Origin of the sequence: Solidesulfovibrio sp. DCME (assembly GCF_049995385.1) — a bacterium.
GTDB lineage: Bacteria > Desulfobacterota > Desulfovibrionia > Desulfovibrionales > Desulfovibrionaceae > Solidesulfovibrio.
Genome location: NZ_CP188261.1, coordinates 2,573,682 through 2,628,129, shown reverse-complemented (window position 1 = coordinate 2,628,129; position 54,448 = coordinate 2,573,682). Strand labels below are relative to the sequence as shown.

The following is a 54,448-nucleotide window of genomic DNA, read 5'->3' as shown; positions in this document are numbered from 1 at the left end:
GAAGGACAGGATGAGGACTTCATGGTACTTGGCCAGCATGGCATGCACTTTTTCCGAACGGGCCCGCCATTTTTCGCTTCTGGCCACGAGTTTGCGGCCATAGTGTCGGCCGATGAAAAAGGCCGTCTGGTCCCCGGCCAGGCTGCCGGCGAAAGCCGACAGGATGACCCAACGCAAATCGAGGCCGAACTGCGGCGATTGGGCAGCGAACCCGGCCAGTAACAGAATGGTCTCCCCTTCCAGGAACGTCCCGATGAAAAGGGCCAGGTAACCGTACTGCTCGATGACGTGTTTGAGGAACTCGATGGACATCGCCCACTCCCCGCGAGGCCGGCCACCCCGCCTTGCAGACCTGAAAGCCGGGGCAAAGTATTCGCTCGGCCGGCTTCTGTCCACCACCTTGTGGCAGTGGCCTTGTCCTTGACGGCCTTTCCGGCTAGGTTGCCGCCTTCGGATCCGTTCCCCCACCCCAACAGCCAAGGAACCGCCGCGGATTAGCACCCATGGAGATCGTCGTCAGCATCTCCGACATGAAGGTCACCAACCGGGCCAAGGACGTCCTGGTCACCCACGCCCTGGGCTCGTGCCTGGGCCTGGCCGCCTTCGACCCCCGGGCGGGCGTGGCCGGGCTCATCCATTGCCTGCTGCCCCTGGCCCGCAACGACAAGGGGATGCTCAAAAACCCCTACATGTACGTCAATACCGGCGTGCCGCAGATGATGCGGGCCATGTTCAATCGCGGGGCCAGCCGGGAATACCTCATCCTCAAGGCGGCGGGCTGCGGCCGCATGATGCACATTTCCAACCAGTTCGACACGGGGGCCAACAATTTCGCGGCGCTGACCAAGCTGTTGCAGGTCAACGAAATGCGTCTGAACGCCGAGGACGTGGGCGGCACCATACCGCGCACCATGCGCCTGTTTACGGATACGGGCAGGGTTGTGGTCTCATCTTGCGGGAGGTCCTGGGAGTTATGAGCCAACGCGAGGAAATCATCCGGAAAGCCTTTGCCATCCCCCAAATGCCCATGCCCGTGCAAAAGGTCCTGGCCTACATCGGCAATCCCGAGGCCGACCTGCGTCAGCTGGCCAAGATCATCGAGTACGACCCCGGGCTGACCGTCAATGTGCTGCGCATGGCCAACTCGGCCCTTTTCGGCGGCAGCGGCAAGGTGGCCTCGGTGCGCGACGCCCTGTCGCGCCTGGGCCTCAACCGGGTCTACCAGCTGGTGATCGCCTCGGGCGTGGCGCCCATGACGCGCTACGAAATCAAGGGCTACGGCCTGCGCCCGGGCGAACTGCTGGAACATTCCGTGGCCGTGGCCGTGGCCGCGGAGACCCTGGCCCGGGAACTGGAGCGCACCGCCCCGCCCCACACCTTCACCTCGGGCCTGCTCGTCAACATCGGCAAGACCGTCATGGGCTCGTTTCTGGAAGTGGACGCCGGCCCCATCCTCGAACTGGCCCACCAGCGCCACATCCCCTTCGAACAGGCCGAGGAGGAGGTGCTCGGCATCAACCACGCCGAACTCGGCGCCATCCTCCTGGAACGCTGGTCCATCCCCGTGCCCATCGTCAACGTGGTGCGCTACCGGCTGCGGCCCGACGACTGCCCCGAACCCGACCTGGCCCTGGACCTCGTGCACGTGGGCGACGTGATCGCCAAGATGACGGGCATCGGCATGGGCATCGACGGCATGCAATACGCGCCGTCCCAGGCCGTGTTCGCCCGCCTCGACCTCACGCCCTACCAGATGGAGAACGTCATGGCCGCCATCCTCGAACAGATCGCAGAGATCCGCGACATCCTCATGGAACAGGCCTTGTGACGGGCAGGCCATGACGCGAGGCGCACATCCCCTGCGGGCCAGGGACCTGGGCTACGCCCAACGGGTCTGCGTGGCCAAGGCCGGCAAGCTCATGATGGAAACGGGCCAGCTTTCCCCCCGAGCCCGGGTGGGCCTGGCCGTGTCCGGCGGCGTGGACAGCCTGGTGATGCTGGCCGTCATGCACCTGCGCCGGCGCATCGTGCCCTTTCCGGTGGAACTGATGCTCCTGCACCTCAACCCCGGTTTCGACCCGTCCAACCATGCCCCCCTGGCCGAACTGTGCGCCGGCCTCGGCATCGCCGCCCACATCGAGGTGACGGATTTCGGCCCCCGGGCCTTTTCCGACGAGAACAAGAAGAAATCCGCCTGCTTCTACTGCGCCTGGCTGCGCCGCAAGCGCCTGTTCGACCTGTGCGCCCGCTATAACCTGACCCATCTGGCCTTCGGCCACAACGCCGACGACCTGGCCGCCACCTTTTTCCTGAACATGTTCCAAAACGGCCGGGTGGACGGGCTGTCCTGCCGGGAAGCCTTTTTCGAGGGGCGCCTCACGGTCATCCGGCCACTGTTGCTCGTGGACAAAAAAACCATCGTCCGGGCGGCCAAGACCTGGGAATTGCCGGTCTTTTCCAATCCCTGCCCCATGGCCGGCAAGTCCATGCGCCACGAGGCTGAGACCTGGGTCGCCGGCATCTGCGCCGGCGGCAAGAAGCGGGCCGTCAACCTCCAGCACGCCCTGGGCCGCTGGCAGCTTGACAGGGACGCCCTGCCCCGCTAGCCGCCGTTTAGGCTTGTGCGATGTTTAAAAACTACCAGATCGTCATCTTCCGCGACCATCACGGCGCCTGCCGCAAGCTGCGCTTCCGGGGCTGGCTGTTCGCGGCCATCCTGCTGGCCCTGGCGGGGCTTTTGGCCGCGGATGTGTATCTGGTGCAATATTATTACAATTTCAAACGGATCGCGCGCGAGGCCGACGCCCTCGAAGGCCAGGCCAGGGATCAGGACGCCCAGATCGCCGGCCTGTCCGACAAGGTCAAGGGCCTGGAGGCCGACCTGTCGCGGCTGCGCGGTTTCGACGCCAAGCTGCGCCTGATGGTGGGCCTGGACCAGGAGCCCCGGGACGTGTCGCCGTCCGGCGGCGAGGAAAAGGACTTCGAAAAGAAATACCTGCCCCTGTACCGCCAGGAAATGCTCACCCGCAAGCTCCACCGCTACCTCGACGCCCTGGCCGAGGACGCGGCCCGGGAGCGCCTGCGCCAGGGCGAACTGCTGGCCGCCCTGGGCACGGGCCAGGCCCGCCTGTCGGCCATGCCCGCCTCCTGGCCGGTGGAAGGCTGGATCATCACGCCGTTTGGCGAGCAGGTCTCGCCCTTTACCGGCCGCAAGATCATAAACAAGGGCCTGGACATCGCCGCCCCGGCGGGCACGCCGGTCCTGGCCCCGGGCGACGGGCTGGTGGCCTTTGCCGGCGAGGCCGACGACGGCGGCTTCGGCGTCAGCCTCGACCACCAGGCCGGCCTGGTCACGGTCTACGGCGGGCTGCGCGACGTGGCCGTGGCCAAGGGCCAGCCCGTGACCCGGGGCCAGTTGTTGGGCCACGTGGCCGACCTGGGCCGGCCGGGCGGGCCACAGCTCCATTACGAGGCGCGCCTGGGCGGCGTGCCGGTCAACCCCCGGCGCTACATCCTGGAATAGGCGGCGCCGGCCGCGCCGTGGCCCGGCTTTTGCTTGCCCGCCTGCTATGGAGCTGTTTCACTTCAACCCTTCGGTGGCCTTCTCCTTCCTGCTCACGCTCATGCGCGTGAGCATCATTTTGTTTTTGCTCCCTTTTTTCGGCGGAAACCTCATCCCCAACACGGCCAAGGGCGCGCTTTGCTTCGTCATGGCCCTGGCGGTCTACCCGGTGCTGAGCTTTCCCGGCACGCTCATGCCGGCCAACCCCTGGACCATCGCCTTGATGTTCCTGGGCGAGGTGCTTTTGGGGCTTATGCTCAACATTCTGGTATTGCTTCTTTTTTCCGCCGTGCAGTGCGCCGGTTCCATCATGGGCTTTTCCATGGGCTTTACCCTCATGAACAGCGTGGACCCCATGACCGGGGCCTCGGAATCGGGGCTCGGGCACCTCATGAACCAGGTGACGACCATGCTGTTCCTGTGCTTAAACGGCCATCTGGTCCTCATCGGCGGCCTGGCCGAGAGCTTCAAGCTGGTGCCGCCGGGCGGGCTGCTCGTCAACCCGGCCCTGGGCGAGCATTTCATCGCCTTTTCCAGCCAGATGCTCGTCATCGCGCTCAAAATCGCCGCGCCCATCATGGCGTCGCTTTTCCTGGTGGACCTGGCCTTGGCCCTGGTGGCCCGGGCCGCGCCGCAAATGAACGTGCTTTTCATCGGCTTTCCGCTGAAAATCGGCGTCGGTTTCCTGTTCATGACCCTGGTGTTCGCCGCCATGACCATCTATGTCGGCCGCTACATCGACGAACTCCTGCCCATGTACCGGCTGGTCCTGCGGGCCTCCGGCCACTAGGGCGGAGGAGGCGGGCCCCCCATGGCCAGGGATCCCAGTAAAACAGAAAAAGCCACCCCCAAACGCCGCAGCAAGGCGCGCGACAAAGGGTCGGTCCCCCGCAGCCAGGAACTGCCGAAACTCACCGTGCTCATGGCCGGGCTTTTCGCCCTGCGCCTGGCCATCGGTGGCCTTGGCGACAACCTCAAGGCCATCTTCATCCAGTTCCTCGGCCAGAACACGCACTTCGAGGCCACCACCGACGGCGTCAGCACGCTCATGTGGGTACTCTCCGGCAAGCTGGCCATGATGCTGCTGCCGGTACTGTTGACCATGGCCATCGTGGCCTACGTCACCCAGCGCCTGCAGGTGGGCAAGGTCTGGCACTCCAAGCTTTTCAACCCCGATTTCAGCAAACTGTTCAATCCCATGGGGGCCGTGCAGAAGCTGCTGATCAACCCCCGCACCCTGGTCCAGCTCGGCAAGCAGGTGGCCATGGCCGCCGCCATCGCCGTGGCCCCCTACATCATCCTCAAAAGCAAGTTCAACCAGTTCCTGCCGCTTTTCTATCAGACCACCGAAGCCTTCGCCGCCTTTTTGCTCGGCAACGGCTTCACCATGGTCATCTATACCCTGGCGCCCATGGTGCTCATCGCCGTCTTCGACACCTGGTACACGCGCTGGGATTACGAAGAGAACCTCAAGATGTCCAAGGACGAGATCAAGGACGAGACCAAGCAGGCCATGGGCGACCCGGTCATCAAGCAGCAGCAGAAACGGAAAATGATGGAGTTCATGCAGCAGCGCATGCTCCAGGACGTGCCCCGGGCCGACGTGGTCATCACCAACCCCACCCACCTGGCCTGCGCCCTGCGCTACGACCCCAAGGAGTCGCCGGCGCCGCTGCTCCTGGCCAAGGGCGCCGACAACCTGGCCGAGAAGATCAAGGAAATTGCACGGGAACACCGCATCCCCATCCGCGAGAACAAGCCTCTGGCACAAGCCTTGTATAGGAACGTGGAAATCGGCCAGACCATCCCCGAGGATCTCTACCAAGCGGTGGCCTCGGTCCTGGCCCAGCTCGACAAGTTCAAGCGTCCCGGCCGTCCGCGCTGATCGGACGGGCTCCGGGAAGGGGCGTCAAAATCATGGCGAAGACAGCCGATCCGGTCAAATTCAACTACGAGAGCTTCACCCGCCAGGGCGACTTCATGTTGGCCGCCGGCGTGGTGGTCATCCTGTTCGTGATGCTCGTGCCCATTCCGCCGGCGTTCATCGACCTGATGCTCACCTTCTCCATCTCCATCAGCCTCGTGGTCCTGATCACCAGCATGTTCATGGGCTCGCCCCTGGAATTCTCCATCTACCCGTCGTTGCTGCTGGTCACCACCTTGATGCGCCTGTCCATGAACGTGGCCTCCACCCGCCTGATCCTGCTGCACGGCGACGAGGGCCCCTCGGCCGCCGGCCACGTGATCCAGGCCTTTGGCCAGTTCGTGGTCGGCGGCAACTACGTCGTCGGCTGCGTCATCTTCCTGGTGCTTTTCTCCATCAACAAAAAGGTCATCGTCGCCGGCACCACCCGCATCGCCGAAGTGGCCGCCCGGTTCACCCTCGACGCCATGCCCGGCAAGCAGATGGCCATCGAGGCGGACCTCAACGCCGGGCTGATCAACGAAAAACAGGCCATCGACCGCCGCGAGGCCATCCGCAAGGAGGCCGACTTCTACGGCGCCATGGACGGCGCGGGCAAGTTCGTCTCCGGAGACGTCACCGCCACCATCCTCATCACGGCCATCAACATCGTCGGCGGCTTTTTGATCGGCGTCATGCAAAAGGGCATGGACTGGAAGGATGCCGCCCAGACCTACACCTTGCTCACCATCGGTGACGGCCTGGTCTCCATCATCCCCTCCATCATCATCTCCACCTCGGCCGGCCTGATCGTGTCCCGGGCCGCTGCCGAGGCCAAGATGGGCGAGGAATTCCTGGCCCAGCTGACCTTCCATCCCCGGGCCCTGCGCCTGGTGTCGGCCATGCTGCTGCTTTTTGCCATCGTGCCGGGCCTGCCGACCCTGCCCTTCCTGGTCATGTCGGCCCTGCTGTTCGTGGTGGCCCGGCTTTCCGCCCGCCAGCAGGAGATGCTCCAGACCGAATCCGACAAGAAGGACAAAAAGCCCGACCCGGAACTGGAAACCCCGGAAGAGGTCCAGGCCCTTCTGCCCCTGGACGCCCTGGAACTCGAAGTGGGCTACGGCCTGATTCCCCTGGTCGACGAGGAGCAAAACGGCAACCTGCTCTCGCGCATCCGCTCCATCCGCCGCCAGTTCGCCCTGGACATGGGCGTGGTCATCCCCTCCCTGCACCTGCGCGACAACCTCCAGCTGCGCCCCGGCCAGTACGTGGTCCTTATAAAGGGCAACGAGGTGGCCTCGGCCGAGATCCTCATCGACCACTACCTGGCCATGGACCCCGGCGACGCCAAGCACCGCATCCAGGGCGTGGAGACCCGCGAGCCGGCCTTCAACCTGCCGGCCCTGTGGGTGCCCGAGCCGCGCAAGGACGAAGCCATGCTGGCCGGCTACACCGTGGTCGACCCGGCAACCGTCATCGCCACCCACTTAACAGAAGTCTTCAAGCGCCACCTGCACGAGTTCCTGGGCCGCCAGGAGGTCCAGGTCCTTCTCGACAACCTGGCCAAGCGCGCCCCCAAGGCCGTGGAAGACCTGGTGCCCGGGGCCATGAACCTCGGCGGCGTGCAGAAGGTGTTGCAAAACCTGGTCAAGGAAGGCGTGTCCATCCGCGACCTGCTGACCGTGGTCGAAACCATGGCCGACTACGGCTCCTCGGTCAAAGACCCGGACCAGCTCACGGAATACGTGCGCTCCCGCATGGGCCGCACCATCGTCAAGCCCTACCTGACCGCCGAAGGCGCCCTGCCTATCATGAACCTCCAGCCCAAGGTCGAGGGGGCCATCCAGGAAAGCGTGCGCCAGACCGACCACGGCGCCTACCTGGCCATGGAGCCCGGCCTGGCCCAGCGCATCATCCAGGCCATCCAGCGGGCCATGGACAAGGCGCTTTTATCCGAAGGCCAGCCGGTGCTTCTGACCAGCCCCCTGGTGCGGCCCCACCTGGCCCAGCTTTTGGCCCGCTTCATCCCCAATCTCCCGGTGATCTCCCAGGCCGAGATCCCGGCCGAGATCAAACTGCAATCCGTGGCCAACATAGGACTCGGCAATGCGGGTTAAGACGTTTCGCGCCCCTTCCATGGCGGACTGCCTGAGTCAGGTCCGCCAGGAGCTCGGCAAGGAGGCCGTCATCCTCGGCAGCCAGAGCGTGCGCGAGGACGGCCGGACCTTGTGCGAGGTCATGGCCGCCCTGGAGCAGCCCGAGGCCGCGGCGGCGCCGCGCCCCCAGGCCGCCGCGCGCCGGGCCGGCCCGAACGGCGCCAAGGGGGGCAACGGCAAGGCCGCCGCCCCGGCGGCCAGGCGGGCCGAGGAGGCCAACGCCCCGGCCGCGCCGGCCGGCGACTGGAACCGGGAATGGGGCGAGATCAAGGGGCATTTGCTGGCGCTATTGCGGCCGCGCATGGATTTTTCCGCCCTGTCCCCCCGTCAGCGCCTGGCGCTTGAATACCTGGAGCGCGAGGGCGTGGACGAGGCCGCGGTCCTGGCCCTTTTCCGCTCCATCATCGAGCGCGGCGAGGACACGGTCATCCCGGCCCTGTCGCGCATCGTGCGTGTCAAACCCCTGACGCCCCAGGAATGGCCCGAGGCGGCCCACATGTTCGTGGGGCCAAGCGGCGTGGGCAAGACCACGGTCCTGTTGCGCCTGGCCCTGGCGGCCCGGTCGGCGACGCCCGGGGCGCGCGTGACCGTGGCCAACGCCGACGGCGGCCGGGGCAAGGGCCGGATGATCCTGCGCCATTTCGCCGAACTCTCGGGGCTCACCTACGCCGAGGCCGACAGCCCCGAGGACTTTCGGCGGCTTCTTGACGCGGCCGGGGCCGGCGAGGCCGTCTTCATCGACGCGCCGAGCCTGCGCGGCGAAGGGGCCATGGCCGCCTGGTGCGCCGCCATGGGGCTTGCGGCCGCGCGCAACCTGCGGGTCCACCTGGTGCTTTCGCCGGTCTTCGCCCCGGCCCAGACCGCCCATTTCCTGCGGGTCTACCAGTGCCCGGCCCTGTCCAGCCTCGTCTGGACGAAACTCGACGAAGCCTGTAACTACGGAAGCCTTGTCAACATGGCGCACGCCTCGTCCCTGCCCGTTTCGGCCCTGGCCCACGGGCCGGAACTGACCCAGGGCATGGCGCCGGCCTCGGGCAAGGCGGTCTGGAAACTGCTGTTCAAACACCAGCTGCCCGGCGAATACGCCGAAGCCGGGGCCTAAGGACGACGCATGTCTAGCCGCGAAGCCGATACGCTTTCCCCCCGCAGCAACCGCCCGGCAACGGAAATCCCCCGGGTGCTGTCCGTCACCTCGGGCAAGGGGGGCGTGGGCAAGACCAATATCTCGGTCAACCTCGCCTATTGCCTGTCCAAGCTCGGGCGCAAGGTGGTGCTCCTCGACGCCGATTTGGGCCTGGCCAACGTCGACATCCTGCTGGGGCTCACGCCCAAGATGAACCTGTTCCACCTCTTCCACGAAGGCGTGGACCTCAAGCAGGTGCTCATGGAGACGCCGTTTGGCTTTTCCATCCTGCCGGCCTCATCCGGGGTGAGCGACATGCTGGCCCTGTCCACGGGCCAGAAGCTCGACCTGCTCGAGGCCATGGACTACCTGGAGGGCCGCATCAATTATTTGATTGTGGACACCGGGGCCGGAATCAATGATAATGTGATTTATTTCAATCTGGCCGCCCAGGAACGGCTGCTCGTGCTGACCACCGAGCCGACCTCGCTCACCGACGCCTACGCGCTGATCAAGGTCATGCACATGCACCACGACGTGCATCGCTTCCGGGTGGTGGTGAACATGGCGCCGAGCCTCAAGGCGGCCAAGGCGGTGTACGAGAAGCTTTCCACGGCCTGCGACCATTTCCTGTCGGGCATTTCCCTGGATTTCACCGGGGTGGTGCCGGCCGACGCGGCCGTCAAAAGCGCGGTCATCCGCCAGAAGCCTTTTTGCTATCTGACGCCAGAGGCCGCGGCCAGCAAGAAGCTCATGGAGCTGGCCCAAACGATCGATTCCTGGGAAGTGGACGCCAAGCTCGATGGAAACATCAAATTCTTCTGGAAAAAGCTCCTTTTCCAGGAACAGCCCCTGGCTTAGGCTCGAATCCGGGGCCGCGAAGTGGGATGATTTCGACGCGCGCGATCGCCAGGAGATCGTGCGTCACTACTCGCCCAAGATCAAAATCGTGGCCACCCGGCTCAAGGCCAAGCTGCCCCAGTCCGTGGAGCTAGGGGAACTGTTAAGCGCCGGGGCCATGGGCCTGCTCGAGGCCCTGGGCCGCTTCCGGCCGGAACTGGGCATCAAGTTCGAGACCTACGCCGAATCCCGCATCAAGGGTGCGATGCTCGACGACCTGCGCCGCATGGACTGGTTCTCGCGCGGCCAGCGCCACCGCGTGCGCACCCTGGAGGAAGCCTCCCGGCGCATCGAGGGCGATTCGGGCCAGACACCCACCGTGGAGCAACTGGCCGAAGCCACCGGGCTTACGGCGCGCGAGGTCACCCAGGGCCTGGAGGCGCTGCAAAACCAGCTGTGCCTGAGCCTGGACGCCATCACCGAAAACATCTCTTCCTACCAGAAAAACCAGCTGGAAAACGAGCCCTACAAATCCGCCGAATTCAAGGAACTGGTGGACAAGCTCGCCTCCCTCATCGATGATTTGACTCCTCGGGAAAAGCTGGTATTGTCGCTCTATTACGGTGAGGAACTCAATATGCGGGAGACTTCCGAGGTCATGGGCATCACCGAGGGGCGCGTTTCGCAGCTGCATTCCCAGGCCCTGGCCCGGCTCCGGCAGAAGTTCAAAGCCCAGTTCAATATCGAGCAGCATTGACCCGGCCCGGCAACCGGCGCGCCGGACCGCGTACGCCGTCGCCCTTTCGCCCGGGCGCCGTAGGATGATTGGGAAGAACAGGAGAAACACATGGCCGCCAACAAAGAAATGCGCATCCTGGTCGTCGACGATTTTTCCACCATGCGCAGGATCATAAAAAACATTCTCAGGCAACTGGGCTTCAACAACATCATCGAAGCCGACGACGGCAGCACGGCCTGGGAAACCCTCAATAAAGACAAGATCGACTTCATCATCTCCGACTGGAACATGCCCAACATGCCCGGCATCGAACTGCTGCGCAAGGTGCGCGCCAGCGAGGACTTGGCCGCCACCCCCTTCCTCATGGTCACCGCCGAAGCACAACAGGAAAACATCATCGAGGCCGTCCAGGCCAAGGTGTCCAACTACATCGTCAAGCCCTTCACGGCCGAGACCCTGGGCCAGAAGATCGACAAGATCTTCGACAAATAACCGTCCGGCCGGCCCATCGACGGCCGGGACGCCCGCGTCGCCAGGCGGTCCACCCGGGACTATTGGCGTCGGTGGGCGGTCCCCCAGGGCCCGTCGACGTCGTCGGGCGGCCCGCCCGGATGGCCTTCCCCGAGACGGGGCAGGCGGGTGATTTTCGGCCGGCGGCGGGGCGATCGCAGGCGGGCGTTTCGATCCGTGCCTCGTATCCTGCCCCTCGAAATGACGCCCCTGTTGTTGCGTCACACAGAAGCATGCAAGCGTATTGCACAGGCATACGCGGACATTCCTGCCGCGGGCGCGGTCCCAGTGTAACGCCCAAGCCGTCCCGGAGCCGCCATGGCCCGGAAGGCGGCCCGTCGCGAGGCCCCCATGGTTGCCGACGACAGCCTTGATTCCCAAGTCAAAGCCAAGCTTGACGACAGCGAGCTGTCCGACGACCTGCCCAAGGCCCTCCAAAAGGTCGACCTCGACCTCGACGACGCCCCCTTCCTCGAGGACGAAGCCGAGGAAGCCCCCCCGCCGCCCCAGGAAGAAGCCGCCTCACCCTTCGCCGAACCGGTCGAAGCGGCCAAAACGCCTCGCAAAAAAAAGCTGATCCTGCTCGTCGGCGCGGCCGTCCTTTTGCTCGGGGCGGGCCTGGCCGCCTATTTCCTGTTTTTGAAAAAACCGGCCGCACCGCCGCCCCCGCCGCCGCCCGTGGAGGAAGCCGCGCCGCCGCCGCCCGTGGAACCGACCCCGCCGCCGCCGGAACCCCCCGCCCCCAAACGGGAAATCGTCATGCCCATGGAACCGTTCCTCATCGAGTTGGCCGATACCGGGGGGCGTTCGCGTTTTCTGACCATCCGTTTCACGGCCGTGACCCAGGAGCCGGCCGTGGAGCTGGAATTCAAGCGCACCCGCATTGTCGTGCGCGACGCCGTGTATTATTATCTCAAGAATAAGAGTTTGGAGTTTTTGACCGATAAGCACAATGCCGAGGCGCTCAAGAAGGACGTCCTGTCGGTCATCAACCAGTTTATCGGGGCCCAGCCGTTGGACAACCTGCTCATCGAGGATTTCGTGGTGAAATAAATGCCCATCGATTTGACCACGGTCTTCCAGACCATGCCCTACGTGCAAAACGTGGCCCATGCCGAGCTGGTCCAGCCCGAGGCCGCCCTGGCCGCCTCCCAGGAGCTGGCCCGCCAGGCCCTGGCCGAACAGGCCAAGCAGCCCCAGCCCGTCGAACGCCAGGACGCCATGGATTCCGTCAAGGACGACCGGCGGCGCCAGGCCCCCGGCCAGCAGCAGCCGCACCATCGCCGCCGGGCCCAGCCCGAGGCCGAACCCGAACAGACCCAGGCCAGCAACCCCTCGCCCTTCGCCGGCCACATCATCGACCGCAAGATCTGACGCCCTCCGGCCGGCCGCCGCAAAGCAGGGCCGCGGACCGGCCGACTGCCGTAACGTCGGGTCCCGGCCCGGCCGGCTGTCCCCCGGACGGGGCTGTATCCCGATCGACTGCCACGGGAACAGGGCCGCACCACGGCCGACTGTCCCAGGGCCGATCCGCGCCACGGCCGACGTACGCACGGGCGGTCCCCCCTCGCGCCCGGCTTGACCCGTCACCAGGCGCCGGCAGCCTTCCCGCGTAAGCCCCTTGCCTTGCCCCGGGCGGGGAGCGTATGCATAACCCACGTATCATGAACGGTTATTCCCTTCTCGTCATCTTCCTCACCGTGTGCGAGCTGGTCTTGCTGCTGCTCGTGGTGCTTTTTTTCTCCCGGCTGCGCCGTTCCGAGGATCTGCTGGCCAAGCTGCAAAAAAACCAGGACGCGCTGCTCAAAAAACTCGATTTCAACGCCAAGCTCGAACAGGAGTTGGTGGGCAGCTTCCAGCAGCGACAGGTGGAACTGGCCGAACTCGACCAGAAACTGGAACAGCGCCGGGCGGAACTGGAAAAGCTCGTCAAGAAAGCCAAGGAATTCAGCCGGTCCCCGGATTTTTTGCGCCAGATCATCGTCAACGGCGCCAAGCGCGGCCAAAGCCCCCTGGCCCTGGCCAAGGCCACCGGCCTGTCCCTGGACGAAGTGGAGCTGATCCTGGCCCAGAACCGGCCCTGAGCCGCTCCCGCTGGCCGCTTCCGGCAACCGGCGCGGGGCCTTGGCCCGCCGGTGCGCCACCGGGCCGACACGCTTTCTTTTCCCCGAACCCTGCAACCCGGGACCTTCCCGGCCCAAGGCGGAAGCGGCCATGCGCATCACCGGCCAGGGCGGCGGCGGCGCCCAGAACCCGGGCGACAGGGACCGCTCCGACCCCGAAGCCTTCCGGCGCGGCCGCAAAGTCGGCCAGACCGTGCGCGGCCGGCTCCTTGGCCCGGGGCCGGGCGGGCTTTTCTGGGTGGTCGTGGCCGGGCACAAGCTCCTGGCCGCCCTGGACCACGAACCCGTGCCCGGCCGGGAACTGGTCTTTCGCATCGCCTCCCTCGCCCCGGAACTGGTGCTTAAGGACATCACGCCGCCGCCCTCGGCCGCCTCGGACCCGTCGCTGCTCCTGGCCGGCCTGACCGAATCCCGCTCGCGTTTCGAACGCCGCCTGGCCGGGACGTCCCCGCCGTCCCCACGGGCCTGGCCGCCCGGGCCGCCCCTGGACCTGACCGCCGCCCGCCGGCGCTTCGCCGCCTTCCTGGCAACCGACGCCGCCGCCCGGGCCGACTACGAGGCCTTGCGCCTGGCCTTTGCCCAGACCGCCTCACTGATCCCGGCCAAGGAAGGCCGGCCCGTGTACGCGCCCTGGGTCTTTCCGGGCCTGGCCCAATCCGAGATACTCGCCGCCCGCCACGGCCGGGCCGAAGGCGGGCCGGGCTATACCCTGCGCATCTGCGGCCGCCTGGAGGCGGCCGGTTTCGTGGCCGCCATCGCCACCTGGCGCCCCGGGCAGGCCGTCTACCGCCTGATGCTGGAGCGCCCGGGCCAGGCCGAAGCCCTGCGCCTGGCCCTGTCCGCCATCCGTTTCGGCCGGGCCGAGATCGCGCCGGCCTGCCTCACGGCCGGGGAACTGCCGGCCGAACTCGCCTCGGGCTTTTTGGCCAAGGCCTTGGCCGTGACGGCCCGGCCCTTTACGGGCTTGCGCCTTCGGGTATAAAGGCCGGCATCGGCCTCGCGGCAAAACCACCGACCGACACTTGGAGCATTCCCGATGGCGTACAAGGACTTGCAGGAATTTCTGAAGCTTTTGGAGAAAAAAGGCGAACTGCGGCGCATCGCGGCCGCACTCGACCCCTCCCTCGAAATCGCCGAGGTCACGGACCGGGTGTCCAAGGCCGTGGGGCCGGCGCTTTTATTCGAAAACCCCAAGGGCTCGCGCTTTCCCGTGGTCACCAACGCCTTCGGCTCGTTTCCCCGCATGCACCTGGCCCTTGCCTGCGACGACCTCGACGCCCTTGGCCGGCGCATCGACGCCGTGCTGGAGATGGAAAAGCCCGAAGGCCTCATCGACAAGCTCAAGCTTTTGCCCAAGCTGGCCAAGATGGCCGGCATATTTCCGAAAACCGTCGGGAACGGCCGCTGCCAGGACGTGGTTTTGACCGGCGACGCCGTCGATTTGTCCATCATGCCGGTCCTGACCACCTGGCCGGGCGACGCCGGGCCGTTCATCACCCTGCCCGTGGTCGTGACCAGGGACCCCGAGTCGGGCAAGCGCAACGTCGGCATGTACCGCATGCAGGTCTACGACAAGAACACCACCGGCATGCACTGGCACCGCCACAAGGGCGGGGCCAGCCATTTCCACCGCTCGGGCAAGCTGGGCCAGCGCCTGCCCGTGGCCGTGGCCATCGGCCCGGACCCGGCCTGCACCTACGCCGCCACGGCCCCGCTGCCCGACGACATCGACGAGTTCCTGTTCGCCGGCTTCCTGCGCCAGGCCCCGGTGGAGCTCGTGCGCTGCAAGACCGTGGACCTCGAGGTGCCGGCCAACAGCCAGTTCGTGCTGGAAGGCTACGTCGAGCCCGGGGAGCTGCGCTGGGAAGGCCCCTTCGGCGACCACACCGGCTACTATTCCCTGGCCGACGACTACCCGGTCTTCCACGTCACGGCCCTGACCCACCGCAAGGATGCCGTGTATCCGGCCACCCTGGTCGGCCCGCCGCCCATGGAGGACTGCTACATGGGCAAGGCCACCGAGCGCCTGTTTTTGCCGCTGATCAAGAAACAACTGCCGGAAATCGTGGACATGAGCCTGCCGCTGGAAGGGGTGTTCCACAACTTCTGCTTCGTCTCCATCGACAAGCGCTACCCCGGCCAGACCCGCAAGATCATGTACGCCATCTGGGGCCTGGGCCAGATGATGTTCACCAAGTTCATCGTGGTGGTGGACGCGAACGTGAACGTGCACAATACGGCCGAGGTCCTGTGGCGCCTGGGCAACAACGTCGACCCCCGGCGCGACGTGGTCATCGTGGACGGGCCGCTGGACGCCCTGGACCATGCCGCGCCCCTGCCCTGCTACGGCGGCAAGATGGGCATCGACGCCACGAAAAAAGGCCCCGAGGACGGGCATATGCGCCCGTGGCCCGATTCGTTGGCCATGTCCGCCGCAGTCAAGGCCCGCATCGACGCCCTGTGGGGCGAGCTGGGGCTGTAGCCGTGGCCGCGCCAGAGGCCCCGACCCGCTGCCCCTGGTGCGGCAGCGACCCCCTGTACGTGGGCTACCACGACCGGGAATGGGGCAAGCCGGAGCACGACGACCGCAAGCTCTTCGAGCTGCTCCTCCTGGAAGGCGCCCAGGCCGGGCTGTCCTGGTACACCATCCTCAAGCGCCGGGAGGGCTACCGGGCGGCCTACGACGGCTTCGACCCCGCCCTGGTCGCGGCCTACGGCCCGGACAAGCTGGCCGCCCTGGCCGCCGATGCCCGCATCGTGCGCAACCGGGCGAAAATCGCCGCCTCGGTGGCCAACGCCAAGGCCTTTGTGGCCGTGCGGGAAGCCTTCGGCTCCTTCGACGCCTACCTCTGGCGCTTCGTGGACGGCCGGCCCGTGGTCGGCAACTGGAGCGCCATCGGCCAGGTGCCGGCCACCACGCCCCTGGCCGCCAGCCTCAGCCGCGACCTGAAAGCGCGCGGTTTCGGCTTCGTCGGCCCGACCATCGTCTACGCCTTTCTCCAGGCGACAGGCCTGGTCAACGACCATCTGACGGGCTGCTTCCGCTTCCGGGAGCTGACCGGAGCGGCCTAGTGCCCCAAGAACCCTTGGCGCGCGGGCCGATCTTCACCATCGGCCACGAGGGCCTCGAGCGGGCGGCCTTTTTGAGCCTGCTCGCCTGCCAGGGCGTCAACTTGCTGGTGGACGTGCGCGCCAGTCCCGTTTCCCAGTACCTGCCGCAGTTTTCCAAGGATGCCCTGGAGGCCTCGCTGCGCTCCTGGGGCGTGGGCTACCTGTACCTGGGCCGGGAACTGGGTGGGCGCGCCTCGGGACGCGGCATCGAGGACGCGGTGTCCTTCGCCCGGGGCGTGGACCGGATCATGGAGGCCTGGCGCCAGGCCTACCGCCTGGCGCTCCTGTGCGTCGAGGAGGACCCCCGGCGCTGCCACCGGGCCAATCGCATCGTCCTGGCCCTGCTGGCCCAGGGGCCCAGGGTGGTCCGCATCCGCGGCGACGGCGGCCTGGACCCGTATACCCTGGCCTGGGCCGATTTCGCCATGGCCTGCCTGACCGGCGACGAAGAGCCGCGTTGAGGACGGGGCCGCAACGGCCGCGCCGCACCAACGGCGACGGGCCGCCAACACCGAAAACAGGAGGAACGGGCATGGGAGAGACCGAGGAAATAACGGACGCCTGGGTGACGGTTTCGAGCTTTTGCCAGCCATGCCGGCCCGAGCCGGATTTCGAGGCGCTGGTGGCGGCCGAGCTGGAACGCTGGACCGGCATCGCCCGGGAGGCCGGCCTGGCCCCGGAGGCCAACATCCGGCTGGCCCGGGGCGAGGACGAGGTCGCCGTGGAGGTCAGCCCGGCCCTGGACGCCTATTTCACGCCGGTGCAGACGTTATGGAAGGCGGAGTAGCCGCGAAAGCCCCGATTTCCGCCCCGCCCTCCCTTTCGCCCACCAGCAGTTCGCTCATGAGCCGGGCCAAGACCGTGGGTTTGGGCGGCAACAGCACCGCCACCTCGCACGGGGGAAGCGTCGGCAACCCGGCCTCCCCGGAGGCGAGTTCCCGCCAGCCCGACGGCACGGCCCGGCGCATCAAGGCGGCGAGCGCTGTTGCGCTTGCCGCCACGGTCGCCAAGCCGGCAATGTGCGACGCACGACAGACCTCGCGATAGGCCAGGCCGGCGGCCTCCAACGCAGCCAGCACCATGGGCCGGGTCCGACAGCCCTCGGCGAACAAGGCCACGGGCACGGGCCGGGCCTCGTGCGCCCGGCTGCCCGCCGGCAGGCACCAGACCAGGGGGTCGCACCAAAGGCGGGTGCCCTTGTCGCTGCCCGGTTCGCGCACCACCACGGCCGCATCGAGCTCCCCGGCCCATAGGGCGGCTTCCAGGCGCTGCGAAAGATCGCACCGCACCTCCAGCACGGCCTGCGGCTGCCTGGCGGCGAGCCGCCCCGCCACGGCGGCGGCCAGGGTCGCCAGGCATTCGTCCGCGACGCCAAGGCGCACGGTTTCCGGCGGCCGGGCCGCTTCCATGGCCTGAGCCGCCTCGGCCAACAGCCCCAGCACGCGCCTGGCGTAGCCGAGCAGCACCGCGCCCTGGGGCGTCGGCCGGCAACCGCTTCGCGAGCGCTCCAGCAACCGACAGCCCGCCACCTGCTCCAGCCCGGCCACGGTCGCGCTGACAGCGGCCTGGGTCTTGTGCAGCACGCCCGCCGCCGCCGTGAAGCCGCCCGTATCCACGACCGCCGTCAAGGTGCGCAGGGCCTGGAGGTCGAAATCGGGACTATCCATTAAAATTCCTTATGGAACGATAAATTCATTTCGTTATATCTTATGCGAAGACGGGCGTAAACGCCGGCCATGGGAACCTGGTTTGCCCCCGCGGCGTTCGTCCTGCTGTGGTCCACGGGCTTCATCGTGGCCCGGGCCATTGCCGGCCAGGCCGATGCGCCCCTGTTCTTGACGGCCCGCTTCGCTGTGGCGGCCTGCCTCCTGGCCGTCCTGGCCGGCCGGGCGCGGGCCGCCTGGCCCAGGGGCCGACGGTTGGCCGGTCATCTCGGTGCCGGCGCGCTGCTGCACGGCATCTACCTGGCCGCAAGCTACCAGGCCGTGGCCTTGGGCCTTTCGCCGGGGGTGATGGCCCTGGTCGCCTCGCTGCAACCCCCCTTGACGGCCGGGCTTGCGGCCATCTGCTGCGGCCGCCGGCCCGGCGGACGCCTGACGGCGGGGATGGCCGCCGCCTTGGCCGGCGTCGTACTGGCGGCCTGGCCGGGGCGGGAGGCGGTTGTCCTGGCCATGCCGCTTTTGCCGTTGGGTCTGGCCTTTTGCGCCATGGTTTCCATCACGGCGGGGACGCTTGCCCAGCAGTCGGCGCTGGCCGCGGCCGACCTGCGGGTGGCCGGCGCGCTGCAACATGCCGGCGCGGCGTTGGTGACGCTTGTTGTGACCGCAGCCTGGGGCCAGTGGCGGTTCGTCCCGACCGTGACCGTGCTTGGGGCGCTCGGCTGGAGTGTGGCCGGGTTGTCGCTTGGCGGCGCGGGCCTGCTGGTCTGGCTGGTGCGGCGCGGGGAAGCGGCCGGGACGGCGGCGTTGCTTTTCCTGGCCCCGCCCCTGGCCGCCTTGCAGGCCTGGCTCTTTTTCGGCACGCCGCTGGGCGCCCGGCAACTGGCGGGGTTTGCCCTGACCCTGGCGGGTGTCGCCCTTGCGCGGGGGGAGCGGCCGTCACGGCAGGGGAGCAAATAGCCGGGGCCGTGGTGTCGCCCTTGCGCGGGGTGTGCGGCCGGTCAATCCGAGGCGACGATTTCCTTGACCCGGCCGATCTGCCCGTCGGCCAGGCGCACCTTGATGCCGCGCGAATGGTGCGGGGCCTTGGTCAGGATGTCCTTGACCACGCCAAAGGTCAGCGCGCCGCTGCGCTGGTCTTTCTTGAGCACGATGGCCACCCGAAGCCCGGGCCGGATGGCGGCGCGAACGGTGCCGTCGGCCATGGCTAGACGGGCGTGAAGCGCAGGAACTTGCGCGGTTTCTCGTAGCCCTCGGCCATGGGCGACAGGGCCTCCATGCGCCAGCGCGGGGCGAAGAAGTCCCGCACGTAGTCGAGCAGCAGGAAATCCCCGCCGGACACGTAACGCGACGGGTACAGCTCCAGCAGCCGCTCGGGCGTGGTGCCGAGCTCCTTGCGGATCCAGTAGATCTTCTGGACCGAGACGATGAGCTCCGTCTCCGACAGCCGCTCCAGGAAGGCCAGGGCCGGGGCGACCCGGTTTTCGACCACGAAGGTCTTGCCGATAAATTCCACCAGCATGGCGATATCGAACCGCCGCGAAAGCAGCGGGCTGTGCCCGTCGTCGATGTCGTGGCATTCGAAGGCGACGTTGGGCAGCGTAAAGTGTTGCGCAAGCAAGGCGCAGCCGTCCAGCACGCGGGGTTCGCGATCCACGCCAAGGACGCTGGCCGCGCCCAGGCGGCTGGCCTGGAAGGTGAAAAAGCCGAAATTGCAGCCCAGGTCGACCACCGTGCGGCCGGCAAAGCACACGCGGGCGAAGGCCTCCAGGGTGTCGGCGTCGATGGCTTCCTTGCCGGGGACGAGAACGGAAAAATCGGTGTCGTACACCGTGCGGTAGCGGTGCTCGGGCGCAATGGCCTGGGCCAGGGCCAGAAATTCCTGCAACGGGGACATGGGGACTCCGGATGAGGGGGATGGGGACTCCAGAATATGGGGCTGGGACAGAATGCCCCACTTTGTCCCGGTTATCAACCGGGTATCGGCCAGAAAACACGACAGACCAAGCCGCCGGTCAGCGCTCCCCGCCACCGTCGCCGGGCAGGGCCGACAAGGCGGTGGCCAGGGCGGCGGCCCGCTTGGGGCCAAGGCCCGTCCGGGCGGCGATGGCCTCGGCCCCGGCCGCTTGCATGGCCGCCACCGAACCGAAGGCTTCCCAGAGCCGTTTCGCGGTTTTTGGCCCCACGCCCGGCAAGGCCAGCACGTCGCTGGTCAGACCGGCCTTGTTGCGGGCGGCGCGCTGACGGCCCACGGAAAAATCATGGACCGTGTCGCGCACGCGTTGCAGGAACAGGAGTTCCGGGGAACCCGGGCGCAGGGACAGGGGATTTTTGCGGCCGGGCACGAAGACGACGTCGCCCAGCTCGTTTTGGGCCCGGGTATCGCCCTTGGCGATGGCGGCCAGGGCGAAGGCCCCGCCCGCCCCGGCCTCGCCCAGCGCCCGGGCAACGGCTTCGAGCTGGCCCTTGCCGCCGTCGATGAGGAGCAGGTCCGGCCAGGGCGGGCCGGCGGCGGCCCGCCGGGCGGCAAAGGAGGCCAGGGCCAGGTAGTCGTCGGACGTGCCTTCCAGCTCCGCAAAGGCATAGGCCCGGTAGTCGCGCTTTTTGGGCGCCCCGTCCTCGTAGACGACCAGCCCGACCCGCACGCCGCGACCGCCCAGGTGGGAGACGTCCACGGCCTCGATGCGCGACAGGCCCGCCAGGCCGAACCGGGCGGCCAGGGCCGGCAGCACGTCGCGCTCGGCCGCCTTGACCGCCTCCTCGGCGGCCCGTCGGGCATTGACCGCCGCCATCTCCAAAAGCTTGCGTTCCTCGCGCCCGCGCGGCGGCCCCAGGCGCACGGCCGCGCCCCGGCGTTCCTCCAGGATCTCGGCCAGGGCCCGGGCGTCGGCCGCCCGTTCGCTGGCCGCCGCTTCGGTCGCCGTGCCCGCGTCCGGTGCGTCGCCGGCCACCCCAGGCCCGCCCGGCGCCGCTTCGCCCGGCATCACTTGGGCCACCGCCTCGTCGCCCGGCATCACTTGGGCCACCACCGCCTCGCCCGGCATCACTTGGGCCACCACCGCCTCGTCCGGCATTGCTTGGGCCATCGCCCGCCCGGCCGGCATCGGTTCGGTCATCGCAGGCGGGGCCGGCATCGGTTGGGCGTGTGGCGGCTGCGCTGGCGCCGCCTCGGCCGGCACCGGCCCGTCGGGCGAGCCCTCCTCGCCCGTGCCGAGGCCGTCGCGGGATGCGGCAAGGACCGCCACCGGCGCCAGGGTCTCGGGCACGACCACGCGCGGCGGAATGAAACTCTCGGGCCGGTAGAACTGGACCAGGGCGCTGCCGGCGGCCGCAAGCGCCTCCTCGGCGTCCACGCCCGGGAAAAAGAAGGTCTTGCGGTCGAGCAGCCGACCCTGGCGCACGAACAGGATGCACAGCCCGACACCGTGGGGCGTGGCCGCCCAGTCCACCACGTCCAGGTCCACCAGCCGGGTGAGCACCGTGGCCTGGCCCTCGACCGTACGGCGCATGGCCCGCAGCAGGTCGCGAAGGCCAGCCGCCTTCTCGAATTCCAGGGCCTCGGCCGCCGCTTCCATGTCTTTTTGCATGGTTTTGATGACCTCGGCCGAGCGGCCGGTCAGAAAGGCCTCCACCCGGCGCACCAGGGCGGCATAGTCGTCCGGGTCCACAGCCTTCACGCACGGCGCCAGGCACTGGCCGATGAAGTGGTACAAACACGGCCGCACCCGGTTGGCCAGGGCCCGGTCGCCGCATTTGCGCAGGGGAAAGACCCGCCCCAGCTCCTTCCAGGTGGCCCGGGCGGCGGTGGCCGAAGTGAAAGGGCCGAAATAGGCCGCGCCGTCGCGCACCACCCGGCGGGTAAAGGCCAGGCGCGGATAGGGCGAGCGCTTGTCGAGCTTGAAAAGGATGTAGTTCTTGTCGTCCTTGAGCACGATGTTGTAGCGCGGCCGGTGCTTCTTGATCAGGCTGGCCTCGAGGAGCAGGGCCTCCTTTTCCGAGGCGGTCAGCAGCACTTCCACGGCCTCGACCTTGGCCACCAAGGCGGCGGTCTTGACGGACAGCCCGGCGTCGCCGCGAAAATAGGAGCCCAGGCGCGCCCGCAGGTTTTTCGCCTTGCCGACGTAGAGAATTTTCCCCCGTGGGCCTTTCATGATGTAAACACCCGGGGATGTGGGATAATTTTGTGTGACAAAGGTGAACATGACGGGTTAGGATAGCCCGGAGGACAAAAGGACTCAAGCCTTGGCCCGGCAACCTTCCGCCTTTTGGCTAAGGCTCCCTTGCTCTTGAAGAAAGACGCGTGTAGGAAGGGGCGGACATGCAAACGGCACGGCCCAGGCGGATTTCGGTCATCGGCGCGGGAAACTGCGACGACATCGTCTATGCCACGGCCCGGGCGGTGGGCGCCCTGGCCGCCGCGCGCGGCTATGAAATCGTGTGCGGCGGACGCGGCGGCGTCATGGCCGGGGCCTGCCAGGGGGCCAGGGAAGCCGGCGGCCGGACCATCGGCATCCTGGCCGGCGACGACCCCGGCGAAGCCAACCCCTTCGTCGACGTGCCGGTGGTGACGGGGCTTGGCATCGCGCGCAACGTCCTGGTGGTGAAAAACGGCCAGGCGGTCATCGCCGTGGCCGGCGGGGCCGGCACGCTGTCGGAAATCGGCCTGGCGCTGAAGCTCGGCAAGCCCGTGGTGGCCCTGGGGCCTTACGCCGCCCTGGACGGGGTGCGCCCGGCCCGGGGACCCGAGGAAGCCGTGGCCATGGTCGCGGCGCTTCTGGGCGATGCCTAATCTTTCGGAGTTTTTTCGCATGGATGTGTTGTGGGCGCCCTGGCGCATGGATTACATACTCGGGCCGAAGCCCGATGCCTGCGTGTTCTGCCTGCCCAAGGACACGGGCGGCGACCGGGAACGGCTGGTTCTGGCCAGGGGGCGGCACACCTTCGTGATCATGAACAAGTTTCCGTACAATTCCGGGCACCTGATGGTCACACCCTTTCGCCATGCCAGCTGCCTGACGGAACTGACCCCGGACGAAGCCCTGGAACTGACCAAGGGCCTGACCTACTGCACCAAGGCCATGCAGGAAGCCATGCGTCCCCAAGGGATCAACATCGGCCTCAATCTCGGCGAGGCGGCCGGGGCCGGCATCGCCGCCCATCTGCATTTCCAGATGGTGCCGCGCTGGAACGGCGACTCCTCGTTCATGGCCGTTTTCGGAGAGACGCGGGTCGTCCCGCAGTTGCTGCTCTCCACCTACGATCGGCTTTCGCCTTTGTTTATGGATTACCTCGCAACCGTTACGTCCTGACAAGGAGGCCTCCATGCGCGTGATCAAGGTGCTGTTCCTGCTTGTGTTCTTCTTCGTCTGCATGCTCTTTTTCGTGCAAAACACCGCCATTCTGGAAACCCCGCTGCTGCTCAAGCTCGGCGCCTTCGGCTACATGGTGCAAAGCCCGGCCGTGCCTTTCTACGTGGTCCTCCTGATCGCCTTCGTGGCCGGCGGCCTGTTCTGCACCCTGTACTTCCTGGCCGAGAAAGTGCGCCTGGCCACCAGCGTGCGCAGCCTGCAAAACAAGGTCAACGCCATGGAAAAGCAGATGGCCAGCCAGAAGAAGTCCACCGTGGCCGCGCCCATCGTGGCCCCGAGCTACGCTGCCGCGGCTTCGGTTTCCAACACGGCCCCGGTGGCGACCGACGTCGCCCCGCCGGCGGACAAGAAGGCCGACGCCTAAACCCGTCGCCGCGTTTTCGCCGTGGGGGAAATCAAACTCACCCCCATGCTGGAGCAGTATTTGCGGGCCAAGGGGGAACACCCCGACGCCTTGCTGTTCTATCGCATGGGGGATTTCTATGAGATGTTCTTCGAGGACGCCGTCACGGCGGCCCGGGAACTCCAACTCACGCTCACCTCGCGCAACCCCGAGGCCGAGTCGCCCATTCCCATGTGCGGCGTGCCCCACCACGCCGCCGAGGCCTACCTGGCCGAGCTGCTGGAAAAAGGCTTCAAGGTCGCGGTGTGCGACCAGATCGAGGACCCCAAGCAGGCCAAGGGCCTGGTCAAGCGGGCCGTCACCCGGGTGCTCACCCCGGGCACGGCCGTGGAAGAGGGCAACCTGCGGGCCAAGGAACACAACTTCCTGGCCGCCCTCTACTACGACGCCGAGGAACGGGCCGGCGGCCTGGCCTGGGTCGACTTCTCCACGGGCGAATGGTCGGGCCTTTTCTCCCGCGACGCGGCCAGGCTGTGGCAGTGGATGGTCAAGATCGGCCCGCGCGAACTGCTGTTGCCCGACGGCCTGGAGCCGCCCCGGGACATCCCCCGCGACGGCATCCACATCAGCCATTTTCCGGTCAAGCCCCATTTCGACCTCGCCGCCGGCCGCGACCGGGTGCTCAAGGCCCAGTCCGTGGCCGACCTGGCCGCCCTGGACGTGGGCGACAAGCCCCAGCTCGTGCGGGCCATGGGGGCGCTTCTCACCTACCTGGCCACCACGCAGATGCGCGACCTCGGCCACCTGCGGCCGTTTAAGCCCGTCAACCTCGGCCGGCACATGCTCCTCGACGAGGTGACCGAGCGCAACCTGGAGATTTTCCGGCGCCTGGACGGCCGCAAGGGCAGGGGCACGCTGTGGCAGGTCCTCGACCGCACGGTCACGGCCATGGGCGGCCGGCTGCTCGAATCCCTGCTGCGCCAGCCCTGGCTGGACCTCGCCCCCATCCTCGAAACCCAGGAGGCCGTGGCGTGGCTGGTGGACGACGCCGCCCGCCGCGAGGCCCTGGCCGCAGCCCTGGCCGGGGTCCACGACCTGGAGCGGCTGACCACGCGCATCTTTTTAAACCGGGCCGCGCCGCGCGATTTCACCGCCCTGCGCCAGTCCTTGCGCGCCCTGCCGGCCCTGCGCGAGCGGGCCGCGGCCGGGCAGGACGCCCCGGGGGCGGTGCGCGAACTGCTCGCCGGCTGGGACGACCTGGACGACGCCCGGGAGCTCCTCGACCGGGCGCTGGTGGATACGCCGCCCACGCTCATTACTGAAGGCGGGCTGTTCCGCCAGGGCTACCATCCCGAGCTCGACGAGCTGATGGAACTGACCGAGCACGGCGAGGCCCGCATCCAGGAATTGCTCGAAAGCGAGCGCGAAGCCTGCTCCCTGCCCAAGCTCAAGCTCGGTTTCAACCGGGTTTTCGGCTATTATTTCGAGCTCTCGCGCACCGCCGGCTACCCGCCCGAACACTTCGAGCGCCGCCAGACCCTGGCCAACTGCGAACGCTACGTCACCCCTGCCCTCAAGGACCTGGAAGAAAAGCTCACCGCTGCCGGGGACAAGCGCAAGAGCCTGGAATACAACCTTTTTGGCGAACTGCGCGCCACCATCGCCAGCCTCCGCGACCGGGTCATGGAGACCGCCGCCCGGGTGGCCCGCCTGGACGTCTGGCAGGGCCTGGCCACGGCGGCGGTTCACGGCGACTGGACGCGGCCCGTGCTGCGCCAGGACCTGTCCATCGCCATCCGGGCCGGCCGCCATCCCGTGGTCGAGGCCGTCCAGGGGATCGGCAACTACGTCCCCAACGACGTGCACCTGCCCGAGGCGGCCAAGGTCCTGCTCATCACCGGCCCCAACATGGCCGGCAAGTCCACGGTGCTGCGCCAGACGGCCCTTATTGCCATCCTGGCCCAGATCGGCTCTTTCGTGCCGGCGGCCAAGGCGGAACTGGGCCTGGTGGACCGGGTCTTCTGCCGGGTGGGCGCCTCGGACAACCTGGCCCAGGGCCAGTCCACCTTCATGGTCGAAATGATGGAAACGGCCCGCATCCTGCGCCAGGCCGGCCGGCGAAGCCTGGTCATCCTCGACGAGATCGGCCGGGGCACGGCCACCTTCGACGGCCTGGCCCTGGCCTGGGCCGTGGTCGAGGAGTTGTGCGGCCGCGACGAGAACCTCGGTGTGCGCACGCTGTTTGCCACCCACTACCACGAGCTCACCGCCCTGGAAGGCCGCCTGCCGGGCCTGCGCAACGCCAACATCGCGGTCAAGGAGTGGAAGGGCGACATTGTGTTCCTGCGCCGCTTGCTGCCCGGCCCGGCCGACCGCAGCTACGGCGTTGAAGTGGCCAAGCTGGCCGGGGTGCCGCGAAACGTGGTCAGGCGCGCCCGGGAGATCCTCACCGAACTGGAGCGCAGCCGCGAGCCGGGCAAGGCGGCCGCCGCCGCCCGTGAACGGGGCCAGCCGGCCCTGCCCGGGCTTTTGGCCAGCCTGGGCGATGCCGGCGAGGACGCGTCCCCCCAGGCCGGGAGCCTGCTCCTTGACGAACTCTCCCGCCTCGAACTAGACCGGATGACGCCGCTCGAGGCGCTCACGAAACTGTGCGACTGGAAAAACCGCTTCGGCGGCAACGTACCCCCCCAAGGAGACTGACCCATGCATCATTTCGAGTACCGGGGCGGCGAGCTCTACGCCGAGGACGTACCCGTATCCACCCTGGTCGCCGCCTACGGCACGCCGCTGTACGTCTACAGCGCCGCCACGTTGCGCCGCCATTTCACGGCCTTCGATTCGGCCTTTTCCAGCCTGCCCCATTTGACCTGCTTTTCCGTCAAGGCCAATTCCAACCTGTCGGTCCTCAAAACCCTGGCCGAACAGGGCGCGGGCGTGGACATCGTCTCGGGCGGGGAGCTCTACCGGGCCCTGGCCGCCGGCGTGGACCCGGCCAAGATCGTCTATTCGGGCGTGGGCAAGCGCGCCGCCGAGATCGAACAGGCGCTAAGCGCCGGCATCCTCATGTTCAACGTCGAGTCCATGGGCGAACTGGAACGCATAAGCGTCATCGCCTCGCGCCTGGGCAAGACGGCCAACGTGAGCCTGCGCATCAACCCCGACGTGGACCCCAAGACCCATCCCTACATTTCCACGGGGCTTAAAAAGAACAAGTTCGGCCTGGACATCGAAACGTCCCTGGCCGCCTACGCCAAGGCCCGCGAGCTGCCCGGCATCGAGCCCGTGGGCATCGACTGCCACATCGGCTCCCAGCTCACCACCATCGAGCCGTTCCTGGAGGCCCTGGCCAAGATCCTGGCCTTCCGGGACAAGCTGACGGCCATGGGCATCACCACCCGCTACCTCGACCTCGGCGGCGGCCTGGGCATCCAGTACAACGAGGAGGAGCCGCCCCACCCGCGCGAATTCGGCCAGGCCCTGACCAAGGCCCTGGGCGACACCCCGCTCACCCTCATCCTCGAGCCCGGCCGGGTCATCGTCGGCAACGCCGGCATCCTGGTCACCGAGGTGGTCTACACCAAAAAGACGCCGAGCAAGGATTTCGTCATCGTGGACGCGGCCATGAACGACCTCATCCGGCCGTCGCTGTACGACTCCTACCACGGCATCGGCGAAGTCCGGCCGGCCGGCCGCGACACGCTCAATGTTGATGTCGTCGGCCCCATCTGCGAATCCGGCGATTTCCTGGCCCGCGACCGCGAACTGCCGGCCGTGGCCCCCGGCGAACTGCTGGCCGTCTATTCCGCCGGCGCCTACGGCTTCACCATGTCCTCCAACTACAACTCGCGCCCCCGGGCGGCCGAGGTGCTGGTGGACGGCGACAAGGTCACCCTGGCCCGCCGCCGTGAGACCTACGAGGACCTCATCAGCCTGGAGCGCTAGTGTCGCGTCCTTGAAAAGGATAGGTGTGTATATGGGAACAACACCATAAAATAACTATTTTTTTCTTTAAAAAATACGATCGTATTTTTTAAGGGACGCAACACTAGGCCGGCCCCCGGGCCGACCGGTTTTTTGCCGCCGCGTCCCCGCTGTCCCACCGGACGGAGAGCGGGGACGCGGCTTGTTTTTCGGCCGCCTTGACCGAACCGCCCGGCGTCATTACCGTAAGGCAGCCTGGGGGACCGTCGCCGCGCCTCGGTTCCCGGGCCAGCCGCCCCTGCCCGCGCAAACGGAGGACGCCTTGCCGTGAATGCCGCCCTGCCCGTGCTCCTGGCCATGCAGATCGTCTTTTGCGGCGACAGCATCACCAAGGGCTGGGAGCTCTACAACCTGTTCGAACAGCCGAACAAGGTCTACATCAACGGGGTCGAATCCTGCACCAGCGCGGATATCCTCAAGCGCATCGAGCCCATCGCCCGAAAAAAACCGCACAAGCTCTTCCTGATGATCGGCATCAACGAAATCAAGGCCCAGAACCGCATCATCGACAACTACGACAAGATCCTGCGCAAGATCCAGGACCTTTCCCCCTATACGCTCATCTACGTGCAAAGCATCCTGCCGACCCGCAGCCAGACCATCGACAACGCCGACATCGTGGCCACCAACAACCGGCTCAAGGAACTGTGCGCCCGCCACAACCGCTTCGTGCGCTACCTCGACCTCTACGATTCCTTCCTGGCCGACGACGGCAAGCTCGGCCCCAATTTCACCGAGGACGGCATCCATCTGACCAAAAACGGCTATTCGCTCTGGAAAAAACTCATCGTCAGCCAGATGTGACCCCAAGGAGGCGGCCATGCCGGACCCCAACGCGCCCCCCCACGCCATCGCCGGCAAGGAAACCATCCTGGCCACGCCCGAGGCCCGGGCCACGCTCATGACCCTGGACCCCGGCCAGTCCATCCCGCCCCACCGCCACACGTACGTCACCGACCACACCTTCTGCCTGGCCGGCACGGCCGTCCTTCGCCTGTCCGACCCGCCCGAAACCGTCACCCTGCGCCCCGGCGACCGGTCCAGCGTCCCGCCGGGACGGGTCCACACCGTGGCCAACCCCGGCCCGGACAGGACCCGGCTGCTGCTCCTCCAGGGGCCGGGCGCCTACGACTTCCTCCCGGCCTGAGGGCGCGACCCGCAAACGCGGCCTCTTTTTCGCCTGGCTGTCATGACAAACGCGGCCAAGGTGGTTATAGCTGGTACATCTATCCTGCGCCTGCAAACCGTGCCATCCCAATAAGGAGCGCATCATGAGCGAGAAGTCCGATCTGTTCCATTGTGACGAGAAACTGTTGACCTACGACGCCGCCGTCATTCTCGAGGAAATCGTGGCCGGCCTGCGCCAGCGCAAGCTCACGGCCTCAACCGAGGACGGCCCGGTCTGCGTCGACCTGCCGCTTTTGGCCCACCTGGAAATCAGCTTCAAGCAGAAGGTCAAACCCGGCAAATCCAAGCGCAAACTGTCCATCGAGCTGGCCTGGAAGGAAGAGGACGGCGACGCCTAGCCCTCGATCCCCTTCCGGCTCAGGCCGTAAAAAAGCCCTCCCGTCGCAACGCTTCGGGAGGGCTCGCTTTTTTCGTCCGTGGCCGAAGCGGCCCAGGCGTCAGATCCCCGGCGCCGGGCGCAGGATGCGCGGCGAAACCGCCCGCACCGAGGCCGTGCCGGTCAGCAGCATGGCCGCAGTCAGTTCGGCCTTCAATTTGTTGAGCAAAAAGGCGACCCCCTCGGCCCCGCCGCCGAAGGCTCCGACCACCATTGGCCGGCCCACCAGCACCGCGTCGGCCCCCAGGGCCAGGTACTTGAGCACGTCGGCGCCGCTGCGCACGCCGCCGTCGGCCAGGATGACCCCGCGCCCCTTGGCTGCCCGGGCGATCTCCGGCAGTACCTCGGCCGCGCCCGGGGCCTGGTCCAGCACCCGGCCGCCGTGGTTGGAAACCACGATGCCGGCCGCTCCGGCGTCAAAGGCGATATTGGCCTCATCGGCCGTCATGATGCCCTTGACCAGGAAGGGCAGGCCCGTGGCGCCGACCAGTTCCGCCAGTTCCTCGGCCGTCTTGGGCGAGACGGGCTGGCCCTTGAGCGCCATGACCAGCAGCCCGGCGCCGTCGACGTCCATGCCCACGGCCGCCACCCCGGCCGCCGCCGCCCTGGCCAGCATGTCCTTGGCGACCGCCTGGGCCCGGGGCTTGACGATGGGGATGCCGCAGCCGCCCCGGGCCTCGATGGCCTGCAAGCCGCTGCCGTACATGGCCGGGTCGGCCCCGTCGCCGCACATGCCGATGGTGCCGGCCTGGGCCGCGCCGTCGATAATCATGGCGATGAAATCCTCTTCGGAAAGCTTGCCGCCCATGTTGTAGAGCACGCCCGTCATGGGCGCGGCCAGGATGGGCATGGCCAGTTCGCGGCCAAAAAGCGTCACCGCCGTGTCGGCGGCCTTCACGGCGTGCAGGGTGCGCATGTTGAGCCGCCAGGCGGCCAGGGCGCTCAGGTTGGCGGAAAACGAGGCGCCCGTGCCCATGCCGCCCATGCCCGGGGCCTCGCCGGCGCAGACCCGGCCGTCGCACACCGGGCAGACCCGGCAAAACCCCTTGAGTTCCTCCCTGGCCTTCTGGCGCAACGTCTTCAGTTCCATCGGTCCCTCCCGTCTGGCGAAAATGAGGATTCCCGGGCCGCGTCGGGCAGTCCGGCCAGCGGTTGTCCTATCCCCGGCACCGTATCGGGGCAAGCCCCGGCCGCCGGCGAGTGCTTCGCGCCACCCCAGCCCCGGAAAACACACTTTTTTTTCACGTGACTTGGCCTTCGCCCCCATGGTAAGCGCCAGCATCGAACGCCGGCCAGTGCGCCGTCCTTCCAACGCCAGAAACGAGGAGCCTATGCGGCCAATCATCGCCTGTCTGGCGCTTGCCCTTTGCGCCGGGCTTTGCGCCTGCTCCGGGGGGGACAAGGATTCCTTCCGCAATGTCGACCACGACAAAAACGGCAAGATCTCCTACGAGGAGCTGCTTTTTATCTTTCCGGACGTGCGTCCGGACGTGTTCGCCCGTATGGACACCGACGGCGACGGCGCGCTGTCCGAGGACGAATACAAGGCCTTCCTGAAAGGCGAGGCCACGGCCCCGACCCAGCCCGCGCCGGCCACGCCGCGCGCCCCGGCCACGCCCTCTTCGGGCCAGACATCGCGCCCGGGCGATCCGGCCCAGATGGCCGTGCCCTACCGTGGCGAGGAAGTCATCGAGATCCCCGCCCCCGGCAGCGAACAGCCCAAGGGCAAGGCCGACAAAGGCAAGAAAGACGCCAAAGACGCCAAGGGCAAGGCCGACAGCGCCAAGAAAGGCGAAGCGACGCAGTACACGATCCAGCGCGGCGACAACCTCTCGCGCCTGGCCCACAAGTTCGGCGTCAGCGTCGAGGACATCACCCGGGCCAACGGCAACATGCACCCCGATACCCTGCGCGACGGCCAGGTCATCACCATTCCGGCCCGCCCCTAGCGGACCGCCTGCCAAGAAGGATACGGCGTCATGCGATGGCTTTCCTGCCTGTTTGTGGCCGCGCTGCTCTGCGTCGCGGCCAGCCCGGCCCATGCCCTGACCCAGGAAGAAATCCTCAAGCGCCGCCTGGACAAGATGCGCCAGGCCGAGCCGGAAATGCAGGCCGAGGAACAGGAGCGCCAGGAGCAGAACCGGCAAAACGCCGCCACCCTCAGCAATGCGCCCGCCAATCCGGCCACGGAAACCCTGACCATTCCGGCGCCCACCCGCCCGAGTTCCCCCGATCCCAAGGGCGGGCTGTGGCAGACGCCGGCCAAGGGGCAAGGCCAACCGGCCCCGGCCGTGTCGAAACCGGCCCCGGCCGCCTCCCCGTCGCCCCAACCGGCCATGGCGCCCGAGCCCGTCGCGCCCCCCGTCGCCGCCAGCCCCTCCCCGGCCCCCAAGCCGGCCGCCTCCGAGGGCATCCCCATCAACGTCCCCTTCGGCGGGGCGGCCGGCAAGGCGCCCTCCGGGGGAACCGTCGGCAACGCCTCGGCCGGAAGTACCCCCATCAACGCGCCGGCGAGCGTGAAACCTGCCCCAGCTCCCTCCGGCGGGACGCCCATCAATGCGCCGTCCGGCGGAACAGCCGGCTACGCCTCATCGGGCAGTACGCCCATCAATGCGCCGTCCGGCGGTACAGCCGGCTACACCTCATCGGGCAGTACGCCCATCAATGCCCCGTCCGGCGGAACAGCCGGCTACGCCTCATCGGGCAGTACGCCCATTGATGCGCCGTCCGGCGGGACAGCCGTCAAGGCCGGCAGCCCCGGCAACGCCCCGTCCGTTGCCACCCCGATCAACGCGCCGTCCCGGCAGCGTGATCCGGCGACGGCTGCCTCCCTGGCGGCCATGGCCGGCAAGGCGGCCGCGGCCGGCGACAACAAGACCGCCCTAACCATGCTCGGCGAAGCCATCGCCGCCGACCCCGCCGATCCCGACCTCTACAACAACCGGGGCAATGTCTTGAGCAACACGGGCAAGGTTCGGGAGGCCCTGGCCGATTACGACAAGGCCATCGCGCTTCGCGGCGCCGACGCCGTCTCCTTCACCAACCGTGGACTGGCTTTCGAACGCCTGGGTAACCAGGACAAGGCCTGTGCCGACTACAAGAAGGCGTGCGACCTGGGGGATTGCGACTTCTACAAGAGTTTCAAGGCCGAAGGGCATTGCCGCTAGCGGCAGAACTTTCCCGCCGCCACATCGGCCGCTTCCAACCCGTCGTTATCGCAGAAGTGGTACACATATTGCTTCACTTCGGTGAACACCCAACGGCAGACCGCGCGCCCGCCCGGGCCACGGTTTCGCGAACGGATTCGCTGGAGAGGAGGTCACCTTGTCCCCCTGCGTGCTCGTCCTTTGCCCTCATGCCAAAGACCGCACTTCCCTGGTCCGTGTGCTGACACAGCGCTATACGGTCCTGGACACCGGGGATGTGGACAAGGCCCTCGGCCTGGTGCGCGCCTGCCCCGGTTGCCGCCTGGCCTACTGCGGCCTGGGGCGGTCCGCCGAGGACGCCGTGGCGGCGGCCCGGGCGCTCAAGGTCGTCCGGCCGGCCCTGTCGGTCATCGCCCTGACCCGCCAGCCCGGTCACGCGGCCTGGCGCGAGGCAACCGGCCAGGGCCTGCTGGCCGCCGTGCGGACGCTGCCCCTGTCCGAGGCCGACCTGCTGGCCCAGACCCGGGCCATCCTGATCCCCCAAGCGGCCATGACCGGCAGGATGCGCTCGTCCTGCGGGTTGCTCACCCGCGAGGAAATCGATTTCCTGCTCGGCCGGGTGAGCCTGGCAGGGCTGGCCACCTGCCCGCCGGTGCAGTGACCGGCCGCCCCGCCTTTCCTGCCCGCAAGCCCCGGGACGGTATCGCCCGAGGCGGGAGGCGCCGCGCCGGCCAGGCCCGGGCCGGAGCTACCGGCCGTCGCCCGACGGCCGCGGCCCAAGCCAGAAACGGATGAGGTCCTCGGGGGTTTCGCGCTCGCGCAGGACCGTGAAACGCCCGCCCCGCGCCCCGATGATCCGGGGCATCTGCCGGCTGTTGTAGCGCGACCACATGGCGAAGGTGTAGGCGCCCACGTCCTCGAGGACGACCACATCCCCCGGGGCGGCCTCGGGGAGTCTGGCCCGGAAAATCGGGAAATCCCCGGAAAAACACAACGGGCCGGCCAGGTGCCAGGCCATCGGCCGGCCGGGCTTCTCCCGGCCGTCGGGGCCGAGCAGCCGGGCCTTGTGGGGCCAATTGCGGGGATTGTAGCACTCGCGCACGAACATGTCCGCGCCGAGGTGGATCACGGCCGTGCGGTGGCCCTTCTGGCGCTTGACGTATTCCACGGTGCTTGCAGCCACGGCGCAGGGCGCGTGCAAAAACCGCCCGAATTCCGTCACCACCTCGAAGCGCCCGGACAGGATATCCGGGCAGCGCGCCCGCAGGGCGGCGACATAGGCGGCCGGGCTTGGCGGCGCGTCGGTGTCGCGGTAGGCCACGGGCAGGCCGCCGCCGATGTCCAGGCGCCGCAGTGCCCTGCCGCAGGCGGCTTCGATCTCCCCGGCCAGGTCGTACACGGCGCCGACGCCGGCCACGAGCAGGTCCAGGGGACAGCCCTGGGAGCCGATATGCACGTGCAGGTCCGTCAGCCACGGGTAGCGTCGGTAGGCGTCCACGATCGCCCGGCGCCGTTCCAGGGGGACGCCGAACTTGGAATAGCCGCCGGCCACGCTGGTGGCCTTGATGCGGCCAAGGCCCACCTGGGGATTGACGCGAAGCCCCGCCCGGGGCGGCAGGCCGGAGGCCTGGGGCAACGCGTCCAGCCGGGCCAGTTCGTCCAGGTTGTCGGCGTTTAGGGCGATGCCCCGCGCCACGGCCAGGCGCAGTTCCTCCACGGTCTTGGCCGGGGAGTCGAAAACGATGCGCGACGGAGGAAAACCCGCCTCCAAGGCCAGAGCCAGTTCCGGCAGGCTGGCCGCCTCGGCGAAGGCCCCCAGCCCGGCCAGAAAGGCCAGGACCGGCGGCAGCGGATTGGCCTTGACCGCCACGGCGTGGCGCGCCCCCGGCCCAAAGGCGGCGACGACCTCGGCCAGGCGGGCCTCCAGCCGGTCGAGGTCGTAGAGCACCACGGCGGTGTCGCTTTCCCGGATCAGGCCGGCCTCGCGGGCCGCTCGATACAACTCCATGGGACTCCTTCCCCGAGGCCTAGCCGAGCAGCCACCAGGCGCTGACAGCCAGGCTGGCCGCGGTCACGGGCAGGCCCACCTTGGCATGGCGCACGAAATCCAGGCGTACACCCAGGCTCGCCGCCTGGTCGGCCACGATGAGGTTGGCGATGCTGCCGGGCAGCAGCAGGTTGCCGGCCAGGGTGCTGGACACGGCCAGCACGGTGGCCTGCTGCGGGCTTTCGTGGCCGGGCAGCAGGAGCATTACGGCCGGCACGTTGGACACGATGTTGGACAGCCCGGCCGTGACGGCAAAAAGCCAGCCCGGCCGGCCGAGGTCGATGCCGGCACCGGCGAGCCAATCGTGCAGGTCGGTCAAAAACCCGGCCGCCGCCACCTCGCGGTTGACCACAAACAGGCCCAGGAAAAGCAGCAGCAACTGCCAGTCGACCAGGGCCAATGTCTCGCGCGAGGCCATGCGGCGGCTCAGCAACAGTGCCCCGGCGCAGGCCAGGGCCACGTTTTCCCGGGGAACGCCGCCCAAGCAAAAAAGGGCCATGCACAGGCCGATGGCCGCCAGGCCCTTGGCCGACTGCCAGGCCTGAAACGGCGGGGCGGCCACGACCAGGGTCACCCGAGGGCCGGCAAAGCGGCCGCGATAGGCAAAGACCACGCCGGCCCAGGCCAGGGCCAGGGAGGCCAGCACGCAGGGCCAGACGTCGGCCAGATAGCCGGTAAACGACAGCCGGGCCACCTGGCCGATGAGCATGTTTTGCGGGTTGCCGATGACGGTTGCTGCCGAGCCGATGTTGGCGGCCAGGGCCAGTCCCAGGAGATAGGGCAGGGGCGAGAGCCCCCGGGCCAGGGTCGCTTCCACCAGGATCGGGGCCATGGCCAGGCAGACGATGTCGTTGGCCAGGATGGCCGACAGGACGGCGGCCGCGGCCATGACCCGGGCCAGCAACCCGGCCGGCGTGGCCGTGGCGGCGATGAGGCGGCGCGAGACGGCGGTGTAGAAGCCGCCCAGGCGCAACTGGGCCGAGACCACCATGAGCCCGAAAAGCAGGGCCAGGGTGGGGACATCGGCCGCGCTCCAGGCCTCGGGCACGGTGAGCAGGCCCGAGGCGACCAACACAATGGCGCCGAGCACGGCCGCGCCGGCCCGGTCCAGGGCCAAGCCGGGCAGCCGGCCCAGGGCCATGGCCGCGTAGACCAGCACGAAAACGACCAGGACAATGACACGCACGCCCCGGGCCTAGCAGGTTCGCGGCCCGATTCCAAAACAAAAATACGCCCGAGCCCGGTTGGGCCACCGCCCACCCGGCCCGGCAACAAAAAAGCGGCCCCCCAGCGGGAGCCGCTCGTTGTGCAGGCGGGAAGCACCGGCTATTTGCCCAGCAGGTTGGCCTGGCTCGGATGTTCGCCGAACCAGCGCACCTGGCCGGAGTCGATGTCGTAGAGCGCGCCCACGACCTTGATCTTGCCGGCGGCGGCCATCTGCTTGAGCATCGGGCTCTTGGCGTAGATGTCGCTTATGGCCTGCCACATGTTGGCCTCGATGGACTTGTTGATGAGGTCCTCGAGGCTGTCGGAGGCGAAACGCGCCTTGACGGCCTTGACCGCCGGCACGATGGGGGCCACGAGCTGGCCGATATTCTCGGTGACGGGCTCGTTTTTGACCACGGCCGTGACCGCGCCGCACTTGGTGTGGGCCATGACTACGATCAGCGGCACGCCGAGGTGTTCGGCCCCGTATTCCATGGTGCCGATCTCGTCCACGGCGGCCACGTTGCCGGCCACGCGTACCACGAAGACATCGCCCACGCCCTGGTCGAAAACCACTTCCACGGGCACGCGCGAATCGGCGCAGGAAAGCACGGTGGCGAACGGATGCTGGCCGCTGGTTGCGGTCTCGTGGCGGCGGGCGGCGTCCTGGTGCGGCGCCACGCTGGCTCCGGCCACGTAACGGTCGTTGCCTTCCTTGAGTTTGGTCAGGGCCTCGTCGGCACCGAGCCCGCTTCCCCCGGACGAGGCCACGGCCGACGCGGCCAGGCCCAGACAAAACACAAACGCCACCAGCAACATGGACAATCGTTTCATCCCAGCTCCTCCCTTTTTGCGGATATGGCTCCGACCCTTGTACGCCAAACCGGCGGTCGTGGTCAAAACAATCCTTGGACCGGCCCATCTTGCGCCCCGGACCCGGTGCGGCTAGAGGGAAATCGACTACGCCCCGCACCAGATAGCCCAGGGCCGCCTCGCTGCGGCCGGGTGCGGTCACAGGTCAACGACACGGCCCCGCGCCCTCCCGGCGCGGCGCAACCCCGGAGTCTTCATGCTGGAAGTCGTCGTCTTCGGCTGCGGCGCGGCGGTCATGGTCCTGGAACTGGTCGGCGCGCGCATCCTGGCCCCGTTTTGCGGCACCTCGCTCGTGGTCTGGAGCGGACTGATCGGCCTGGTCATGGCCAGCCTGGCCCTGGGCTACTGGCTGGGCGGCAAGCTGGCCGACCGCCGGCCCGAGGCCAAAGTCCTGTCGGGCCTGATCGCCCTGGCCGCCGTGCTGGTGGCGGCCACGGCCGCAACCAAAATACCGCTGCTGGAATTTCTGGCCAGCCGCGAAATCGGGCCAAAACTCATGGTCCTTGGGGCGACGCTGACGCTATACGCCCCGGCCGCCGCCCTGCTCGGCATGGTCTCGCCCTTTGCCGTGCGCCTGGCCGTGCGCGACGCGGCCTCGGCCGGGGCCACCGCCGGCCGCCTCTACGCCCTGTCCACGGCCGGCAGCATCGTCGGCACCCTGGCCGCCGGTTTCTACCTCATCGCGGCCCTGGGTTCCACGGCCATCCTGCTGGCCGTGGCCGGCTTCCTGCTGGTGCTTTCGTTTCTCACCTGGCGCGGCGGCATCAAGGCGAAACTCGTGGCCGGGGCCGTCATCGCCCTGTGCGGCCTGGGGCTTTGGGCCAACGACGCCTCGCTCGCCGCTGCCGGCGTCACGGACGTGGACACGGCCTATGGCCGCCTGCTCGTCTACCAGGGGGTGGAACCGGAAAGCGGCCGGCCCATTCGGCTGATGACCACCGGCCCCAACCGCTGCCAGTCGGCCGTCTACCTGGACGCGCCGGACGAACTCGCCCTGCCCTACACCCGCTTTTTCGCCCTGGCCCTGACCATGGTCGAGGCACCGAGGCGCGTCCTGGTCCTCGGCGGCGGGGGCTACAGCTTTCCGCGCCATGTCCTGTCCGCCTTCCCCCAGGCCGCCGTCACCGTGGTCGAGCTCGACCCCGGGGTCACGGCCGTCGCCCGCACGCATTTCGGATTAACCGACGACCCGCGCCTGACCATCGTCCACGAGGATGCCCGGGTCTTCGTCAACCGGCAAAGCGGCCCCTACGACCTGATCTACCTGGATGTTTTCGGCACGGACTACCTGCCGCCCTTTCACGTGGTCACCCGCGAGGCGGCCAGGCGGCTGGCCGCCCTGCTCGCCCCGGGCGGGGTGGTGGTGGTCAACGCCATCGGCGCCCCGGCCGGGCCGGGCGGGCTTTTTCTGCGCTGCCTGGCCGCCACCTTCGCCGACGTCTTCGCCGACACGGCCGTCTACGCCCTGGGCGGGCCGCAGCGGGCCAGCGAGGAGCAAAACGTCATGCTCACGGCCCGGTGCGAACCCGGCCCCGGCCCGGTCCCGGCAAACGCCGAGGCCAGGGCCTTCCTGGCCGGGCGCCTGGCCGACCCGGTGGGGGCCGGGGCCATGGTGCTCACCGACGACCACGCCCCGGTGGAATGGCTGGGACTGGGGCTGGGGCTTTAGGGGCGTTGCGGCCGCATGGAGGACGGAAGCCGTATTCCCCTCAAACGACGGGCCTATTTCTAGGGTCGCTCCCCTAGGTCGCGTCGAGGTCGAGGCCCACCGGGCAGTGGTCCGAGCCCATGACCGCGTCCTCGATCCAGGCCCGGCGCACCTGGCCGCGCAGCTCCTCGGAGACGAAGAAGTAGTCGATGCGCCAGCCCACGTTGCGGTCCCGGGCCTTGAACCGGTAGTCCCACCAGGTGTAGTGGCCGCCCTCCTTGGTAAACATCCGGAAGGTGTCCACGTAGCCGGCGGCCGTGAAGGCGTCGAGCCAGGCCCGCTCCTCGGGCAAAAACCCCGAGGTTTTTTCGTTGGCCTTGGCGTTTTTGAGGTCCAGGGCGGTGTGGGCGGTGTTGAAGTCGCCGCAGGCCACGATGGGCTTGGCCTGGCGCAGCTCCTCGGCCCGGGCCAGGAAGGCGTCGTAGAAGGCCAGCTTGTAGGCCAGGCGCTCGGGGCCACGGCCGCCGTTGGGGAAATAGACGTTGAAGAAATGGAACGTGTCGAATTCCATGTGGATCAGCCGCCCCTCGCCGCCGAAGGCCGGGTCCGGCAGCTCCAGGGAAATGGCCAGCGGCTCCACCCGGTAGAAGCAGCCCACGCCGGAATAGCCCTTTTTCACCGTGGCGCTGCACCAGACGGTCCTGTAGGCCTCGGTGTGGCCGAAGTCGGCCTCGTGGCCGGTCTGGATCTTGGACTCCTGGACGCCCACGACATCCGCGCCGCAGCCGCCAAGCCAGTCCCAAAAGCCCTTCTGCACCACGGCCCGCAGGCCGTTGACATTCCAACTCATCAAAATCATTGTAACAACCCCGTTTCCTCCAAGGAAAGGCGGCTCGCTTCGTCGCCGCGCATCATGTCCAAAAAGGCCTTGGCGCAGGTCGGGCAGAACTGCCGGCCGGCCTCTTCCTCAATGATGCGCAGGGCGGCGTCAAGAGGCATGCCCCGGCGATAGGGCCGGTCCGTGGTCATGGCGTCGAAGGCGTCGGCGATGGCGATGACCCGCGCGCCGAGGGGAATGTCCTCGCCCATGATGGCCGTGGGATAGCCGCGGCCGTCCCAGCGTTCGTGATGCAGCAGGATCAGCGGCAGCACCGGCACCAGGGAAATGATGGGGCGCAGGATCTCCGCGCCGATGACGGCGTGTTCCTGGATCTTGGCGTATTCCTCGGGCGTGAGTTTGCCGGGCTTGAGCAGCACGGCGTCGCGCACGCCGATCTTGCCGATGTCGTGGAGGTTGGCCGCGATTTCGAGCTCCCGCAAGGCCCGGTCGTCGAGTTCCAGGGCCCGGCCCAGGCGCATGGCCATGCGCGACACCCGGGCCGTATGGCCCTTGGTGTATTCGTCGCGGGCCTCCAGGGCGGTAATGAGCGCCGACATGCTGGCCAGGACGTGCTCGTGTTCTTTTTTGACATGCCGGTAGCTTTCGGCCAGAAGCTGTTCCACCACGAGCTGCATCTTCTCCACGTCGAAGGGTTTGACGAAGTAGCGCGACACGCCCAGGCGCTCGCCGCGCAGGATATCGCTCTGCCGGCCCCGGGCGCTCATGATGACCACCAGGGTATGGCGCAGTTGCGGCTCGTCGCGCAGCATTTCGCACAAGGCGTAGCCATCCATCTCCGGCATCTCGATGTCCGTGACCACCACATCCGGGCGATGGGCCAGGGCCAGTTCGAAGGCCTCGCGGCCGTTGGCCGCGGTCAGCACGCAATGCCCGCTCTTGATGAAGCTGTGGCGCAGCAGCTCGCGGATCAGCTTGGCGTCGTCCACGACCAGGATCTTGTTGTGGCGCTTGCGCTCGACCAGGTCCAGGTGTTCGGACACCTTGGCGGCCAGCATCTCCGTGGTGAAGGATTTGAGCAGGTAGTCGTCGGCCCCGCAGCCGAAAGCCGTTTCCATGGCGATGGGATCGTCGCTGCTGGAGAGGATGATGACCGGCAGGTAGCGGCCCGGGTTTTCCTCCTTGAGCCGACGGCACAGGTCCAGCCCGGACAGCCCGCCGGGCAGCAGCACGCTGGTCAGCACCAGTTCGTAGGGGTACTTGCGGCAAAAGGACAAGGCCTGGTCGGCGTCGTGGGCGGCCACCACCTGGAAGCCGGCCGGGGACAGGGCCGCCCGCACCACATGGAGCAGGGTCTTGCCGGCGTCCACGAACAGGATGCGCCGCCTCGCCGGTTGCGGCGGCGTCTGGCCGCGTCGTTTGATCTCGCCGAGCACCTTGGCCAGATTGTGCCGGTTGACCGGATGGATGTCGCGCCCCTCGGGCACGGCGGCCATGCCTTCGGCATCGCCCTCCTCCAAGGGCAGCAGGTAGAGGATGGGGATGCCACGCCCGGCCAACCGGGCCGCCGCCCGAACACGCTCGATGCACTGTTCGCTCTCCAGGCTCATGTAGGAGTCCTGGACGAGCACGGCGTCCGGGGCCGGGTCGGCGAGCGGAATGTCGATGCTGCCGTCCTCGGGAAAGGCGAAGGCATACTCCACCCCGGCCGTGAGATAGATCTTGGACAAAAAAGCCCGGTAAAAGAGGATGTCGATGATGTTGACGACGTACATCACCACCTCCCCGGCGCAAACGGCCAGGCTTCATCGTTGCGTCGGTCACGTTCCATGGACGCGATAGCGGACTTAGGTGAAAGACAGCAATTGGGCGTCGAGTTGCCGGCCGTCGAAGCGCACCAAGGCGTAGCCGCCGCCGGCCAGGGCCCCGGGGTTGACGACCGTCGTTTTGCCGAGGCGATCCTCGGCCCGGGCCTCGTGAATATGGCCGGTCAGGCAGACCGCCGGCTGGACGCGTTCGATGAAGGCCCGCACGGCCCGGCTGCCCACGTGGGTCCCGCCGCCGATCACGTCCGTGGCCGTATCGTAGGGCGGGGTGTGGCAGACCATGACCAGGTGGGGGCAGTGGGCCACGGCGGCGTGGGCGGCCGTAAGCCAGGCGGCGATGCGTTCCTCCCCGGCTTCGCTGGGCGTGCCGAAGGGGGTGGGCGTGGACCAGCCGCAGCCGAAAAACCCCACGCCTTGCGGCGTGACCCGGCCGGTGGCGTGGATGTTGACGCCCTCGCCGGTGAGGTAGGTGTCCACGTCGGCCTTGTCCATGTTGCCTATCTGGGCCAGGATGACGGCATTGTGGCGCCGCACGGCCTTAAGGACGGCCTTGGCCGCGGCCGCACCGCCCCGGATGGTCAGGTCGCCCGTGATGACCACGCCGGCCGCCGTACCCAAGCCCGGCAGGCGGTCGATGCCCCGCGTGTCGTCGTGGATGTCGCCAATGCCGATCCAGTATGCGCCCTCGCCCATGGCTCCTCCCGGCTGGAAACCGACCAAGCCGCTCTTCCCCTGGCGGTTTTGCCCTGATAGTATGCGGCCGTTGTGAAAACAATGCAACCATATAGCGAAATCGAAGTCCCCAAAGCCGCCATGCGCCGCGAAATGCGGGCCCGCCGCAGCGCCCTGGCCCCGGAGTTCGTGCAATCGGCCAGCGAAACCGTGACCAAACGGCTGTTTGCCCTGCCGCGGCTGGCCGCGGCCACGGAAATCCTGGCCTACCTGCCCATCCGCAACGAGGTGGACGCCGGCCACGCCGCCCGCCTGGCCCTGTCCCTGGGCAAGCGGCTGCTGTTGCCCCGCTGCCGCCCGGGCGCGCCGGGCGTGATGGACCTTGGCTGCGTCGCCTGCCTGGACGACCTGGCGCCGGGCAGTTACGGTATCCTGGAGCCCCGTCCCGATGCCTGCCGCCCGGCCGAGGCCTTTTCCCCCGGGGCCATCCTGGTGCCGGGGCTGGCCTTCGACCCGTCAGGCGCCCGCCTGGGCTACGGCGGCGGCTATTACGACCGGCTGCTGTCCCAGCCCGCGGCGGCCGGGGCCTTTGTCGTGGGACTGGCCTACGACTTCCAGATCGTCCCCCGGCTGCCCCGCGAAGCCTGGGACAAACCCGTGGACGCCGTGGTCACCGAACGGCAAACCCTCCTTATACCGGCATGAATCACATTCCTTTCGCCTTTCCCGGCCTGCCGCGCATCGGCTGCGCCTTCGGCTGCGGCCCGGACACCATGGCTTTTACCGGCGCGCCGGACCCGGCCGCCGTCACGGCGACCCGCCAGGGCCTCCAACGGGAGCTCGGCTTTCGCCACTGGCATTCGCTGAGGCAGGTGCACGGCGTGCACATGATTTTCGAGCCGGAGTTCGACACCCTGTCCCGCCCCAGCCTCGAAACCGGCGACGGCCTGGCCGAGAGCCGGCCGGGCCGGGCCCTGGCCGTCAAGACCGCCGATTGCCAGCCCGTGCTCATCGCCCACGAGTCCCAGGAGGTCGTTGCCGCCTTGCACGTGGGCTGGCGGGGCAATGTGGCGGATTTCTGCGGCCGGGGAGTCCGTTCGCTGTGCGTGCGCTACGGCCTCGACCCGCGCGAGCTCTACGCCGTGCGCGGCCCGAGCCTGGGGCCGGGGGAGTCGGAGTTCACCAACTTCGAGGCGGAATTCGGCGAGGCATTTCGCCCCTATTTCGACTACCGCTCGCGCCGGCTGGACCTGTGGCGCCTGACCCGCGACCAGCTCGTGGCGGCGGGCCTGGACCGGGACCGGATCTTCAGCCTGGACCTGTGCACCAGGAGCCTGCCGCTTTTTTTCTCCTACCGGCGCGACAAAACCACCGGCCGCCAGGCCAGCCTCATCTGGATCCGGCCGTAGCCTGCCCTGCCCTCAGAAGCGGAATCCGCCCCGCTCGAAGAGCAGCAGGCAGGCGTCCACCACGTCCGGGTCGTAGCGCAGGCCGCGGCCCTTGCCGATCTCGTCCAGGGCCGCGTCGAGGGGCAACGCCGCCCGGTAGGGCCGGTGGGCGGTCATGGCCTCGACCACGTCGGCCACGGCCAGGACCCGCGCGCCGACGAGCTGCTCCCCGCCGCGCAGGCCCCTGGGATACCCCGAGCCGTCCAGGCGCTCATGGTGTTCGAGCACCATGCGGGCCACGGGCCAGGGGAAGGGGATGTCCCGAAGGATGTCGTAGCCGACCTGGCTGTGGTCGCGCACGATGCCCATTTCGATGGGGGTGAGGACTTCGGGCTTGGCCAGGATTTCCGAGGGCACGTGGATCTTGCCAATGTCGTGGACCAGCCCGGCCACGCGCACGGCCTCGCGCTCTTCGGCCTCGAACCCCAGTTCCACGGTCAGGGCATGGGCCAGGCGGGAGACGCGCTGCTGGTGGCCGGCGGTGAAGGGGTCGCGGGTTTCCGAGGTCACGGTCAGGGCGTTGACCGTCTCCTCCATGGTGCGGCGCAGGTTGGCCAGGGACCGGCGCAGGGCCTGTTCCGTGCTGCGGCGGCGGCTGATGTCGCGAAAAACCACCACCGTGCCGAGCGTCTTTCCCCGGTCGTCGACCAGGGGCGACAGGGTCTGTTCGATGGGCAGGTGTGCGCCGCCCCGGCAGCACAACACGACGCAACGCTCCCGTTTGTCGGCAGCGGCGTCGGCCACGTCCGGGCATAAAACGGCCCGCGTGCGGTAAACCGCCGCCAGCTCCCGGCCGACCAGGTCCGCGGCCTCCTCGCCCAGCAGCCGCAAGGCCGCCGAATTGGCGAAGCGGACCAGCCCGGCCGGATCGACGGTCAGCACCCCCTCTTCCAGGTTGGCCAGGGTCATGCCCATCCAGCGCTCGTTTTCGGCCAGCCGGCGTTCCATGCGGGACTTGCTGAGGGCGATGTCCAGGGCCGCACCCAGTTCGCGGTCGTCGAAGGGTTTGATCACATAGCCGTAGGGGCCCACCTCGCCGGCCCGCCTGAGGGTCTGGGCGTCGGAATGGGCGGTCAAAAAGACCACGGGCGGGCCGCCCTGCCCGCGGATGCGCCCGGCCGCCTCCACGCCGTCCATGTTCCCCTTGAGCATGATGTCCATCAAAACCACGTCCGGCGCGGTCGCCGCGACCATCCGCACGGCCTCCTCCCCGGAGTCGACCACGGCCACGACCGCGTGGCCCAGACGGGTCAGCCGATGCCGGATGTCCATGCCCACCACGGCCTCGTCCTCGACGACCAGCACGCGGGACGACTCGGGGCTGGTCACCGCCCTAGTCACGGGAGCCTTCCCCCCCGGCCAGGATGGTGGTCAGGGCCGCCTCCAGGGAAGGCCGGCGGAAGACGAAACCGAGAGCCGAAAGCTTCGCCGGCACGGCCCGGACGCCGTACAAAAAGAGTTCCCGGCCCATCTCGCCAAGGACCAGATTCAGAACGGATGCAGGCAGGCGCAGCAAGGATGGCCGGCCGAGGGCCCGGCCGATGGCCGCGGCCAGTTCGTCTTGGCTGACGGCCCCGGGCGCGGCCAGGTTGAAGGGGCCCGAAGCGTCCGGGTGGCCCATGAGGAAGCGGATGGCCGCCACTTCGTCGTGCAACTCGATCCAGGGGAAGTACTGCCGGCCGTTGCCCAGGGGGCCGCCCAGGAAAAAACGGTAGGGAGCGAACATCCGGGGCAGGGCGCCGCCCCCGGCGCCGAGGACCACGGCCGTGCGCACCACCACCCGGCGTATCCCCAGGGCCTCGGCCCCGGCCGTGGAGGCTTCCCAGTCCCGGGCCAGGCCGGCCAGAAAGCCCTGGCCGCAGGGCGCGGATTCGTCCGTGGGCAACGCTCCCCGGTCGCCGTAATAGCCCGTGGCCGAGCCCTGGACGAGCACGGCCGGCGGCGCGGCTGCCCGCGAAAGCGCTTCCATGAGGGCCTGGCCGGCAAAAAGGCGGCTGTCGCGCAGGCGCCCCTTGCGGGCCCTGGTCCAGTAGCCCGAGGCGATATTCTCCCCGGCCAGGTTGACCAGGGCGCCGGCGCCCTCGAGGAGATGGCCCCAGCCCGTGGCGGTGCGCCCGTCAAAGGGCGCGAACAGCACCCCCGGTTGCGGCCGGTGTCCCGAAGCCGCGCGCGACAGCACCACGGCCTCATGGCCGTCGCGTGTCAACGACCGGACCAGCGCCCGGCCGATGAAACCCGTACCGCCGGCGATGACCACCCGCATGGGGCCTCCTTGGCAAGAGAGATGGGATCGCCAGGCCATTATACGGCAACCGGCGGTAAAGGCAACCGATCGTGGCCGGTCAGTAAGTGAAATCGAGCTGGTAGGAGACGGGCGTGGCTGCGTCGAAGGGCCAGAAAAAAAGCCCCTTGCGCAGCCACGGCGAGACGTCCAGGCGCAGCAGGGCCAGTTCCAGGGTCAGCACGTAGGTCTTGCCCCGCTCCAACCGGTCCCACGGCCCGAGGTCGATGAGGATTTCGCTCCAGGCCTTGCGCAAAAGCGTGCGCAGCTCCTTGTCGGCGACCGTGCCCTGCCCCGGCAGGGAAGCGATGAAATCGCCGCCCTTGAGCCGACGCAGCTCGCTTTGCCACTCGGCCCGGGTCACTTCCTGGTTCCAGACGTAATCGCGCTTGACCGAAAGCCGGGCCTTGCAGGTCAGGGCCAGGCGAACGCCTGCGGCCAAAGCCTGGCGGATGGGCTCGATGCCCGTGGGCTCCACGCCGAAGCGCACCCGGATCTTGCCCTCGATGTTGTTGAGCACCAGGTTGCTGAGCAGCAATTCCTGGGCCCGGGCCGGAGCGGCGGCCCAAAGGATCGTGCCCAGGGCCAAGGCCAGGGCCGGGAGCAGACGGCGCAGCGAATCCATTGGTTGCGGCAAGCCGTAGGTTTCGGGGGACGGGCGATCCATGCGGTAAAGGGCCTAATCCATGCCGCCCGCTTTGACAACAACCCCGGCCCTCGGCTAACACCCGGCCAGCCGGCGCCCCAGCGCCGCCACACCCCATGAAACCCCTTCGCCTTTATGTTGTCGGTGCCGCCAAGGCCCCCTTTTTGCGCGACGCCGCCGCCCACTACCTGACGGCCTTGCGGCGCTATCTGCCGGCCGAGGAAATCGTCGTGCGCGACGGCAAGGCCTCCGAGGCGGCCCGGCGCAAGGACGAGGAAGGCAAGGCCCTGCTGGCCAAACTCTCACCCCGCGACTGTGTCGTCGTCCTCGACGAGCACGGCGCCTCACTCCCCTCGCGCGCGCTGGCCACCAAACTGTCGGGCCTCGTCGAGGACCCGGGCCGGGTGCCCTGTTTCGTCGTGGGCGGCGCCTACGGCCTGTCCCGGGCCGTCCTCGACCGGGCCGACCTGACGCTGGCCCTGGGGCCGGGCACCCTGCCCCACGAACTGGCCCGGGTAGTCCTGTACGAACAGCTCTACCGGGCGGCGGCCATCCTGGCCGGCGCGCCCTACCACCATTAACCCCAGCCAAGGCGGTCCCATGCCCCTGCCACTCCTCGATACGGCCTACCTGGAAAAACTGCGCGCCTACTTCACATCCGGCGACCTGCGCTTCGATTTCGAAAACGGCTCCGAGGAAGTCAAGGGCGAGGTCCTCGACTTCCTGGAAACACTCATGGACCTGGCCGAACTGGCCGACGCCACGGCCACGCGGCTGATTTTCAAGGACGCCTACATGGAAGGCACCGCCGGCGAATAAAGCGTCAGGTGGCGCGTCCTGCCCCCGACGGCATAGGAGGCGGCCGCGGCCCGAACGAAGCCCGGCGTGTCGTCGGGGCCGGCGGCGCAGGCATCGCCGGTCATGGTCAAAACGGCCATGGGCGGCGGCACGAGCCCCCGGCAGATGGCCAAAAACTCCCGCCACGGCGCGAAGGCGCGGCTGACGCACAGCACGAAGGCCTCCCCCCGGCCGGCCAGGATGGCCGGCACGGTGCGGGCCACGTCGCCCTCGGCCACGGCCAGGCCGGTCAGCCCCAGCCGGGCCACGGCCTCGGTGAGGAATACGCAGCGTTTCTGGCGGGCCTCCAGCAAATGATATGGCCCCCGGTTCAAGAAGGCCCGCAGCGGTATGCCGGGCAGCCCGGCGCCGGCCCCGAAATCGAGGCAGGCGACGGGTGTACCCGCCGGCGGCAACAGGCGTGAGACGGCCGGGCCGGCCAGAAAATCGGCCAGGTGCCAGGAATCGGCCACAAGCGTGGCCAGGATGGTCGGCCAGTCGGCCGGGCCGACCAGGTTGACCTTGTCCCGAAAGCGTTCCACAAGCTCCAGGTAGCCGGCGAGGAGCGTTGCCTGTTCCCGGGTGAGCCGCCGCCCGAGGGCCGCCGCCTCCCGGGTCACGGCCGACGCGTCCGGCGCCGGGAGGCTGGCCGTTTGGGCCTTATTCCGCATGGATTTCCCCATCAAATTGCCCGTTGCACATTTTGGCCCGTTGCTCTACCAATCGCGGCCGAAAAGACATGCAACGCTGTTAAGGAGTGGCGATCGTGAGCGCAAGGCAAAACCGCCCGGCCGTATTGTTTCCCGGCCAGGGCTCCCAGGAAAAGGGCATGGGCCGCGCCCTGGCGGAGGCTTCCGCCGAGGCGGCCGAACTGTGGGCAATGGCCGAGAAAGCCTCGGGGCTCCCCCTGCGGGAGATCTATTGGGAAGGCGACGAGGCGGCCATGGCCGACACCCGCGCCCTGCAACCGGCCATGACCGCCGTGACGCTGGGCCTGTGGTTCGCCGCCCGCCAAAGGCTCGGCGACATCGTCGGTTTTGCCGGCCATAGCCTGGGCGAATACGCCGCCCTGGCCGCTTCGGGCATGCTGGAGGCGGCCAAGGCCCTGGAACTGACCAGCCTGCGCGGCCGGCTCATGGCCGAAGCCCCGGGCGGCAACGGCGCCATGGCCGCCATCTTGAAGCTTTCGCTGGGCGACATCGAGGACGTGGTGCGCCAGGCCGCCCTGGCCACGGGCAAGGTGCTGCTTGTGGCCAACTACAACTCCCCGGGCCAGTTCGTCATTTCCGGCGACAAGGCCGCCATCGAGGCCGCCGCCGCCCTGGTCAAGGAACGCAAGGGCCGGGCCGTGGCCCTCCCCGTCAGCAACGCCTTCCACAGTCCGCTCATGGCCGAGCCGGCGGCGGAGCTGGTCAAGGCGCTGGACAAGGCGGGACTGCGCGCCCCCACCGTGGCCCCGGTGTATTTCAACGTCACCGGCGCCCTCGAAACCGATGCGGACAAGGCCCTGGCCCTCATGCGCCGCCAGATGACCTCGCAGGTGCGCTGGATCGACACCATGGCCAACCTGCAGGCCGCCGGGGCGCGCACCTTTGTCGAGCTTGGCCCCAAGGGCGTGCTGGCCAAGCTGGCCACGGCCAACCTGAAGGACACCTGCCCCGACTGCGCGGCCGTGGGTGTGGCCGACGCCGCCGCCGTGGCCGCCTTGGAGGCCTAGGCCATGCGCGCAACCGATCATCTGCGCGGGCTGTTGGAACAGGCCCTGGCCGGGCTGGCCATCGCCTGGCCGGAAAAAACCACCATCGAACCGCCGCGCGAGCGAGCCCACGGCGACCTGGCCACCAACGTGGCCATGGTGGCCGCCAAGCAGGCCAAGACGGCGCCCCGGGCCCTGGCCGAGAAGCTCCGCGACGCCCTGCTGGCCTCGGGAACCGACCTGGCTGCCGTGGACGTGGCCGGCCCGGGCTTTCTCAACGTCACCTTCGCGCCGGCCTTCTGGCAACGTTCGGTGCTCGAGGTGCTCGGCGCCGGCGAAGCCTACGGCCGGTGCGACACCGGCCGGGGCACGAGGGTGCAGGTCGAATACGTCTCGGCCAACCCCACCGGCCCCCTGCACATCGGCCACGGGCGCGGCGCGGCCGTGGGCGACTCCCTGGCCCGGGTGCTGCGCGCCGCCGGCTACGACGTGGCCACCGAATACTACATCAACGACGCCGGCCGGCAGATGCGCATCCTCGGCCAGTCCATCCTCTACCGCTACCGGGAGCTTCTGGGCGAACCGGTCACCGAGCCCGAGGACTACTACCGGGGCGACTACGTCAAGGATTTGGCCCAGGAGCTCATCGACCGCGACGGCCGGCTCCTTTTGGAGATGCCCGAGGAGGCGGCGACGGACGTGTGCCGCCTGCACGGCGAGCGGCGCATCCTCGACGGCATCAAGCAGGACCTGGCCGATTTCCGGGTCGGCCACGAGGCCTGGTTCCCGGAATCGACGCTTCTGGCCGCCGGGGCCGTGGAGCGGACCTTCGACGACCTGCGGGCCAAGGGCCTGGCCTACGACAAGGACGGGGCCTTCTGGTTCGCCACGACCCAATTCGGCGACGACAAGGACCGGGTGCTGGTCAAGTCCGGCGGGGAGCTGACCTACTTCGCCTCGGACATCGCCTACCACGACGACAAGTTCCACCGGGGCTTCGACATCCTCGTCGACATCTGGGGCGCCGACCACCACGGCTACGTGCCGCGCATGAAGGCCTGCGTGGCCGCCCTGGGCCGCGACCCGGAAAAAAGCCTCAAGGTCATCCTGGTCCAGCTCGTCAACCTCCTCAAGGGCGGCGAGCAGATCGCCATGTCGACAAGGGCCGGCAAGTTCGAGACCCTGGCCGACGTGGTGGCCGAGGTCGGGGCCGACGCCGCCCGGTTCATGTTTTTGTCGCGCAAATCCGACAGCCACCTGGACTTCGACCTCGACGCGGTCAAGGAGAAGTCCATGGAAAACCCGGTCTACTACGTCCAGTACGCCCATGCCCGGGTCAAGTCGCTGTTCGCCAAGGCGGCCGAGCGAGGCTTTGCGCCGGCCACGGCCACGGCCGACATGCTGGCCCTTTTGACCACGCCCGAGGACCTGGAACTGCTCAAGCTCGTGGAACAGTACCCCGACACCGTTGCCGCCGCCGCCCGGGCCTTCTCGCCCCATTTGGTGAGTTTCTACCTGCGCGACCTGGCCGGCCGGCTGCACCGCTACTACACCGTCAACCCGGTGCTGACCGCCGGGGACGATGCCCTGGTTTCGGCCCGGCTGCGCCTGCTTGAGGCCGTGGCCGTGGTCGTCAAAAACGGCCTGTCCCTGCTTGGCGTGTCCGCCCCGGACAAAATGTAGGCGCCTTGACATTTCGGCGCCTTTAGGAATTATGTCGCGGTCAAGGAACCCTGCCTCATGAAGCTTCTCAGTCGATTCAACGTTTCCCAGGACAAGGGTGGACCCAAAAAGTTCTCCTTTGAAATCAGCCTGTCCGGTGTCATTTCCGTGGGCATCGTGGTGGTTTTGGGCATGTGCTGGGTCTTCATCCTCGGCATCCTGGTCGGCCGGGGCTACAAGCCCGAAGCGGCCGTGCCGCAGATCGCCCAGATGATGCCCACCACCGAGGTCAAGCAGCCCGAAGGCACGACCAGTTCGGCCCCGCCCGCGGTGCTCAAAGCCGAGGAACTCCAGTTCATGGAGAGCCTGCACGACAAGGACGGCGAGGTGGTGGCCGATTCCACCCAGAAATCCCCGGCCGACGGCAAAAAGGCGACGGACCCGAAGATCGCGCCCATGGGCGCCGCCCCGGCGGCCATGGCCATCCCTCCCCAGCCCAAGCCCGTAGCCAACGCCGCTCCCCCCGCGCCCCCGAAGCCCGCGGCCGTGCCGCCCGCCCCGCCCAAGGCCAACGTCGAGCCCAAGGCCCCCTTCGAGAAAAAGGAGGCCGGGAAATACGTGGCGACGTACCAAGTGGCGGCCTTTCCGTCCAAGGAACAGGCCGAAACCATGGTCAAGAACCTGTCCCGCAAGGGGCTGGCCGCGTCCATCCAGGAGGGGACGTCCAACAACCGGCCGGTGTTTCGGGTCAAGGTCCAGATCAAGGGGTCCGAGGCGGAAATCGCCCAGGGGCTCAAGCGGACCGGTGAAAAAGGGCCTATACTTCTCGGCAAGAAACCCTTATAAGGATCGCCCGCTTTCGCGGCAAAACCGTTGTACATAGAGGACCGCCCATGATCCCAGCCTCCTTCGTCCCCACCAAGGCGTTTTTCACCAAGGGTGTCGGCCGCCACAAAAACAAGCTCCAGTCCTTCGAGCTTGCCCTGCGCGAAGCCGGCATCGAAAAGCTCAATCTGGTTTACGTGTCGAGCATTTATCCGCCGCACTGCCAGTTGATCACCCTGGACGAGGGCGTCAGTCTGCTCAACCCCGGCCAGATCACCTTCTGCGTCATGGCGCGCAACGCCACCGACGAGAAGAACCGGCTCGTGGGCTCGGCCGTGGGCATGGCTTTCCCGGCCGACAAGTCCAACTACGGCTACATCTCCGAGCACACCTCGTTCGGCGCCGAGGAGCAGGAAATCGGCGACTTCGCCGAGGACCTGGCCTCCACCATGCTGGCCACCACGCTCGGCATCGACTTCGACCCGGAAACCGCCTACGACGAACGCCGCCAGACCTACCTCATGAGCGGCAAGATCATCGACTCCGCCTCCATGCCCTGCGTCACCACCGGTGAATCGGGCATGTGGACCACGACCATCTCGGCGGTGGTGTTCATTCCCTAGGCCCATGTCCCAGGCGGAAGTACTCGCCCACGGGTTTGCGGCCGCGCCCCGTCCGGAGCACGGATGATGGACGCGGCCGCCCTGGCCCGGGAGGTCGTCTCCCGGCTTTCCCCGCTCTATCCCGACCTGGTGCCGGCCCTGGACCACGGCAGCGCCTACGAACTGCTGGTGGCCACTGTCCTGGCCGCCCAGTGCACCGATGCCCGGGTCAACACCGTCACCCCGGAATTCTTCCGCCGCTGGCCCGATCCGGCTGCCCTGGCCGCGGCCGATGTGGCGGCGGTGGAAACCGTCGTCCACTCCACCGGCTTTTTCCGGCAAAAGGCCAAGAACCTCGTGGCCGCGGCCAAGCTCCTCGTGGCCCGTCACGGCGGCGCCATCCCCGCCTCCATGGCCGCCCTGACCGCCCTGCCGGGCGTGGCCCGCAAGACCGCCAACATCGTGCTGTCCAACGCCCTGGGCGTCCACGAAGGCATCGCCGTGGACACCCACGTGCGCCGGCTGGCCAACCGCCTGGGCTTGACGGCCTCGGACAACCCGATCATCATCGAAAAGGATATGATGCCGCTTTTCGCGCGCAAGGATTGGGGGGCCATCAACCACCTGCTGGTCCTGCACGGCCGGGCCGTGTGCAAGGCGCGTTCGCCCCGGTGCGACGCCTGCGTTCTTGGCGATATCTGCCCCAGACGGGGGCTGTGACCGTAAATCGAGAGGCCGCGCTCGCCCGGTCCGGTCGCCTCGGACCGGCGGGGCGACCGGCCGACCCGAGGCTTCCCATGCCGATTGCCCCTCCCCCTGCCCCCGCCGCCCGGCGCGACCGGTTGGTCCTTGGCGGCGTCTTCCTGCTCTCCGGCGCCTCGGCCCTGCTGTTCGAGACCCTCTGGTTCCATCTGGCCGGGCTGGTTTTCGGCGTGGGCGTCTATGCCAGCGCGTTGGTGCTATCGAGTTTCATGGGCGGATTGGCGCTCGGCAATGCGCTGATTTCCCGCTTCGGCCGCGACGTGGCCGACCCGGTGCGTTTCTACGCCGTCATGGAGCTGCTGGTCGGGGCCTGGGGCCTGCTGCTGGTCCTGACGTTTCCGCTTCTCACCGTGTGGCTTGGCGCCATGCTGAGCCCGGCCCTGGACAAGCCGGTGCTGCTCAACAGCCTGCGCTTCTCCTTTTCCTTCCTGCTGTTTCTGCTGCCGGCCACGGCCATGGGCGCGACGCTGCCGCTTCTGGTCAAGGCCCTGGCCCGCCGGCCCGGCGAATTCGGCCTGGCGCTCGGGCGGCTTTACGGCGTCAACACCCTCGGCGCCTGCCTGGGGGCGCTACTCGGCGAAACGGTGCTCATCGCCCCCCTGGGGCTTTCGGGCACGGGCTATTTCGCCGCCGGCCTCAACCTCCTGGCCGCCGTCGGCGCCCTGGCCGTGGCCAAACACTTTCGCGACGAACCGGCCCGGGCCGGCGAGGCGGCCAAACCCGCCCCGGCGCCCCTGACCGGTCGGGCCAAGCGCCTGCTGCTGGCCGGATTCCTGTCCGGCGGGGCCTTTCTGGGCCTGGAAGTGGTCTGGACGCGCTTTTTGCAGCTGTTCGTGCGCTCCACGAGCCTGGCCTTCGCCGTGATGCTGGCCGTGATCCTGGCCGGCATCGGCCTTGGCGGCGCCTGTGCCGGCTGGTGGCTGCGCCGCGAGGCCGACGGCCGGCGCGTCACCGCCCCCCTGGTGCTGCTGGTCGGGGCGGCGGCCCTGGCCTCCTACCGGCTCTTCGAATCCGCCGCCGGTGTGTCGCTTGGCACCTACCAGACCGTGGACTGGCGCTACGTGGCCGTGCTGTCCCTGGCCCTGATGTTTCCCGCCGCCTTTGTCTCGGGCCTGGTCTTCACCACGCTCGGCGAGGCCTTCCACCGGGAGGTGGGCGACCGGGCCCGTTCGGCGGGCCTGGTGGCCATGGCCAACACCCTGGGTGCCATGGCCGGCCCCCTGGTCGCCGGCTTCGTGCTGATCCCCTGGCTCGGCATGGAGCGGAGCCTGTTTCTGCTGTGCGCCGTCTATGCGGTGCCGGCGTTTCTGTGCGTCGGCCCGGCCCTGCCCTGGCCCTCGCCCGGGCGGTCGCGGCCCTTGCAGGCCGCCCTGGCCGCTTTCGCCGTGTGCCTGGCCATCTTTCCCTTCGGCTCCATGGCCGGCTATTTCCGGCGGGCCTGCGCCGACTTTTTAAAAGACGGCGAAACGCTCATCGCCACCATCGAAAGCGTCTCCGGCACCTTGCAATACCTGCGCCAGGACTACCTGGGCCAGCCCTATGCCTACCGCCTGGTCACGGACGGCTATTCCATGGCCTCCACGGACCGGGGCGCCAAACGCTACATGAAGCTGTTCGGCTATTTTCCCGAGGCCGTGCTGCAAAACCCCAAGACCGCCTTGCTCATCTGCTTCGGCACGGGCTCCACGGCCGCCTCCCTGGTGGAGGACAAGCGCCTTGCCTCCATCGACGTGGTGGACATCTCCCGCGACGTGCTGGCCGGGGCGTCCATCGTCTATCCCAAACCCGAGAAAAACCCCCTGGAAGACCCGCGCGTGGTCACCCACGTGGAGGATGGCCGTTTCTTCCTTCTGGCCACGCCCAAGAAGTACGACATCATCACGGCCGAGCCGCCGCCACCCATGATGGCCGGGGTGGTCAACCTCTACTCGCGGGAATACTTCCAGCTCATGCGCGAGCGCCTCAACGACGGCGGCATGGTCACCTACTGGCTGCCGGTCTTCGAGATCTCCCCGTCCGACGCCAAGGCCATCCTCAAGGCCTTCAGCGAGGTTTTCGAGCATGCCTCGCTGTGGACCGGCGACAATTTCAACTGGATGATGGTGGGCGTCAAGAAGCCCAAGGGCCCCAAGCCGGCCAAGAATTTCCCCGCGCCCTGGGAGGCCGTGGAAACCGGCCCGGGGCTGACGCGCATCGGCGTCGAGGACCCGGCCCAGCTCGGCGCGCTGTTCATGCTCGACGGGCAGTCCCTGGCCGACTACCTGGGCGAGGCCAAGCCCCTGACCGACAACTACCCCAAGCGGCTGCGGGGCTTTCCGGAAAGCCCCGAGGTCCAGAAGGCCTACATCGCCGACCACAACAAGCTCCTCGACGCCATGGCCTCCAAGGAACGCTTCGCCGCCTCGGCCGAGGCGGCCCTGCTTTTGCCCCAGGCCGTGCGGGCCGAGTCCG

Annotated in this window: 58 protein-coding genes (2 of these 58 only partly in view); 42 read left to right on the top strand and 16 right to left on the bottom strand. The window is 68.1% G+C overall.

The window, feature by feature from the left end; translation table 11 throughout:
- Positions 1-312: the 5' portion of a DedA family protein gene (locus ACP59X_RS11420; RefSeq protein WP_428569597.1), read on the bottom strand. 267 nt of this gene lie to the left of the window's left edge; the window shows 312 of its 579 coding nt (coding positions 1-312); its start codon is at positions 310-312; its stop codon lies beyond the left edge, outside the window.
- Between the two features lie 191 nt (positions 313-503).
- Here ACP59X_RS11420 and ACP59X_RS11415 point away from each other — a divergent pair, with 191 nt between their 5' ends.
- From ACP59X_RS11415 to ACP59X_RS11325, 19 genes are all read left to right on the top strand, one after another.
- Positions 504-977 (top strand): chemotaxis protein CheD, encoded by a 474-nt coding sequence (locus ACP59X_RS11415; RefSeq protein WP_428569594.1) that lies wholly within the window; start codon positions 504-506, stop codon positions 975-977.
- Entirely contained in the window at positions 974-1,828 is an 855-nt protein-coding gene (locus ACP59X_RS11410; RefSeq protein ID WP_428569591.1) for an HDOD domain-containing protein, read from the top strand. Before ACP59X_RS11415 ends, ACP59X_RS11410 begins: the two co-directional genes overlap by 4 nt.
- Before the next feature lie 10 nt (positions 1,829-1,838).
- Positions 1,839-2,606: a tRNA lysidine(34) synthetase gene (locus ACP59X_RS11405; RefSeq protein WP_428569587.1), complete on the top strand. Its 768-nt coding sequence runs from the start codon at positions 1,839-1,841 to the stop codon at positions 2,604-2,606.
- Between the two features lie 20 nt (positions 2,607-2,626).
- Positions 2,627-3,523, top strand: coding sequence for a M23 family metallopeptidase (locus ACP59X_RS11400; protein ID WP_428569584.1), 897 nt, complete (start codon positions 2,627-2,629; stop codon positions 3,521-3,523).
- Between the two features lie 46 nt (positions 3,524-3,569).
- Positions 3,570-4,352, top strand: a complete 783-nt coding sequence (fliR, locus tag ACP59X_RS11395; RefSeq protein WP_428569581.1) for a flagellar biosynthetic protein FliR — start codon at positions 3,570-3,572, stop codon at positions 4,350-4,352.
- A 21-nt stretch (positions 4,353-4,373) separates the two neighbouring features.
- Entirely contained in the window at positions 4,374-5,447 is a 1,074-nt protein-coding gene (gene flhB, locus ACP59X_RS11390) for a flagellar type III secretion system protein FlhB (RefSeq protein WP_428569577.1), read from the top strand.
- A gap of 32 nt (positions 5,448-5,479) precedes the next feature.
- Positions 5,480-7,582, top strand: a complete 2,103-nt coding sequence (gene flhA, locus ACP59X_RS11385) for a flagellar biosynthesis protein FlhA (protein WP_428569572.1) — start codon at positions 5,480-5,482, stop codon at positions 7,580-7,582.
- Complete coding sequence (locus ACP59X_RS11380) at positions 7,572-8,723, top strand: flagellar biosynthesis protein FlhF (protein WP_428569570.1); 1,152 nt, start codon at positions 7,572-7,574, stop codon at positions 8,721-8,723. Before flhA ends, ACP59X_RS11380 begins: the two co-directional genes overlap by 11 nt.
- Before the next feature lie 9 nt (positions 8,724-8,732).
- Entirely contained in the window at positions 8,733-9,605 is an 873-nt protein-coding gene (locus ACP59X_RS11375) for a MinD/ParA family protein (RefSeq protein ID WP_428569567.1), read from the top strand.
- On the top strand, positions 9,547-10,341 hold the full coding sequence (locus ACP59X_RS11370; protein WP_428569564.1) for a FliA/WhiG family RNA polymerase sigma factor: 795 nt from the start codon (positions 9,547-9,549) through the stop codon (positions 10,339-10,341). The genes ACP59X_RS11375 and ACP59X_RS11370 overlap by 59 nt, the downstream gene beginning before the upstream one ends.
- Positions 10,342-10,431: 90 nt before the next feature.
- Positions 10,432-10,815 (top strand): chemotaxis response regulator CheY, encoded by a 384-nt coding sequence (locus ACP59X_RS11365; protein WP_428569561.1) that lies wholly within the window; start codon positions 10,432-10,434, stop codon positions 10,813-10,815.
- A gap of 336 nt (positions 10,816-11,151) precedes the next feature.
- A complete protein-coding gene (locus tag ACP59X_RS11360) occupies positions 11,152-11,886 on the top strand; it encodes a flagellar basal body-associated FliL family protein (protein ID WP_428569559.1) in 735 nt (244 codons plus the stop codon).
- Positions 11,887-12,207, top strand: a complete 321-nt coding sequence (locus ACP59X_RS11355; RefSeq protein ID WP_428569556.1) for a hypothetical protein — start codon at positions 11,887-11,889, stop codon at positions 12,205-12,207. It begins immediately after the preceding gene.
- 290 nt (positions 12,208-12,497) lie between these two features.
- Positions 12,498-12,917: a hypothetical protein gene (locus tag ACP59X_RS11350; protein ID WP_428569870.1), complete on the top strand. Its 420-nt coding sequence runs from the start codon at positions 12,498-12,500 to the stop codon at positions 12,915-12,917.
- 130 nt (positions 12,918-13,047) lie between these two features.
- Entirely contained in the window at positions 13,048-13,938 is an 891-nt protein-coding gene (locus ACP59X_RS11345; RefSeq protein WP_428569554.1) for a hypothetical protein, read from the top strand.
- Positions 13,939-13,992: 54 nt separating this feature from the next.
- Complete coding sequence (locus ACP59X_RS11340) at positions 13,993-15,438, top strand: menaquinone biosynthesis decarboxylase (RefSeq protein WP_428569551.1); 1,446 nt, start codon at positions 13,993-13,995, stop codon at positions 15,436-15,438.
- A gap of 2 nt (positions 15,439-15,440) precedes the next feature.
- Complete coding sequence (locus ACP59X_RS11335) at positions 15,441-16,028, top strand: DNA-3-methyladenine glycosylase I (protein WP_428569548.1); 588 nt, start codon at positions 15,441-15,443, stop codon at positions 16,026-16,028.
- Positions 16,028-16,528: a DUF488 domain-containing protein gene (locus ACP59X_RS11330; RefSeq protein ID WP_428569544.1), complete on the top strand. Its 501-nt coding sequence runs from the start codon at positions 16,028-16,030 to the stop codon at positions 16,526-16,528. The genes ACP59X_RS11335 and ACP59X_RS11330 overlap by 1 nt, the downstream gene beginning before the upstream one ends.
- 71 nt (positions 16,529-16,599) lie before the next feature.
- The gene (locus ACP59X_RS11325) at positions 16,600-16,854 is read left to right on the top strand and encodes a hypothetical protein (protein WP_428569541.1); all 255 of its coding nucleotides are present in this window, start codon (positions 16,600-16,602) and stop codon (positions 16,852-16,854) included.
- Here ACP59X_RS11325 and ACP59X_RS11320 read toward each other — a convergent pair.
- Positions 16,820-17,734: a LysR family transcriptional regulator gene (locus tag ACP59X_RS11320; RefSeq protein ID WP_428569538.1), complete on the bottom strand. Its 915-nt coding sequence runs from the start codon at positions 17,732-17,734 to the stop codon at positions 16,820-16,822. The genes ACP59X_RS11325 and ACP59X_RS11320 overlap by 35 nt on opposite strands.
- A 69-nt stretch (positions 17,735-17,803) precedes the next feature.
- Here ACP59X_RS11320 and ACP59X_RS11315 point away from each other — a divergent pair, with 69 nt between their 5' ends.
- Entirely contained in the window at positions 17,804-18,685 is an 882-nt protein-coding gene (locus ACP59X_RS11315) for a DMT family transporter (RefSeq protein ID WP_428569536.1), read from the top strand.
- Positions 18,686-18,726: 41 nt separating this feature from the next.
- On the opposite strand, the gene ACP59X_RS11310 is transcribed toward ACP59X_RS11315, so the two are convergent.
- The 3 genes from ACP59X_RS11310 to uvrC form a co-directional block, all read right to left on the bottom strand.
- Complete coding sequence (locus ACP59X_RS11310) at positions 18,727-18,930, bottom strand: YwbE family protein (protein WP_428569533.1); 204 nt, start codon at positions 18,928-18,930, stop codon at positions 18,727-18,729.
- Positions 18,931-18,932: 2 nt separating this feature from the next.
- Positions 18,933-19,622 (bottom strand): class I SAM-dependent methyltransferase, encoded by a 690-nt coding sequence (locus ACP59X_RS11305; protein ID WP_428569530.1) that lies wholly within the window; start codon positions 19,620-19,622, stop codon positions 18,933-18,935.
- A 118-nt stretch (positions 19,623-19,740) separates the two neighbouring features.
- Positions 19,741-21,927 (bottom strand): excinuclease ABC subunit UvrC, encoded by a 2,187-nt coding sequence (uvrC, locus tag ACP59X_RS11300; RefSeq protein WP_428569527.1) that lies wholly within the window; start codon positions 21,925-21,927, stop codon positions 19,741-19,743.
- Between the two features lie 116 nt (positions 21,928-22,043).
- Between uvrC and ACP59X_RS11295 the strand changes: the two genes are divergently transcribed.
- The 8 genes from ACP59X_RS11295 (at position 22,044) to ACP59X_RS11260 (ending at position 28,944) form a co-directional block, all read left to right on the top strand.
- Positions 22,044-22,514, top strand: coding sequence for a TIGR00725 family protein (locus ACP59X_RS11295; protein ID WP_428569525.1), 471 nt, complete (start codon positions 22,044-22,046; stop codon positions 22,512-22,514).
- A 19-nt stretch (positions 22,515-22,533) separates the two neighbouring features.
- On the top strand, positions 22,534-23,034 hold the full coding sequence (locus ACP59X_RS11290) for an HIT family protein (protein WP_428569523.1): 501 nt from the start codon (positions 22,534-22,536) through the stop codon (positions 23,032-23,034).
- Positions 23,035-23,047: 13 nt separating this feature from the next.
- Positions 23,048-23,458, top strand: coding sequence for a LapA family protein (locus tag ACP59X_RS11285; protein WP_428569521.1), 411 nt, complete (start codon positions 23,048-23,050; stop codon positions 23,456-23,458).
- Between the two features lie 45 nt (positions 23,459-23,503).
- Entirely contained in the window at positions 23,504-26,137 is a 2,634-nt protein-coding gene (gene mutS, locus ACP59X_RS11280) for a DNA mismatch repair protein MutS (protein WP_428569867.1), read from the top strand.
- A gap of 3 nt (positions 26,138-26,140) precedes the next feature.
- Positions 26,141-27,379 (top strand): diaminopimelate decarboxylase, encoded by a 1,239-nt coding sequence (gene lysA, locus ACP59X_RS11275; RefSeq protein WP_428569518.1) that lies wholly within the window; start codon positions 26,141-26,143, stop codon positions 27,377-27,379.
- Positions 27,380-27,685: 306 nt separating this feature from the next.
- Positions 27,686-28,222: a GDSL-type esterase/lipase family protein gene (locus ACP59X_RS11270; RefSeq protein ID WP_428569515.1), complete on the top strand. Its 537-nt coding sequence runs from the start codon at positions 27,686-27,688 to the stop codon at positions 28,220-28,222.
- A gap of 16 nt (positions 28,223-28,238) precedes the next feature.
- Positions 28,239-28,565, top strand: a complete 327-nt coding sequence (locus ACP59X_RS11265; RefSeq protein ID WP_428569511.1) for a cupin domain-containing protein — start codon at positions 28,239-28,241, stop codon at positions 28,563-28,565.
- Positions 28,566-28,689: 124 nt separating this feature from the next.
- Positions 28,690-28,944: an amphi-Trp domain-containing protein gene (locus tag ACP59X_RS11260; protein ID WP_428569507.1), complete on the top strand. Its 255-nt coding sequence runs from the start codon at positions 28,690-28,692 to the stop codon at positions 28,942-28,944.
- Positions 28,945-29,043: 99 nt separating this feature from the next.
- Here the strand turns inward: ACP59X_RS11260 and ACP59X_RS11255 are convergent, their stop codons facing one another.
- On the bottom strand, positions 29,044-30,072 hold the full coding sequence (locus ACP59X_RS11255; RefSeq protein ID WP_428569504.1) for an alpha-hydroxy-acid oxidizing protein: 1,029 nt from the start codon (positions 30,070-30,072) through the stop codon (positions 29,044-29,046).
- Positions 30,073-30,313: 241 nt separating this feature from the next.
- Here ACP59X_RS11255 and ACP59X_RS11250 point away from each other — a divergent pair, with 241 nt between their 5' ends.
- The 3 genes from ACP59X_RS11250 to ACP59X_RS11240 all read left to right on the top strand — a co-directional run bounded on the left by ACP59X_RS11250 (position 30,314) and on the right by ACP59X_RS11240 (position 32,789).
- Positions 30,314-30,931: a LysM peptidoglycan-binding domain-containing protein gene (locus ACP59X_RS11250; protein ID WP_428569501.1), complete on the top strand. Its 618-nt coding sequence runs from the start codon at positions 30,314-30,316 to the stop codon at positions 30,929-30,931.
- Between the two features lie 30 nt (positions 30,932-30,961).
- Positions 30,962-32,149 carry a tetratricopeptide repeat protein gene (locus ACP59X_RS11245; protein WP_428569498.1) on the top strand — a complete coding sequence of 396 codons (1,188 nt, stop codon included), beginning with the start codon at positions 30,962-30,964 and terminating at the stop codon, positions 32,147-32,149.
- A gap of 157 nt (positions 32,150-32,306) precedes the next feature.
- The gene (locus ACP59X_RS11240) at positions 32,307-32,789 is read left to right on the top strand and encodes a hypothetical protein (RefSeq protein WP_428569494.1); all 483 of its coding nucleotides are present in this window, start codon (positions 32,307-32,309) and stop codon (positions 32,787-32,789) included.
- An 87-nt stretch (positions 32,790-32,876) separates the two neighbouring features.
- Here ACP59X_RS11240 and ACP59X_RS11235 read toward each other — a convergent pair whose 3' ends face one another.
- The 3 genes from ACP59X_RS11235 to ACP59X_RS11225 all read right to left on the bottom strand — a co-directional run bounded on the left by ACP59X_RS11235 (position 32,877) and on the right by ACP59X_RS11225 (position 36,215).
- Positions 32,877-34,136 carry a type III PLP-dependent enzyme domain-containing protein gene (locus tag ACP59X_RS11235; RefSeq protein ID WP_428569491.1) on the bottom strand — a complete coding sequence of 420 codons (1,260 nt, stop codon included), beginning with the start codon at positions 34,134-34,136 and terminating at the stop codon, positions 32,877-32,879.
- Positions 34,137-34,155: 19 nt separating this feature from the next.
- Positions 34,156-35,361: an SLC13 family permease gene (locus ACP59X_RS11230; RefSeq protein ID WP_428569488.1), complete on the bottom strand. Its 1,206-nt coding sequence runs from the start codon at positions 35,359-35,361 to the stop codon at positions 34,156-34,158.
- A gap of 140 nt (positions 35,362-35,501) precedes the next feature.
- Positions 35,502-36,215, bottom strand: a complete 714-nt coding sequence (locus ACP59X_RS11225) for a carbonic anhydrase (protein ID WP_428569486.1) — start codon at positions 36,213-36,215, stop codon at positions 35,502-35,504.
- Positions 36,216-36,450: 235 nt separating this feature from the next.
- On the opposite strand from ACP59X_RS11225, the gene ACP59X_RS11220 reads away from it, so the two are divergent.
- Entirely contained in the window at positions 36,451-37,923 is a 1,473-nt protein-coding gene (locus ACP59X_RS11220; RefSeq protein WP_428569483.1) for a fused MFS/spermidine synthase, read from the top strand.
- 73 nt (positions 37,924-37,996) lie between these two features.
- Here the strand turns inward: ACP59X_RS11220 and ACP59X_RS11215 are convergent, their stop codons facing one another.
- The 3 genes from ACP59X_RS11215 to ACP59X_RS11205 all read right to left on the bottom strand — a co-directional run bounded on the left by ACP59X_RS11215 (position 37,997) and on the right by ACP59X_RS11205 (position 41,259).
- Entirely contained in the window at positions 37,997-38,761 is a 765-nt protein-coding gene (locus ACP59X_RS11215; RefSeq protein WP_428569479.1) for an exodeoxyribonuclease III, read from the bottom strand.
- On the bottom strand, positions 38,758-40,515 hold the full coding sequence (locus ACP59X_RS11210) for a response regulator (RefSeq protein ID WP_428569476.1): 1,758 nt from the start codon (positions 40,513-40,515) through the stop codon (positions 38,758-38,760). Before ACP59X_RS11210 ends, ACP59X_RS11215 begins: the two co-directional genes overlap by 4 nt.
- A gap of 72 nt (positions 40,516-40,587) precedes the next feature.
- Positions 40,588-41,259 carry a metallophosphoesterase family protein gene (locus ACP59X_RS11205; RefSeq protein WP_428569473.1) on the bottom strand — a complete coding sequence of 224 codons (672 nt, stop codon included), beginning with the start codon at positions 41,257-41,259 and terminating at the stop codon, positions 40,588-40,590.
- Positions 41,260-41,340: 81 nt separating this feature from the next.
- Between ACP59X_RS11205 and ACP59X_RS11200 the strand changes: the two genes are divergently transcribed.
- Positions 41,341-41,943 (top strand): 5-formyltetrahydrofolate cyclo-ligase, encoded by a 603-nt coding sequence (locus tag ACP59X_RS11200; RefSeq protein WP_428569470.1) that lies wholly within the window; start codon positions 41,341-41,343, stop codon positions 41,941-41,943.
- A complete protein-coding gene (locus ACP59X_RS11195; protein WP_428569467.1) occupies positions 41,940-42,647 on the top strand; it encodes a purine nucleoside phosphorylase YfiH/LACC1 family protein in 708 nt (235 codons plus the stop codon). The genes ACP59X_RS11200 and ACP59X_RS11195 overlap by 4 nt, the downstream gene beginning before the upstream one ends.
- A 12-nt stretch (positions 42,648-42,659) precedes the next feature.
- Here the strand turns inward: ACP59X_RS11195 and ACP59X_RS11190 are convergent, their stop codons facing one another.
- From ACP59X_RS11190 to ACP59X_RS11180, 3 genes are all read right to left on the bottom strand, one after another.
- The gene (locus tag ACP59X_RS11190; protein WP_428569464.1) at positions 42,660-44,027 is read right to left on the bottom strand and encodes an HD domain-containing phosphohydrolase; all 1,368 of its coding nucleotides are present in this window, start codon (positions 44,025-44,027) and stop codon (positions 42,660-42,662) included.
- On the bottom strand, positions 44,020-44,949 hold the full coding sequence (locus ACP59X_RS11185; protein WP_428569461.1) for a TIGR01777 family oxidoreductase: 930 nt from the start codon (positions 44,947-44,949) through the stop codon (positions 44,020-44,022). Before ACP59X_RS11185 ends, ACP59X_RS11190 begins: the two co-directional genes overlap by 8 nt.
- Positions 44,950-45,028: 79 nt before the next feature.
- Positions 45,029-45,634, bottom strand: coding sequence for a DUF4390 domain-containing protein (locus tag ACP59X_RS11180; RefSeq protein ID WP_428569458.1), 606 nt, complete (start codon positions 45,632-45,634; stop codon positions 45,029-45,031).
- Between the two features lie 95 nt (positions 45,635-45,729).
- Here ACP59X_RS11180 and ACP59X_RS11175 point away from each other — a divergent pair, with 95 nt between their 5' ends.
- On the top strand, positions 45,730-46,194 hold the full coding sequence (locus tag ACP59X_RS11175; RefSeq protein ID WP_428569455.1) for a 23S rRNA (pseudouridine(1915)-N(3))-methyltransferase RlmH: 465 nt from the start codon (positions 45,730-45,732) through the stop codon (positions 46,192-46,194).
- A gap of 19 nt (positions 46,195-46,213) precedes the next feature.
- The gene (locus ACP59X_RS11170; protein WP_428569453.1) at positions 46,214-46,432 is read left to right on the top strand and encodes a hypothetical protein; all 219 of its coding nucleotides are present in this window, start codon (positions 46,214-46,216) and stop codon (positions 46,430-46,432) included.
- On the opposite strand, the gene ACP59X_RS11165 is transcribed toward ACP59X_RS11170, so the two are convergent.
- Positions 46,405-47,121 carry a 16S rRNA (guanine(527)-N(7))-methyltransferase RsmG gene (locus ACP59X_RS11165; RefSeq protein WP_428569450.1) on the bottom strand — a complete coding sequence of 239 codons (717 nt, stop codon included), beginning with the start codon at positions 47,119-47,121 and terminating at the stop codon, positions 46,405-46,407. The two genes, ACP59X_RS11170 and ACP59X_RS11165, sit on opposite strands and share 28 nt — an antisense overlap.
- Positions 47,122-47,216: 95 nt before the next feature.
- On the opposite strand from ACP59X_RS11165, the gene ACP59X_RS11160 reads away from it, so the two are divergent.
- The 6 genes from ACP59X_RS11160 to ACP59X_RS11135 form a co-directional block, all read left to right on the top strand.
- Positions 47,217-48,167, top strand: a complete 951-nt coding sequence (locus tag ACP59X_RS11160) for an ACP S-malonyltransferase (protein ID WP_428569448.1) — start codon at positions 47,217-47,219, stop codon at positions 48,165-48,167.
- A 3-nt stretch (positions 48,168-48,170) separates the two neighbouring features.
- Positions 48,171-49,829, top strand: a complete 1,659-nt coding sequence (argS, locus tag ACP59X_RS11155; RefSeq protein ID WP_428569445.1) for an arginine--tRNA ligase — start codon at positions 48,171-48,173, stop codon at positions 49,827-49,829.
- A 57-nt stretch (positions 49,830-49,886) separates the two neighbouring features.
- Positions 49,887-50,654, top strand: a complete 768-nt coding sequence (locus ACP59X_RS11150) for an SPOR domain-containing protein (protein ID WP_428569441.1) — start codon at positions 49,887-49,889, stop codon at positions 50,652-50,654.
- Positions 50,655-50,701: 47 nt separating this feature from the next.
- Positions 50,702-51,256 (top strand): pyruvoyl-dependent arginine decarboxylase, encoded by a 555-nt coding sequence (locus ACP59X_RS11145; RefSeq protein ID WP_342463372.1) that lies wholly within the window; start codon positions 50,702-50,704, stop codon positions 51,254-51,256.
- Between the two features lie 66 nt (positions 51,257-51,322).
- Positions 51,323-51,955, top strand: a complete 633-nt coding sequence (gene nth, locus ACP59X_RS11140; RefSeq protein ID WP_428569865.1) for an endonuclease III — start codon at positions 51,323-51,325, stop codon at positions 51,953-51,955.
- Positions 51,956-52,032: 77 nt separating this feature from the next.
- Positions 52,033-54,448, top strand: the 5' portion of a protein-coding gene (locus tag ACP59X_RS11135; RefSeq protein WP_428569436.1) for a fused MFS/spermidine synthase. Its footprint extends 458 nt past the window's final position; 2,416 of the gene's 2,874 nt are visible here — the first part of the coding sequence; the start codon lies at positions 52,033-52,035; its stop codon lies off the right edge, out of view.

Bases quoted from the DNA above. Each gene is read 5' to 3' on its own strand.
- ACP59X_RS11165 (WP_428569450.1), bottom strand. From the start codon at position 47,121: ATGCGGAATAAGGCCCAAACGGCCAGCCTCCCGGCGCCGGACGCGTCG.
- fliR (WP_428569581.1), top strand. From the start codon at position 3,570: ATGGAGCTGTTTCACTTCAACCCTTCGGTGGCCTTCTCCTTCCTGCTC.
- nth (WP_428569865.1), top strand. From the start codon at position 51,323: ATGGACGCGGCCGCCCTGGCCCGGGAGGTCGTCTCCCGGCTTTCCCCG.
- ACP59X_RS11215 (WP_428569479.1), bottom strand. From the start codon at position 38,761: ATGATTTTGATGAGTTGGAATGTCAACGGCCTGCGGGCCGTGGTGCAG.
- ACP59X_RS11145 (WP_342463372.1), top strand. From the start codon at position 50,702: ATGATCCCAGCCTCCTTCGTCCCCACCAAGGCGTTTTTCACCAAGGGT.
- ACP59X_RS11305 (WP_428569530.1), bottom strand. From the start codon at position 19,622: ATGTCCCCGTTGCAGGAATTTCTGGCCCTGGCCCAGGCCATTGCGCCC.
- ACP59X_RS11180 (WP_428569458.1), bottom strand. From the start codon at position 45,634: ATGGATCGCCCGTCCCCCGAAACCTACGGCTTGCCGCAACCAATGGAT.
- ACP59X_RS11360 (WP_428569559.1), top strand. From the start codon at position 11,152: ATGGCCCGGAAGGCGGCCCGTCGCGAGGCCCCCATGGTTGCCGACGAC.
- ACP59X_RS11370 (WP_428569564.1), top strand. From the start codon at position 9,547: ATGGAAACATCAAATTCTTCTGGAAAAAGCTCCTTTTCCAGGAACAGC.
- ACP59X_RS11245 (WP_428569498.1), top strand. From the start codon at position 30,962: ATGCGATGGCTTTCCTGCCTGTTTGTGGCCGCGCTGCTCTGCGTCGCG.
- ACP59X_RS11375 (WP_428569567.1), top strand. From the start codon at position 8,733: ATGTCTAGCCGCGAAGCCGATACGCTTTCCCCCCGCAGCAACCGCCCG.
- ACP59X_RS11175 (WP_428569455.1), top strand. From the start codon at position 45,730: ATGAAACCCCTTCGCCTTTATGTTGTCGGTGCCGCCAAGGCCCCCTTT.
- flhA (WP_428569572.1), top strand. From the start codon at position 5,480: ATGGCGAAGACAGCCGATCCGGTCAAATTCAACTACGAGAGCTTCACC.
- ACP59X_RS11315 (WP_428569536.1), top strand. From the start codon at position 17,804: ATGGGAACCTGGTTTGCCCCCGCGGCGTTCGTCCTGCTGTGGTCCACG.
- ACP59X_RS11295 (WP_428569525.1), top strand. From the start codon at position 22,044: ATGCAAACGGCACGGCCCAGGCGGATTTCGGTCATCGGCGCGGGAAAC.
- ACP59X_RS11350 (WP_428569870.1), top strand. From the start codon at position 12,498: ATGAACGGTTATTCCCTTCTCGTCATCTTCCTCACCGTGTGCGAGCTG.
- ACP59X_RS11260 (WP_428569507.1), top strand. From the start codon at position 28,690: ATGAGCGAGAAGTCCGATCTGTTCCATTGTGACGAGAAACTGTTGACC.
- ACP59X_RS11410 (WP_428569591.1), top strand. From the start codon at position 974: ATGAGCCAACGCGAGGAAATCATCCGGAAAGCCTTTGCCATCCCCCAA.
- ACP59X_RS11210 (WP_428569476.1), bottom strand. From the start codon at position 40,515: ATGTACGTCGTCAACATCATCGACATCCTCTTTTACCGGGCTTTTTTG.
- ACP59X_RS11365 (WP_428569561.1), top strand. From the start codon at position 10,432: ATGGCCGCCAACAAAGAAATGCGCATCCTGGTCGTCGACGATTTTTCC.
- ACP59X_RS11250 (WP_428569501.1), top strand. From the start codon at position 30,314: ATGCGGCCAATCATCGCCTGTCTGGCGCTTGCCCTTTGCGCCGGGCTT.
- ACP59X_RS11255 (WP_428569504.1), bottom strand. From the start codon at position 30,072: ATGGAACTGAAGACGTTGCGCCAGAAGGCCAGGGAGGAACTCAAGGGG.
- ACP59X_RS11220 (WP_428569483.1), top strand. From the start codon at position 36,451: ATGCTGGAAGTCGTCGTCTTCGGCTGCGGCGCGGCGGTCATGGTCCTG.
- uvrC (WP_428569527.1), bottom strand. From the start codon at position 21,927: ATGTTCACCTTTGTCACACAAAATTATCCCACATCCCCGGGTGTTTAC.
- ACP59X_RS11340 (WP_428569551.1), top strand. From the start codon at position 13,993: ATGGCGTACAAGGACTTGCAGGAATTTCTGAAGCTTTTGGAGAAAAAA.
- ACP59X_RS11195 (WP_428569467.1), top strand. From the start codon at position 41,940: ATGAATCACATTCCTTTCGCCTTTCCCGGCCTGCCGCGCATCGGCTGC.
- ACP59X_RS11265 (WP_428569511.1), top strand. From the start codon at position 28,239: ATGCCGGACCCCAACGCGCCCCCCCACGCCATCGCCGGCAAGGAAACC.
- ACP59X_RS11355 (WP_428569556.1), top strand. From the start codon at position 11,887: ATGCCCATCGATTTGACCACGGTCTTCCAGACCATGCCCTACGTGCAA.
- ACP59X_RS11290 (WP_428569523.1), top strand. From the start codon at position 22,534: ATGGATGTGTTGTGGGCGCCCTGGCGCATGGATTACATACTCGGGCCG.
- mutS (WP_428569867.1), top strand. From the start codon at position 23,504: ATGCTGGAGCAGTATTTGCGGGCCAAGGGGGAACACCCCGACGCCTTG.
- ACP59X_RS11405 (WP_428569587.1), top strand. From the start codon at position 1,839: ATGACGCGAGGCGCACATCCCCTGCGGGCCAGGGACCTGGGCTACGCC.
- flhB (WP_428569577.1), top strand. From the start codon at position 4,374: ATGGCCAGGGATCCCAGTAAAACAGAAAAAGCCACCCCCAAACGCCGC.
- ACP59X_RS11285 (WP_428569521.1), top strand. From the start codon at position 23,048: ATGCGCGTGATCAAGGTGCTGTTCCTGCTTGTGTTCTTCTTCGTCTGC.
- ACP59X_RS11225 (WP_428569486.1), bottom strand. From the start codon at position 36,215: ATGAAACGATTGTCCATGTTGCTGGTGGCGTTTGTGTTTTGTCTGGGC.
- ACP59X_RS11235 (WP_428569491.1), bottom strand. From the start codon at position 34,136: ATGGAGTTGTATCGAGCGGCCCGCGAGGCCGGCCTGATCCGGGAAAGC.
- ACP59X_RS11205 (WP_428569473.1), bottom strand. From the start codon at position 41,259: ATGGGCGAGGGCGCATACTGGATCGGCATTGGCGACATCCACGACGAC.
- ACP59X_RS11415 (WP_428569594.1), top strand. From the start codon at position 504: ATGGAGATCGTCGTCAGCATCTCCGACATGAAGGTCACCAACCGGGCC.
- ACP59X_RS11320 (WP_428569538.1), bottom strand. From the start codon at position 17,734: ATGGATAGTCCCGATTTCGACCTCCAGGCCCTGCGCACCTTGACGGCG.
- ACP59X_RS11200 (WP_428569470.1), top strand. From the start codon at position 41,341: ATGCAACCATATAGCGAAATCGAAGTCCCCAAAGCCGCCATGCGCCGC.
- ACP59X_RS11185 (WP_428569461.1), bottom strand. From the start codon at position 44,949: ATGCGGGTGGTCATCGCCGGCGGTACGGGTTTCATCGGCCGGGCGCTG.
- ACP59X_RS11150 (WP_428569441.1), top strand. From the start codon at position 49,887: ATGAAGCTTCTCAGTCGATTCAACGTTTCCCAGGACAAGGGTGGACCC.
- argS (WP_428569445.1), top strand. From the start codon at position 48,171: ATGCGCGCAACCGATCATCTGCGCGGGCTGTTGGAACAGGCCCTGGCC.
- ACP59X_RS11345 (WP_428569554.1), top strand. From the start codon at position 13,048: ATGCGCATCACCGGCCAGGGCGGCGGCGGCGCCCAGAACCCGGGCGAC.
- ACP59X_RS11325 (WP_428569541.1), top strand. From the start codon at position 16,600: ATGGGAGAGACCGAGGAAATAACGGACGCCTGGGTGACGGTTTCGAGC.
- lysA (WP_428569518.1), top strand. From the start codon at position 26,141: ATGCATCATTTCGAGTACCGGGGCGGCGAGCTCTACGCCGAGGACGTA.
- ACP59X_RS11170 (WP_428569453.1), top strand. From the start codon at position 46,214: ATGCCCCTGCCACTCCTCGATACGGCCTACCTGGAAAAACTGCGCGCC.
- ACP59X_RS11400 (WP_428569584.1), top strand. From the start codon at position 2,627: ATGTTTAAAAACTACCAGATCGTCATCTTCCGCGACCATCACGGCGCC.
- ACP59X_RS11380 (WP_428569570.1), top strand. From the start codon at position 7,572: ATGCGGGTTAAGACGTTTCGCGCCCCTTCCATGGCGGACTGCCTGAGT.
- ACP59X_RS11310 (WP_428569533.1), bottom strand. From the start codon at position 18,930: ATGGCCGACGGCACCGTTCGCGCCGCCATCCGGCCCGGGCTTCGGGTG.